General features: G+C 70.9%; 56 protein-coding genes and 1 tRNA gene (2 of these 57 cut by a window edge). 30 read left to right on the top strand and 27 right to left on the bottom strand.

The window, feature by feature from the left end:
* Positions 1 to 1,316 carry the 3' portion of a tyrosine-type recombinase/integrase gene (locus ACFKCF_RS33385; protein WP_394499259.1) on the top strand. 253 nt of this gene lie to the left of the window's left edge, so the window shows 1,316 of its 1,569 coding nt (coding positions 254-1,569); its start codon lies off the left edge, out of view; the stop codon is at positions 1,314 to 1,316.
* A 211-nt stretch (positions 1,317 to 1,527) separates the two neighbouring features.
* Here the strand turns inward: ACFKCF_RS33385 and ACFKCF_RS33380 are convergent.
* Together ACFKCF_RS33380 and ACFKCF_RS33375 are read right to left on the bottom strand one after the other, a co-directional pair.
* A tRNA-Arg gene (locus ACFKCF_RS33380) sits at positions 1,528 to 1,601 on the bottom strand.
* 311 nt (positions 1,602 to 1,912) lie between these two features.
* Positions 1,913 to 2,188 carry a hypothetical protein gene (locus ACFKCF_RS33375; protein ID WP_394499258.1) on the bottom strand — a complete coding sequence of 92 codons (276 nt, stop codon included), beginning with the start codon at positions 2,186 to 2,188 and terminating at the stop codon, positions 1,913 to 1,915.
* Between the two features lie 417 nt (positions 2,189 to 2,605).
* On the opposite strand from ACFKCF_RS33375, the gene ACFKCF_RS33370 reads away from it, so the two are divergent.
* Together ACFKCF_RS33370 and ACFKCF_RS33365 are read left to right on the top strand one after the other, a co-directional pair.
* Positions 2,606 to 3,388 (top strand): phosphotransferase, encoded by a 783-nt coding sequence (locus ACFKCF_RS33370; RefSeq protein ID WP_394499257.1) that lies wholly within the window; start codon positions 2,606 to 2,608, stop codon positions 3,386 to 3,388.
* A complete protein-coding gene (locus ACFKCF_RS33365; RefSeq protein ID WP_394499256.1) occupies positions 3,357 to 4,298 on the top strand; it encodes a cobalamin biosynthesis protein in 942 nt (313 codons plus the stop codon). Before ACFKCF_RS33370 ends, ACFKCF_RS33365 begins: the two co-directional genes overlap by 32 nt.
* A 60-nt stretch (positions 4,299 to 4,358) precedes the next feature.
* Here the strand turns inward: ACFKCF_RS33365 and ACFKCF_RS33360 are convergent, their stop codons facing one another.
* Both ACFKCF_RS33360 and ACFKCF_RS33355 read right to left on the bottom strand, forming a co-directional pair.
* Complete coding sequence (locus ACFKCF_RS33360; protein ID WP_394499255.1) at positions 4,359 to 4,592, bottom strand: hypothetical protein; 234 nt, start codon at positions 4,590 to 4,592, stop codon at positions 4,359 to 4,361.
* A 92-nt stretch (positions 4,593 to 4,684) separates the two neighbouring features.
* Complete coding sequence (locus ACFKCF_RS33355) at positions 4,685 to 5,479, bottom strand: exodeoxyribonuclease III (protein ID WP_394499254.1); 795 nt, start codon at positions 5,477 to 5,479, stop codon at positions 4,685 to 4,687.
* A gap of 386 nt (positions 5,480 to 5,865) precedes the next feature.
* On the opposite strand from ACFKCF_RS33355, the gene ACFKCF_RS33350 reads away from it, so the two are divergent.
* From ACFKCF_RS33350 to ACFKCF_RS33330, 5 genes are read left to right on the top strand one after another with little or no spacing between them, the layout of a single operon-like run.
* Positions 5,866 to 6,969 (top strand): zinc metalloprotease, encoded by a 1,104-nt coding sequence (locus tag ACFKCF_RS33350; RefSeq protein ID WP_394499253.1) that lies wholly within the window; start codon positions 5,866 to 5,868, stop codon positions 6,967 to 6,969.
* Between the two features lie 11 nt (positions 6,970 to 6,980).
* Positions 6,981 to 7,298, top strand: coding sequence for a hypothetical protein (locus ACFKCF_RS33345; protein ID WP_394499252.1), 318 nt, complete (start codon positions 6,981 to 6,983; stop codon positions 7,296 to 7,298).
* Positions 7,295 to 7,483 (top strand): pentapeptide repeat-containing protein, encoded by a 189-nt coding sequence (locus tag ACFKCF_RS33340; RefSeq protein ID WP_394499251.1) that lies wholly within the window; start codon positions 7,295 to 7,297, stop codon positions 7,481 to 7,483. Before ACFKCF_RS33345 ends, ACFKCF_RS33340 begins: the two co-directional genes overlap by 4 nt.
* Entirely contained in the window at positions 7,480 to 8,673 is a 1,194-nt protein-coding gene (locus ACFKCF_RS33335) for a M28 family metallopeptidase (RefSeq protein ID WP_394499250.1), read from the top strand. The genes ACFKCF_RS33340 and ACFKCF_RS33335 overlap by 4 nt, the downstream gene beginning before the upstream one ends.
* A gap of 6 nt (positions 8,674 to 8,679) precedes the next feature.
* Positions 8,680 to 9,012: a DUF4326 domain-containing protein gene (locus tag ACFKCF_RS33330; RefSeq protein ID WP_394499249.1), complete on the top strand. Its 333-nt coding sequence runs from the start codon at positions 8,680 to 8,682 to the stop codon at positions 9,010 to 9,012.
* Positions 9,013 to 9,153: 141 nt separating this feature from the next.
* Here ACFKCF_RS33330 and ACFKCF_RS33325 read toward each other — a convergent pair whose 3' ends face one another.
* Positions 9,154 to 9,771, bottom strand: a complete 618-nt coding sequence (locus tag ACFKCF_RS33325; RefSeq protein WP_394499276.1) for a hypothetical protein — start codon at positions 9,769 to 9,771, stop codon at positions 9,154 to 9,156.
* Between the two features lie 20 nt (positions 9,772 to 9,791).
* On the opposite strand from ACFKCF_RS33325, the gene ACFKCF_RS33320 reads away from it, so the two are divergent.
* Positions 9,792 to 9,959, top strand: a complete 168-nt coding sequence (locus ACFKCF_RS33320) for a hypothetical protein (protein WP_394499248.1) — start codon at positions 9,792 to 9,794, stop codon at positions 9,957 to 9,959.
* Here ACFKCF_RS33320 and ACFKCF_RS33315 read toward each other — a convergent pair.
* On the bottom strand, positions 9,935 to 11,494 hold the full coding sequence (locus tag ACFKCF_RS33315) for an ABC transporter substrate-binding protein (RefSeq protein WP_394499246.1): 1,560 nt from the start codon (positions 11,492 to 11,494) through the stop codon (positions 9,935 to 9,937). The two genes, ACFKCF_RS33320 and ACFKCF_RS33315, sit on opposite strands and share 25 nt — an antisense overlap.
* A gap of 172 nt (positions 11,495 to 11,666) precedes the next feature.
* Between ACFKCF_RS33315 and ACFKCF_RS33310 the strand changes: the two genes are divergently transcribed.
* Positions 11,667 to 13,553, top strand: coding sequence for a nitrate- and nitrite sensing domain-containing protein (locus tag ACFKCF_RS33310; RefSeq protein WP_394499245.1), 1,887 nt, complete (start codon positions 11,667 to 11,669; stop codon positions 13,551 to 13,553).
* Positions 13,546 to 13,902 carry a DUF742 domain-containing protein gene (locus tag ACFKCF_RS33305; RefSeq protein WP_185067699.1) on the top strand — a complete coding sequence of 119 codons (357 nt, stop codon included), beginning with the start codon at positions 13,546 to 13,548 and terminating at the stop codon, positions 13,900 to 13,902. Before ACFKCF_RS33310 ends, ACFKCF_RS33305 begins: the two co-directional genes overlap by 8 nt.
* Here ACFKCF_RS33305 and ACFKCF_RS33300 read toward each other — a convergent pair.
* A complete protein-coding gene (locus tag ACFKCF_RS33300; RefSeq protein WP_394499244.1) occupies positions 13,880 to 15,289 on the bottom strand; it encodes an MFS transporter in 1,410 nt (469 codons plus the stop codon). The genes ACFKCF_RS33305 and ACFKCF_RS33300 overlap by 23 nt on opposite strands.
* Before the next feature lie 76 nt (positions 15,290 to 15,365).
* Between ACFKCF_RS33300 and ACFKCF_RS33295 the strand changes: the two genes are divergently transcribed.
* Positions 15,366 to 15,827, top strand: a complete 462-nt coding sequence (locus ACFKCF_RS33295) for a MarR family winged helix-turn-helix transcriptional regulator (protein ID WP_394499243.1) — start codon at positions 15,366 to 15,368, stop codon at positions 15,825 to 15,827.
* On the opposite strand, the gene ACFKCF_RS33290 is transcribed toward ACFKCF_RS33295, so the two are convergent.
* The 7 genes from ACFKCF_RS33290 to ACFKCF_RS33260 are packed head-to-tail and all read right to left on the bottom strand — an operon-like array spanning position 15,808 to position 23,624.
* A complete protein-coding gene (locus tag ACFKCF_RS33290) occupies positions 15,808 to 16,686 on the bottom strand; it encodes an ABC transporter ATP-binding protein (protein WP_394499275.1) in 879 nt (292 codons plus the stop codon). The genes ACFKCF_RS33295 and ACFKCF_RS33290 overlap by 20 nt on opposite strands.
* Before the next feature lie 2 nt (positions 16,687 to 16,688).
* Positions 16,689 to 17,474 (bottom strand): ATP-binding cassette domain-containing protein, encoded by a 786-nt coding sequence (locus ACFKCF_RS33285; RefSeq protein ID WP_394499242.1) that lies wholly within the window; start codon positions 17,472 to 17,474, stop codon positions 16,689 to 16,691.
* Positions 17,471 to 18,325, bottom strand: a complete 855-nt coding sequence (locus tag ACFKCF_RS33280) for an ABC transporter permease (protein ID WP_394499241.1) — start codon at positions 18,323 to 18,325, stop codon at positions 17,471 to 17,473. Before ACFKCF_RS33280 ends, ACFKCF_RS33285 begins: the two co-directional genes overlap by 4 nt.
* Positions 18,322 to 19,338, bottom strand: a complete 1,017-nt coding sequence (locus tag ACFKCF_RS33275; protein WP_394499240.1) for an ABC transporter permease — start codon at positions 19,336 to 19,338, stop codon at positions 18,322 to 18,324. Before ACFKCF_RS33275 ends, ACFKCF_RS33280 begins: the two co-directional genes overlap by 4 nt.
* 2 nt (positions 19,339 to 19,340) lie before the next feature.
* On the bottom strand, positions 19,341 to 20,963 hold the full coding sequence (locus tag ACFKCF_RS33270) for an ABC transporter substrate-binding protein (protein WP_394499239.1): 1,623 nt from the start codon (positions 20,961 to 20,963) through the stop codon (positions 19,341 to 19,343).
* 23 nt (positions 20,964 to 20,986) lie between these two features.
* A complete protein-coding gene (locus tag ACFKCF_RS33265) occupies positions 20,987 to 22,561 on the bottom strand; it encodes a hydantoinase/oxoprolinase N-terminal domain-containing protein (RefSeq protein ID WP_394499238.1) in 1,575 nt (524 codons plus the stop codon).
* On the bottom strand, positions 22,554 to 23,624 hold the full coding sequence (locus ACFKCF_RS33260) for a DUF917 domain-containing protein (RefSeq protein ID WP_394499237.1): 1,071 nt from the start codon (positions 23,622 to 23,624) through the stop codon (positions 22,554 to 22,556). The genes ACFKCF_RS33265 and ACFKCF_RS33260 overlap by 8 nt, the downstream gene beginning before the upstream one ends.
* A 106-nt stretch (positions 23,625 to 23,730) precedes the next feature.
* Between ACFKCF_RS33260 and ACFKCF_RS33255 the strand changes: the two genes are divergently transcribed.
* The 6 genes from ACFKCF_RS33255 (at position 23,731) to ACFKCF_RS33230 (ending at position 30,160) form a co-directional block, all read left to right on the top strand.
* Positions 23,731 to 24,165 (top strand): RpiB/LacA/LacB family sugar-phosphate isomerase, encoded by a 435-nt coding sequence (locus ACFKCF_RS33255; protein ID WP_394499236.1) that lies wholly within the window; start codon positions 23,731 to 23,733, stop codon positions 24,163 to 24,165.
* A 14-nt stretch (positions 24,166 to 24,179) separates the two neighbouring features.
* On the top strand, positions 24,180 to 24,401 hold the full coding sequence (locus ACFKCF_RS33250; RefSeq protein ID WP_394499235.1) for a hypothetical protein: 222 nt from the start codon (positions 24,180 to 24,182) through the stop codon (positions 24,399 to 24,401).
* A 70-nt stretch (positions 24,402 to 24,471) separates the two neighbouring features.
* Positions 24,472 to 25,635 (top strand): amidohydrolase, encoded by a 1,164-nt coding sequence (locus tag ACFKCF_RS33245; RefSeq protein WP_394499233.1) that lies wholly within the window; start codon positions 24,472 to 24,474, stop codon positions 25,633 to 25,635.
* 27 nt (positions 25,636 to 25,662) lie between these two features.
* Positions 25,663 to 28,176, top strand: coding sequence for a Tex family protein (locus ACFKCF_RS33240; RefSeq protein WP_394499232.1), 2,514 nt, complete (start codon positions 25,663 to 25,665; stop codon positions 28,174 to 28,176).
* 181 nt (positions 28,177 to 28,357) lie between these two features.
* Entirely contained in the window at positions 28,358 to 29,419 is a 1,062-nt protein-coding gene (locus tag ACFKCF_RS33235; RefSeq protein ID WP_394499231.1) for a hypothetical protein, read from the top strand.
* Positions 29,420 to 29,713: 294 nt separating this feature from the next.
* Positions 29,714 to 30,160 (top strand): hypothetical protein, encoded by a 447-nt coding sequence (locus ACFKCF_RS33230; RefSeq protein ID WP_394499230.1) that lies wholly within the window; start codon positions 29,714 to 29,716, stop codon positions 30,158 to 30,160.
* 10 nt (positions 30,161 to 30,170) lie between these two features.
* Here the strand turns inward: ACFKCF_RS33230 and ACFKCF_RS33225 are convergent, their stop codons facing one another.
* Entirely contained in the window at positions 30,171 to 30,866 is a 696-nt protein-coding gene (locus ACFKCF_RS33225) for a TetR/AcrR family transcriptional regulator (protein WP_394499229.1), read from the bottom strand.
* Between the two features lie 102 nt (positions 30,867 to 30,968).
* Between ACFKCF_RS33225 and ACFKCF_RS33220 the strand changes: the two genes are divergently transcribed.
* Positions 30,969 to 32,189, top strand: a complete 1,221-nt coding sequence (locus ACFKCF_RS33220; RefSeq protein ID WP_394499228.1) for a saccharopine dehydrogenase family protein — start codon at positions 30,969 to 30,971, stop codon at positions 32,187 to 32,189.
* Between the two features lie 48 nt (positions 32,190 to 32,237).
* Complete coding sequence (ilvD, locus tag ACFKCF_RS33215; RefSeq protein WP_394499227.1) at positions 32,238 to 33,887, top strand: dihydroxy-acid dehydratase; 1,650 nt, start codon at positions 32,238 to 32,240, stop codon at positions 33,885 to 33,887.
* Positions 33,888 to 34,093: 206 nt separating this feature from the next.
* Here ilvD and ACFKCF_RS33210 read toward each other — a convergent pair whose 3' ends face one another.
* The 6 genes from ACFKCF_RS33210 to ACFKCF_RS33185 all read right to left on the bottom strand — a co-directional run bounded on the left by ACFKCF_RS33210 (position 34,094) and on the right by ACFKCF_RS33185 (position 39,488).
* Positions 34,094 to 34,507 (bottom strand): hypothetical protein, encoded by a 414-nt coding sequence (locus tag ACFKCF_RS33210; protein ID WP_394499226.1) that lies wholly within the window; start codon positions 34,505 to 34,507, stop codon positions 34,094 to 34,096.
* A 158-nt stretch (positions 34,508 to 34,665) separates the two neighbouring features.
* Positions 34,666 to 35,043: an STAS domain-containing protein gene (locus ACFKCF_RS33205; protein WP_364847704.1), complete on the bottom strand. Its 378-nt coding sequence runs from the start codon at positions 35,041 to 35,043 to the stop codon at positions 34,666 to 34,668.
* A gap of 41 nt (positions 35,044 to 35,084) precedes the next feature.
* The gene (locus tag ACFKCF_RS33200; RefSeq protein ID WP_394499225.1) at positions 35,085 to 36,062 is read right to left on the bottom strand and encodes a phosphotriesterase; all 978 of its coding nucleotides are present in this window, start codon (positions 36,060 to 36,062) and stop codon (positions 35,085 to 35,087) included.
* Positions 36,063 to 36,120: 58 nt separating this feature from the next.
* The gene (locus tag ACFKCF_RS33195) at positions 36,121 to 37,533 is read right to left on the bottom strand and encodes a methionine--tRNA ligase (RefSeq protein ID WP_394499224.1); all 1,413 of its coding nucleotides are present in this window, start codon (positions 37,531 to 37,533) and stop codon (positions 36,121 to 36,123) included.
* 152 nt (positions 37,534 to 37,685) lie between these two features.
* The gene (locus tag ACFKCF_RS33190) at positions 37,686 to 38,936 is read right to left on the bottom strand and encodes an APC family permease (protein WP_394499223.1); all 1,251 of its coding nucleotides are present in this window, start codon (positions 38,934 to 38,936) and stop codon (positions 37,686 to 37,688) included.
* Positions 38,937 to 39,023: 87 nt separating this feature from the next.
* Positions 39,024 to 39,488: a universal stress protein gene (locus tag ACFKCF_RS33185; RefSeq protein ID WP_394499222.1), complete on the bottom strand. Its 465-nt coding sequence runs from the start codon at positions 39,486 to 39,488 to the stop codon at positions 39,024 to 39,026.
* 83 nt (positions 39,489 to 39,571) lie between these two features.
* Here ACFKCF_RS33185 and ACFKCF_RS33180 point away from each other — a divergent pair, with 83 nt between their 5' ends.
* Positions 39,572 to 39,937 carry a hypothetical protein gene (locus ACFKCF_RS33180; RefSeq protein WP_394499221.1) on the top strand — a complete coding sequence of 122 codons (366 nt, stop codon included), beginning with the start codon at positions 39,572 to 39,574 and terminating at the stop codon, positions 39,935 to 39,937.
* Here ACFKCF_RS33180 and ACFKCF_RS33175 read toward each other — a convergent pair.
* Complete coding sequence (locus ACFKCF_RS33175; protein WP_394499220.1) at positions 39,898 to 40,527, bottom strand: DUF998 domain-containing protein; 630 nt, start codon at positions 40,525 to 40,527, stop codon at positions 39,898 to 39,900. The two genes, ACFKCF_RS33180 and ACFKCF_RS33175, sit on opposite strands and share 40 nt — an antisense overlap.
* A gap of 214 nt (positions 40,528 to 40,741) precedes the next feature.
* Between ACFKCF_RS33175 and ACFKCF_RS33170 the strand changes: the two genes are divergently transcribed.
* The gene (locus ACFKCF_RS33170; protein ID WP_394499219.1) at positions 40,742 to 41,716 is read left to right on the top strand and encodes an aldo/keto reductase; all 975 of its coding nucleotides are present in this window, start codon (positions 40,742 to 40,744) and stop codon (positions 41,714 to 41,716) included.
* 15 nt (positions 41,717 to 41,731) lie between these two features.
* On the opposite strand, the gene ACFKCF_RS33165 is transcribed toward ACFKCF_RS33170, so the two are convergent.
* Positions 41,732 to 42,661, bottom strand: a complete 930-nt coding sequence (locus ACFKCF_RS33165) for an anti-sigma factor RsbA family regulatory protein (protein WP_394499218.1) — start codon at positions 42,659 to 42,661, stop codon at positions 41,732 to 41,734.
* Positions 42,662 to 42,841: 180 nt separating this feature from the next.
* Between ACFKCF_RS33165 and ACFKCF_RS33160 the strand changes: the two genes are divergently transcribed.
* The 3 genes from ACFKCF_RS33160 to ACFKCF_RS33150 all read left to right on the top strand — a co-directional run bounded on the left by ACFKCF_RS33160 (position 42,842) and on the right by ACFKCF_RS33150 (position 45,465).
* Positions 42,842 to 43,393 carry a DUF1707 domain-containing protein gene (locus ACFKCF_RS33160; RefSeq protein WP_394499217.1) on the top strand — a complete coding sequence of 184 codons (552 nt, stop codon included), beginning with the start codon at positions 42,842 to 42,844 and terminating at the stop codon, positions 43,391 to 43,393.
* Positions 43,394 to 43,524: 131 nt separating this feature from the next.
* Complete coding sequence (locus ACFKCF_RS33155) at positions 43,525 to 43,902, top strand: hypothetical protein (RefSeq protein WP_394499216.1); 378 nt, start codon at positions 43,525 to 43,527, stop codon at positions 43,900 to 43,902.
* A 93-nt stretch (positions 43,903 to 43,995) separates the two neighbouring features.
* Positions 43,996 to 45,465 (top strand): DUF2079 domain-containing protein, encoded by a 1,470-nt coding sequence (locus ACFKCF_RS33150; RefSeq protein ID WP_394499215.1) that lies wholly within the window; start codon positions 43,996 to 43,998, stop codon positions 45,463 to 45,465.
* Here the strand turns inward: ACFKCF_RS33150 and ACFKCF_RS33145 are convergent.
* Complete coding sequence (locus tag ACFKCF_RS33145; RefSeq protein ID WP_394499214.1) at positions 45,441 to 46,538, bottom strand: glycosyltransferase; 1,098 nt, start codon at positions 46,536 to 46,538, stop codon at positions 45,441 to 45,443. The two genes, ACFKCF_RS33150 and ACFKCF_RS33145, sit on opposite strands and share 25 nt — an antisense overlap.
* 38 nt (positions 46,539 to 46,576) lie before the next feature.
* Between ACFKCF_RS33145 and ACFKCF_RS33140 the strand changes: the two genes are divergently transcribed.
* The 3 genes from ACFKCF_RS33140 (at position 46,577) to ACFKCF_RS33130 (ending at position 51,979) form a co-directional block, all read left to right on the top strand.
* Positions 46,577 to 47,398, top strand: a complete 822-nt coding sequence (locus tag ACFKCF_RS33140) for a PIG-L deacetylase family protein (RefSeq protein ID WP_394499213.1) — start codon at positions 46,577 to 46,579, stop codon at positions 47,396 to 47,398.
* 60 nt (positions 47,399 to 47,458) lie between these two features.
* Positions 47,459 to 48,517 carry a YbhN family protein gene (locus tag ACFKCF_RS33135; RefSeq protein ID WP_394499212.1) on the top strand — a complete coding sequence of 353 codons (1,059 nt, stop codon included), beginning with the start codon at positions 47,459 to 47,461 and terminating at the stop codon, positions 48,515 to 48,517.
* Positions 48,518 to 48,583: 66 nt separating this feature from the next.
* Positions 48,584 to 51,979: a BTAD domain-containing putative transcriptional regulator gene (locus ACFKCF_RS33130; protein WP_394499211.1), complete on the top strand. Its 3,396-nt coding sequence runs from the start codon at positions 48,584 to 48,586 to the stop codon at positions 51,977 to 51,979.
* On the opposite strand, the gene ACFKCF_RS33125 is transcribed toward ACFKCF_RS33130, so the two are convergent.
* Positions 51,948 to 52,469, bottom strand: a complete 522-nt coding sequence (locus ACFKCF_RS33125; protein ID WP_394499210.1) for a hypothetical protein — start codon at positions 52,467 to 52,469, stop codon at positions 51,948 to 51,950. The two genes, ACFKCF_RS33130 and ACFKCF_RS33125, sit on opposite strands and share 32 nt — an antisense overlap.
* A gap of 150 nt (positions 52,470 to 52,619) precedes the next feature.
* Here ACFKCF_RS33125 and ACFKCF_RS33120 point away from each other — a divergent pair, with 150 nt between their 5' ends.
* The gene (locus ACFKCF_RS33120) at positions 52,620 to 53,138 is read left to right on the top strand and encodes a DedA family protein (protein ID WP_394499209.1); all 519 of its coding nucleotides are present in this window, start codon (positions 52,620 to 52,622) and stop codon (positions 53,136 to 53,138) included.
* Here the strand turns inward: ACFKCF_RS33120 and ACFKCF_RS33115 are convergent.
* Positions 53,115 to 53,324 (bottom strand): YegP family protein, encoded by a 210-nt coding sequence (locus ACFKCF_RS33115; protein WP_394499208.1) that lies wholly within the window; start codon positions 53,322 to 53,324, stop codon positions 53,115 to 53,117. The genes ACFKCF_RS33120 and ACFKCF_RS33115 overlap by 24 nt on opposite strands.
* Before the next feature lie 101 nt (positions 53,325 to 53,425).
* Here ACFKCF_RS33115 and ACFKCF_RS33110 point away from each other — a divergent pair, with 101 nt between their 5' ends.
* Complete coding sequence (locus tag ACFKCF_RS33110; RefSeq protein ID WP_394499207.1) at positions 53,426 to 54,262, top strand: D-alanyl-D-alanine carboxypeptidase family protein; 837 nt, start codon at positions 53,426 to 53,428, stop codon at positions 54,260 to 54,262.
* Here the strand turns inward: ACFKCF_RS33110 and ACFKCF_RS33105 are convergent.
* Positions 54,224 to 54,740: the 3' portion of an ATP-binding cassette domain-containing protein gene (locus tag ACFKCF_RS33105; RefSeq protein ID WP_394499206.1), read on the bottom strand. 257 nt of this gene lie beyond the right edge of the window; 517 of the gene's 774 nt are visible here — the last part of the coding sequence; its start codon lies off the right edge, out of view; it ends in the stop codon at positions 54,224 to 54,226. The two genes, ACFKCF_RS33110 and ACFKCF_RS33105, sit on opposite strands and share 39 nt — an antisense overlap.

Here is a 54,740-nt window from a genome sequence, read left to right as displayed (position 1 = left end):
GTCCGCGCGAGCCCGCCACCCGCACTCAGATCGCCGATCTGATCAAGCGCACGCTGGCCGAGACCAAGACGCTGCCCAACATGGAGACGGTCCGCCGCAAGATCAAAACCGGGCTGGACCTGACTCAGGAGATCACCGTGGAGCAGTGGCTGGAGGAGTTCCTGCAGCGGAAGCGGAAGATCGAGGAGAGTACCCGGCGCTCTTACGAGGGTCACATCCGCCTGTACCTGATTCCCTACCTGGGCCGGCTGGCGTTGGATCGGCTCAAGGTCAGCGACATCGCGGTGATGTTCGAGCAGATCGAAGAGTTCAACGACGCCATCGCCGAACGCCGCGCCAGCCCCGACCCGAGCGTGCGGGCCAGCGTGAAGTATCGGCGGCCGGTCAGCATCGCCACCATGCACAGCATCCGCGCCACCCTGCGGCACGCCCTGAACATGGCCATCCGGCAAGACCGGCTGCTCGACTTCAATCCCGCCGCCGTGCTGGAGTTGCCGGCCAAGACCCGGCCCAAGGCGTTGGTGTGGACCGACGATCGGGTCCAGGATTGGCAGGTCGCCTTTCACGAGCGCCTGCGTGCAGAGAAGCAGTGCCGTGGCGGGCGGCGGGTGCATCCGGTCGACGCCTACACCAGCACGCCGCGGCCTTCCCGGGTGATGGTCTGGACGCCGGCTCAGACTCGGCTGTTCCTGGAAGAGGCCCAGCGGCACCGCCTTTTCGCTCTGTATCGGCTGATCGCTTTGCGCGGGCTGCGCCGGGGCGAGGCGTGCGGGTTGCGCTGGAAGGAGGTCAACCTCGACGCCCAGACCATCACGATCAACTGGCAATTGGTGCAGTTGGCCGGGCAGGTTCACGAAGGCACGCCCAAGACCGACGCCTCGGTACGCACCATCGCTCTGGACGCCGAAACCGCCGCGACGCTGCGTGCGCACCGGCAGCGGCAGCTCCAGGAACGGCTGGCCATAGGGGAGGCGTGGAAGGACACCGGGTTCGTCTTCACTCAATCGGATGGGGATCGGCTGCATCCCCAGCACGTCACCGACCAGTTCCTGTGGCTGGGCTACCTCGCCGGCCTGCCACCCGTCCGTCTCCACGATCTCCGCCACGGCGCCGCCTCGCTGATGCTGGCCGCCGGGGTAGAGATGAAGGTTGTGCAGGAGACGCTGGGGCACACCTCCAGTTCCTTCACGGCCGACACCTACACCTCGGTCTTCCCCGAGGTGGCGATGGCGGCCGCTGAGAAGACCGCAGCCCTGCTGCTCTCCGAGGAGGAGGACCAGGAGGAGCCGGGAGAGGTGATCCCGCTGCGGGCCTGACCCGCTACATCAGGAGACTGGCCCCGTCTCGCCGCGCTTGCACGGCGAGACGGGGCCGTTTCCTTTGCCAAGGAAGTCCCCAGAAGGCCGATGTCGATCATGGCGTGTGCGGGGTTGGGGCGCGCGAGCACGTACGGAGCACGCAACCGCTAGACGAAAATTCTAGAACGCATCCGATCCCGCAAAGCTGCAGGTCAGGACATGATCAAAGCGCGCCCTGCAGGATTCGAACCTGCGACCGTCGGATTAGAAGTCCGGTGCTCTATCCAGCTGAGCTAAGGGCGCTCCCGCCTTATTGTGCATGATCCGGCGACATGTCACGCACACGTTTTCCTCGTGTCAGTCTGTCAGGCTGATCACACCCCACATGAACAGCGTCCTCAAAGCCATAGCCGTCAGGGTCAAACCAGTGGTCCGGCAGGGTGTGTTGGCCTCTGGGAGGATATCGGAGGAGGTCAGGTAGAGGAGCAAACAGGCGAAAAGGCCCAGGTAGGCGCTCGGAGTGTTGTCCGGGATGGTGATAAGGGGTCAAGCGTGACGTGTCCAGGAGCAGGAAGGTAGGGGCGCGGCGGCGGGCGTGTCGTAGAGGGCTGTGCCTATCGAGCGTCGCTGAGGAGGCCGACGTGGGCCTTGGCGCGGGCGTGGATGCGGGCGTGGATGCGGGCGTGGATGCGGGCGTGGATGCGGGCGTGGATGCGGGCGTGGATGCGGGCGTGGATGCGGGCGTGGGTGTTGTGGTTGGTCTCGTGGGCGTCGAGCGTGGCCGTCGAGCGTTCGGTATGTGGATGGGCACCACGCCGGGGCGAAGGTCGGCATCGGCAGGGGTATGCCGAACGCCGCCGCCAGGGTTTGAGTAGGAGGTTGAAAATCACCTCGCCGTGCGTTGCCTCAGCGGTGGCGCTGAGGGCTCGGCCGCGCAGGCCCGACCGCGCAGCACCCCGGGCACAAAGCACCCCGCGGTGAAGGACCCGGCCACACAGCACCGCGTGGCGCAGGACACGAACTGCATGCCATGGACGTGCAGGGCCCACGGTGCAGGGCCCGGTGGTGCAGGGCCCGGTGGTGCAGGGCCCGGTGGTGCAGGGCCCGGTGGTGCAGGGCCCGGTGAGCGGGAGTGGAAGGTGGTGGGTTGGGGTGGTTGGTGAGTGGGTTGGTGGGAGTGGCATGAGCGGGGGTGGCGGCGGGAGGAGGGGTGAAGGGGGAGGTTGGCTTGGGAGGGTGGGGTGGGATGTGGGGGCTGGGGAAAAGGCTGGGCGGGGGTGGGGCAAAAGGGTCTAAGCTCTCGTGGCATGGTCGCGACGCTCCTGCATGAGATTCCGTTGCAGGGCGGGGACGTGACTGACGGGGTGGTGCGGGTCGGTGACACCGTGCGTAGACCGGCCAGTACGTCGACACCCGCCGTGCACGCCCTGCTCCGGCACCTTCAGGCCCGTGGGTTCGAAGGGGCGCCGCGGGTGGTGGGGATGGACGGGCTTGGGCGGGAGATCCTCACGTATGTGCCGGGTACGACCGGTTTGCGACTTGAGAGCGTGAGTGATGAGGCGCTGGCCGGGCTTGCGGTGTTGCTTCGGGAATATCATGACGCGACTGTTGGGTTCCCGCTGTCCCTGGATGGGTGGGAAGGCGGGTCAAATGACGATAAATCGCCAGAAATCATCGGACACTGTGATTTAACGCCAGAGAATGTGATCTTTCGCGACGGTAAGCCCCGCGCGCTGATCGACTTCGATCTTGCCCGCCCGACCACGCGGCTCTTCGACATCGTCACCACGCTCCGCCACTGGGCCCCCATCGCCGACCCCGTCGACCGGCCCCCGCTCCTCCGCAATCTCGACGTGGGCGAGCGGCTGCGGCTGTTCTGCGACGCGTACGGCGTGCCGCCCCGCGACCGCCGCCGCCTCCTCGAACTGGCCAGGCTCCGCTTCCACCGCTCCTACGACGTCATGCGCACGCGCGCCTCGGCGGGCGGCAACTGGGCGAAGATGTGGGCGGGCGGCGCCGGCGAGCGCATCCGCCGCGCGGCGGCCTGGATGGACGTACATGAAGACGAGCTCCATGCCCACCTGGTGTGACCCGCTGGGGCTCGCCCTCGGGGTGGCCCTCGACCGGCTGGTCGCCGACCCGCAGAGCGCCGCCCACCCGGTCGCCGTCTTCGGGCGTGTCGCCGCGAGCGTGGAGAAGTCCCTGTACGCGGACAAGAAGGCGCACGGGGTGGCACATGTCGCCATCTGCGTCGGGGGCGCGACCGCCCTCGGAGTCCTCGCCCAGCGGATCCCCCACGCCCGTACGGTCGTCACAGCGGTCGCCACCTGGGCCGTGCTCGGTGGCACTACGCTCGCGCGCGAGGGCGAGTACATGGCGAATGCCCTCGAAGGCGGCGACCTGGAACGAGCCAGGGCCCGGCTCCCTCATCTCTGCGGCCGCGACCCCTCCCACCTGGAGGCCAAGGAACTCGCCAGGGCCACGGTCGAGTCGCTGGCCGAGAACACCTCCGACGCCGTCGTGGCCCCGCTCTTCTGGGGCGCGGTGGCGGGCGTGCCGGGGCTGCTGGCGTACCGGGCGATCAACACGCTGGACGCGATGGTCGGCCACCGCTCCTGCCGCTACGAACGGTTCGGCTGGGCGGCGGCCAGGCTCGACGACGTGGCGAACTACGTACCGGCCAGAGTGACGGGGCTGCTCACGGTCCTGACCGGGCCGGACCCCGGCCGCGCGCTGGCGGTGCTCAGGCGGGACGGCCACCGGCACCCCAGCCCGAACGCCGGCAGGTGCGAGGCCGCCTTCGCCGGGGCGCTCGGCGTCACCCTGGGCGGCACGAACGTCTACCAGGGCAGGACCGAGCACCGCCCGACCATGGGCGACGGGCCCGAGCCCGACGTCAAGGACATCCGCCGTGCGGTACGCCTGACGCGCGCCGTCAGCCTGGCCGCCGCCGGAGCGGCCGTGCTGACGGCTTGGGCCCTGCGAAATCGCCACAAATAGGCCGCCGGGAGGATTGCGGACGGTCGCGCAATTGCGCGGTAATCAGCTATTGATTGCTTTTCACATTACGCGGTTGAGGTTGAGCACCAGCCAGACCACGAATATCGCGAGCACGGTGATGCCGATCATCGACTTCGCGGCGTTGTTCGCGACCTCCTTCCTGGCCGTGACCTGCTTGGCGCTCTGCTTCCACACCTGACGCATGATGATCATCGTCTGGAAGCGGCGGCCGAGGGCGAACACGGCGAGGGCGATGATGATGAATAGAATGACGCGACCGTCTGCAGGTTCCACGGAGATCCCCCCTGTGGGCCGTGAAGTTACTGAATCCCCCGAGACATTTGAGGAATCAGGATACTCGGGACGGACGCGGTTTGTAATTTGAATTATGGTCCGAGATCCACGACGATCGGGGCGTGGTCCGAAGGGCCCTTCCCCTTGCGGGCCTCGCGATCGACGTACGCCGACCGCACGCGCCCGGCGACGTCCGCGCTCGCGTAGACCAGGTCGATGCGCATCCCCTTGTTCTGGTGGAACATCCCGGCCCGGTAATCCCAGTACGTGAACGGATGCGGGCCCTTCATCGGCGTCGGCACGACGTCGTGCAGCCCGAGCGACCGCAGGTCGGCCAGGGCCCGGCGTTCGGCGGGGGTGACGTGGGTGGCGCCGACGAACAGCGCGGGGTCCCACACGTCGGCGTCCGTGGGGGCGACGTTGTAGTCGCCGCACGCCACCAGCGGCATGGCCGGCTCGGCCGCCAGCGCGTCCCGGAAGGCCGCGAACCAGGCCAGCTTGTACGCGTAGTGCGGGGAGTCCACCGTGCGGCCGTTCGGGGCGTACAGGGACCAGACGCGCAGTCCGGCGCAGGTGGCGGCAATGGCGCGGGCCTCCGGGGCCACCGCTTCCACGCCGTCGAGCTCCCTGAAGCCGGGCTCGCCGGGGAAGCCGAGGGTCACGTCGTCGAGGCCGACCCTGGACAGCAGGGCCACGCCGTTCCACCGGCCGTCGCCGTGGGCCGCGGCGGCGTACCCCAGCTCCCCTACCTCCGCCGTGGGGAACGCCTGGGCGGAGCACTTGGTCTCCTGGAGGCAGAGGACGTCGGGTTTCGCCTCGGCGAGCCACTCGAGCAGGCGGGGCAGCCGGGCCTTCACAGAGTTCACGTTCCACGTGGCTAGGCGCATGCTCCCAGCTCATCATTAATCCATCTTTTACGCTTACGGCGGGCCACCCCACCCCCCGCACGTGGCCGGGCTCTGTCCAGGGAGACGGTCACGAGGTGTGCGGGGCCGGGCGCGTTACGGCGCCTCCTGGGCCGTCGGATGGTCAAACCCCTGACCGTCGGGCGGAAAACGCGTGACCGTCGGACGGGAAGCCGTGACCATCCGGCAGAAACCCCCGAAGAGCGGCGTGCGCGTGGATCCGAGCCGGAAGCTATGCACTCCTTTGGGCTTTCGACCGGGCGGTTCGCGGTACGAGTGCATCAGCGTCCGACCGGCCGGATGGCGGTCCGCCCTTCTTCTGCGATCCGGCCGGGCGGCCTCTCTCGCTTCACTCCTGGGGGGAAATCATGATGGACGAGTCAGAGTTTTCCGAGCCGCTCACGCGCGACCTGTGCGGCACGATGCCCGTGCACCGCCGGCTGCTCAACGAGAGCATGTCCTACCGCGCGCGGCGGACGTCCATAGAGAACCAGGCCACGCAGTACAGGCTCGGCACCCGCATGGTCAGCCGCACCGGCGTGGTCAGCATCCCCGTCGTCGTGCACGTCGTCCATCACCCGGCCCGCCCCGAGCAGAACATCGGCATCGACCAGATCCACAGCCAGATCGAGATCCTCAACCAGGACTTCCGGGCCGCCAATCCCGACGTGACGATGGTGCCGCCCGTCTGGAAGTCGCTGGTGGCGGACACGATGATCGAGTTCCACCTCGCGACCCGCGGCCCGAACGGGGAGCCGACGGACGGGATCGTCCGCGTGGAGACCCAGCGGATGGGCTTCACCCACGACGACCTGGTGAAGTCGAGCGCCACCGGCGGGGCCGACCCGTGGCCCAGCGACCAGTACCTCAACATTTGGGTGTGCCAGCTGAAGGGCGGGCTGCTCGGCTACGCGCAGTTCCCCGGCGGGCCGCCGGACACGGACGGCGTCGTCATCCGGCACTCCGCCTTCGGGAACACGGGCACCGCGGCGCCGCCCTTCCACCTGGGCCGGACCACGACGCACGAGATCGGCCACTGGCTGAACCTCTTCCACATCTGGGGGGACGACGGCGAGGGCTGCAGCGGTGACGACAAGGTGGCCGACACCCCGAACCAGGGCGGCAACAACACCGGAATGCCAACTTTTCCCCATATTTCATGCAACAACGGCCCCAATGGCGACATGTTCGTGAACTACATGGACTACACCGACGACGCCGGCATGATGATGTTCACGAGCGGCCAGTCCACGCGGATGAACGCCTGCCTGGAGGGCCCGCGGGCGTCCTTCCTGGTCCAGCAGCTGGCCGCGCGCGCGGAGGAGCGGATCCCCGCGGGCGTCGTCTCCCACGGTGAGCCGCGGCTCACCGGGAACGGGTCGCAGCACGACCTGGAGCAGCTGCTCCAGGAGGTGCTGAAGGACACCCGCGCGGCGCTGAACGTGGTGGCCGGGAACCGCCAGGTCCGATGAGCGTCGTCGTGATGAACGAGGAAGCGCCGGACGTCGTCGGAGCCTGGACGCACGCCTACGAGGAGGACACCGACGCGGTGGCGGTGTACCGCCCGGAGGATTTCGCGTTCCGGCCTTCGCGGCGGCCCCGGCGCGGGATGGAGTTCCACTCCGACGGAACCTTCGTCGAGTGGATTCCCGGACCGGACGACCGGCCCAGGAAGATCGTCGGCCACTGGGAGCGCCAGGGAACCGACCGGATCCGGATCACCTTTCCCGGCGGTTCCGGCCAGCCGTTCGTCCTGACCGTCGTGTCCCGCGAGGACGACCAGCTCGCCTTCGCGAAATGAGCCCGCCCGAAGTGAACCTGCGCGAAGTGAACCTGCGCGAAGTGAACCTGCGCGAAGTGAACCTGCGCGAAGTGAACCTGCGGGGAATGAGCCTGCGCGCAATGAACCTGTTGGGAATGAGCTTGCGCGGAATGGACCTGCGGGGAATGGACCTGCGGGGAATGAGCTGTGGAGGACGCCGGTGAAGTACGGCATCATCGGCGAGGCCGCGGTCGAGGAAGAGACGCCCGGCCTCGAATGGGCGCGGCTGGGCGACACCCTCCTGTGCTGGACCGAGGACGACGAACGCTGGCCCGCCGGCCTAGCCCTGCAGGAGCCCGCCGCGCAGGCCCCCAGCCTGTATCTGGTGACCCAGGTGGGCCGATTGTTCCAGCGCGAGCACCCCGACATTCCCGTCCTGGTCGACAAGGGCCGCTACCTCGTGGTCGGCCCGGACCCGGAGCAGGCCGGAGCAGTACGGGCGCATGAGGACGTCTGCTATCAGATGCGCCCGCTGACCGCCGGTATCACCGTGTTCCGGAATGTGACCCCGGCCCGCCGCACGCCGGATCCCGCCGTCCGGGAGCTGGTGAAGCTGGTGGACGAGGACGCCTACCAGGCCACCCTCCGTACGCTGGTGGGCCACGGCACCCGTCACTCACTGAACCCCGCGTTCAGGGCCGCCGCGGAGCAGGCCGCCGACCTGCTGCGCGGGCTCGGGTACGCCACCTCGCTCGCGCCGATCACCGTCGGCTCAGGATCCAGCCTCAACGTCGTCGCCGAGCGGGCGGGTGAGGGCGGTGAGCCGAGGGGCCGCGTGCTGGTCACGGCGCACCTCGACTCGATCAACGCCGTGGACGGCCCGGCCGCGGCGGCGCCCGGCGCCGACGACAACGGCAGCGGGGCGGCCGGCCTGCTGGAGATCGCCCGCGTGTTCTCCGGCAGGCGGACCACGCACGACCTGTGCCTCATCCTCTTCGGCGGGGAGGAGCAGGGCCTCTTCGGCAGCCGCCAGTACGTCAAGGCGCTGGCGCGGGCCGAGCGCGACCGCATCCGCGCCGTCATCAACATGGACATGATCGGAACGCTCAACACGCCCGCGCCCACCGTGCTGCTGGAGGGCGCGCAGACGTCACAGGTCCTGATCGACGACCTGGCCACCGCCGCGGCGACCTACACCTCGCTCGCCGTCCAGACCTCGCTGCATCCGTTCGCCAGCGACCACGTGCCGTTCATCGACGCGTCGATCCCGGCCGTGCTGACCATCGAGGGGGCCGACAGGGGCAACGGGAACGTGCACACGGCGAACGACACGCTGGCCCACATCGACTTCGGCCTCGCGCTGGAGATCGTACGCATGAACGTGGCCGCCACGGCGGCCGCGGCGGAGGTCTAGGTAGGCATGCCACACCGCGTCAAGGTCGAGGGCGACCGGTTCCACGGCCGCGTGCCCGAGGGCGCCGAGTACGTCGGGCGCGAGTTCCCCGGTCACCGGCGCAGCCCGTTCGCCAATCCGCACAGCCTGTCGGAGAAGGGCTGCCGGGTCTGCGGCGGCCGGGTGCACCAGCGGTCCCAGGTGATCGAGCTCTACCTGGCCCACCTCCGCGAGCATCCCGAGCTCGTCGAACGGGCCCGCCGCGAGCTGCGCGGCAAGGACCTGGCCTGCTGGTGCCACCCCGATCAGGAGTGCCACGCGGACGCGCTGCTGGCCGTCGTCGCGGGCGCGGAACCGTAGCTCACGGCGGCTCGACGCCCGCGGTGACCCTCGCTGCGGAGCCGTAGCTCACGGGTGCTCGACGCCCGCAGTGGCCTCGTTGCGGAGCCGTAGCTCACGCAGGCTCGACGCCCGCGGTGACCCTCGCTGCGGAGCCGTAGCTCACGGGCGTTCGACGCCCACGGTGATCTCGTTGCCGAGCCGGCGCCCCATCAGCAGCTCCAGGTCGTCGCCGCTCCAGAACTTCCCCGGGTCGTACCAGTTGGGCCGGCGACCGCCGGGCAGCAGCCCCATCTCCTCGTACGTGACCGCCACCACCTCGGCGCAGTACGCGCTCTCCAGCGTCTCCTCCCGGCGGCGCCGGCGCGGCAGCCGGCCCCTGGCCCAGCGGGCGGCCAGGCGGGCGGTGGAGGGGAACGGGGTGCCGTCGAGCCGGGCCACCGTGCGCAAGGCCGCGTCCTCCATCTCGGGCGTCGCCTCCGGCTCGAGCTGGCGCAGCCAGGGCCGCTGGTCGTAGCGGCCGACCCACGTGGTCACGGCGTCGCGCAGGTCGTGCAGCTGCACCCCGCGCTGGTGCGTGCCCGACCACAGGTCGAGCAGCGACTTGCCCAGCTCGGCGTGCCACATCATCGGTGGCAGGTCCTCGACCACGATCGCCATGCCCACGTGGTTGACCGGGCTGTTGGTCATCGTCTGGATGGCGCGGTCGGGCACCGAGCGTCCGCGGAAAATCCACAGATCGCCGGTCCTCGTCACCTTTACGGCCTCGTCGAGAGTCAGCACACCGTTAGCCTAGGCACATGCGCTGGTGGAAGATGCTCGGTCTGGCGGGAATCATGGGCGTGGCGGCCACGGGAGTGGTGATCGCACGCGCAGAGCGCCGCCGCCGGGCCTACACACCCGAAGAGATCAAGGTGCGGCTGCGTGAAAGGGTTGACCAAAATCAGCCCGAAGGGCGTAGGTCGTAGACGAAGACCACGTCCGGGTAGGCCGGGTTGTCGTTGTAGCCCTGCACCGCGCCCTGGTAGGCCCGCTGGTAGTTGACCACCCACGGCACCGCCGCGGCCGCCCGCTGGTCGAGCACCCGCTTCGTGGCCTGCTCGTACGCCCGCTGCGCCGCCGGCCGGTCGGTCACGGTCAGCTCCGGCACGGTGTCGAGCAGCGCGTCCAGCCCCTGGTCGCGCAGGTAGGCCAGGTTGAACACGGGCGGGTTCCCGCTGTGGAAGACGTTGCCGAAGTAGGAGTAGCCGTCGGCGTAGTCGGGCCACCAGTACATGACGAAGATGTCCTGGCCGCGCTTCTTGCCCTGCTCCCACTGGGCGGTCCAGGGCATCGCCCGGGCGTCGATCGTGACGTTGAGCGGCTTGAGCGCGGCGGTGAGCTTCGTGGCGAGCAGGTGCCAGTCGGTGTCGCCCTCCCCGTACGTCAGCCGCAGCCGCAGCGGCCGCCCGCCGGGGCCATACCCCGACCTGTTCAGCAGTTGCGCCGCCCCCGCCAGGTCCTGCCGGGGCACGCGGCCCGGGACGTACCCCATGAGCCCTTCGGGGATGATGCCGCTTGCCGGTGAGACCGCGCCCTTCAGGTCCTCGATCAGGCCCTGGTAGTCGACGGCCTTCTGCACCGCGCGGCGCACGCGCACGTCCTTCATGGGGCCGTTCGCGGTGTTGAACAGCAGCATCGCCGTCTGGAACGACGGCCGCTCCGAGGTGCGCACGCCCGGCGCGGTCGAGGCGGCGGCGAACAGGCGCGGGTTCAGCCGCGCCACGAAGCTCACCTCACCGCGCTGCAGCAGCCGCCACGCCCTGTCGGGATCGGGCACGACGCGGAACTTCACCGTGTTGTAGTGCGGCCGTCCCCACCCTCCCCAGTACTTGTCGTACGCGCTGAGCGTGAGCTCCTCCTCCTTGCCCTTCTGCCACTTCGTCACCGTGTACGGCCCCGAGCCCGCGTCCCTGCCCGACGCGAAGAACTTCCCGAGGTCGGGCGCCGCCTGCGTGTCGTAGATGTAGGCCGCGTAGGTGGAGGAGGCGACCAGGTCCAGCGGGACGGGGTACTTCAGCGCGAACGTCACCGTCGTGGGGCCGTCGACCCTGATGGACGAGACGGAGTCCCAGATGTAGGAGGCGCCCGCCTTGACGCTCATGGTGCGCTCGATCGACGACTTGACCGCCGCGGCGTCCAGGGGCCTGCCGGTGTGGAAGGTCACTCCGGGGCGGAGGTTGAACGTCCATGTCCGGCCGTCGGGCGACGAGCGCCAGGACGTGGCCAGCCTGGGGCTGGACTTCTTGGTGACGGGGTTCCAGAAGGTGAGCGTCTCGTAGATGTTCTGGAAGGCGACGATCTCGTTGGAGTAGGACCTGGAGGGGTCCCATTCGGTGACGACGTCCAGGTTCTCGACATAGACGAACGGGGACTGCCCGGACGGCGCCTGCGGGGGCTCCGGAGGCGGTGAGCAGGCCGCCAGAAGTATCAGCGCGGCGGCCGCTGCGAGACGACGGCGCAACGCATCTCCTTCTGTCAGCGATGTACTCGGGAAACCTACTCCAAGATCGATGGGATCAACGCCCAGGTGTCCAAAAGTCCCGAAAAATTGGGCATTTTGATGATCCAATTGCTATCCTCTGGGCTTGTCCCGTCCGGGGTTGCCAGCAGGGGACCGACCGGAATGAGGTGTCATGGGTCGTAGCCGAACGATCCGCATGAAGATCATCGGACTACTACTCGTGCCACTGGCCTCCATGGTGGTCTTGTGGGGGGTCATCACCGCCGTCACCGCCACCGAGAGCTTGGAGCTGCGTCAATACAAGACACTCTGGACGAACCTCCGTCTTCCCGCGTACAAACTGATCAGCGAGATCCAGCGTGAACGTCTAGTCTCGGCCAGGCTCCTGCGTAACTCGGGGGACAAGTCCGCCGTCGCCGCGCAGCGCACCCGCACCGACGCCGCCAGTGACGCGTTCAGGCAGCTCTCCAGCAAATCCAAGGACCGATCGGAAGAGATCCGCACACAGGTGGACGCGGTGTACACGCAACTCGACAGGCTCGATGCGATCCGAGGCGAGATCGACACGGGCCTGTCCGACCGTCTGCACACCGTGGAGGCCTACAGCGCGATCAACGACACGCTCTTCGGCCTGCACAAGCGGGTCGCGCTGATCGACGACATCCCGATCTACGAGCAGTCGCGCATCGTCATCGACCTCGGGTACGCCAAGGAGCTGCTCACCAGGGAACAGGCCGTCGCGTTCGGGCCGACCCAGCCCGCCGAGCGCAGGCTGTTCACCGAGCTCGTCGGCAACCGGCGCTTCCTGGTCGACCAGTCGCTCAACGAGCTCGACCCGAGCCTGCGCGACCAGCAGGTCATGCTGATCACCTCCCCCGCCTACCAGCGGATGCGGATCATGGAGGACCAGATCATCGCCGGGCAGGCGCCGCGGAGCTGGCTCAGCCAGACCGAGGGGCTGTCCAAGTCGTTCCAGGAAGCGCTGATGCGGGCCAGCTCGGTGCTGAACGCGCGGACCGAGCCGATCGCGGACCAGGTGCTGTCCAGGGCGCTCCTGCTGGCGGGGACGGCACTGGGGCTGGTGGTCGTGTCGATCGCGTTCTCGCTGCGCATGGGCAACCGGCTGTCCAAGGAGCTGGGCGCGCTCCGGCTGGCCGCGCTGGAGGTGGCCCAGGAACGGCTCCCCCACGTGGTCGCCAAGCTCCGCAAGGGCGAGAAGGTCGAGATGCCGGAGCTGTCGGTGGCGAGCACCACGGTCGAGATCGACGACGTGGGCCAGGCGTTCTCCACCGTCCAGCAGACGGCCGTCGAGGCCGCGGTCGGCCAGGCGCAGCTCAGCGAGGGCGTCGGGCACGTGTTCCGCAACCTGGCCAGGCGCAGCCAGACCCTGCTGCACCGCCAGCGCATCCAGCTGCAGGACATGCAGCACCGGGCCACCGACCCCGACGCGCTGGACGACCTGTTCAAGCTCGACCACCTGACCACCCGCATGCGCCGCCACGCCGAGGGCCTGATCATCCTGTCGGGCGCCACCCCCGGCCGCGGCTGGAGCCGGCCGGTGCCGCTGCTCGACGTGGCCCGCGGCGCGTCGGCCGAGGTGGAGGACTACCAGCGGGTCACCGTCGAGCCGATGTCCGGCCAGCGCCTGGCCGGACCCGTGGTCGGCGACGTGATCCACCTGATCGCCGAGCTCATCGAGAACGCCACCGTCTACTCGCCGAAGCACACTCCGGTCATCGTGCGCGGCGAGGTGGCGGCCCGCGGCTTCACCTTCGAGGTCGAGGACCGCGGGCTCGGGATGAGCGCAGAGGAGCTGGCCGAACTCAACGAGCGGCTGGCCAGCCCACCGGAGTTCGACCTGGCCGACAGCGACCGGCTCGGCCTTTTCGTCGTCTCCCGCCTGGCCGCCAGGCATGACATCCGCGTGACGTTACGCGGTTCACCATATGGAGGGACCACCGCGATCGTGTTGATCCCGGAAGAGCACGTGGCCGAGCCCGAACCGGAGGCCCACGTGAAGGAACCCGCTCGACCCATGCGGGTGGTGCGAAGTGAGTGACGAACGCTGGCTGGACGAGGACGCCGGTCCTATCGTCCCGGCCTACCTACTGACCAGGGGCCGTACGGTCCCCGCGAGCGAGGCCATCGACCTCATCGCGGTGATCATCACGGCCGGCGGCCTGGCGCCGCCGATGGGCCTGGGCCCCGAGCATCTGATCATCATGCAGAAGTGCACCAAACCGACCCGGCTCGTGGACGTCGCGGCCGAGCTGAACCTGCCCATCGGCGTGGTACGGGTGCTGGTCGGTGACCTGCACGCGCAGCAGCTCGTGCAGGTCGAGCACCCGCCTCCCGCGCCCGACGCGAAGGTGCTGCTCGAGGTGATCAGCGGCCTGAAGGCGCTGTGACCGTCCCGCGGTTGAGCCGTCCGTACACGGCCGCGAAGAGCGCGGCCGTGACCCCGGCCAGGGCGGCCGCCCCGAAGACCCACCGGTAGCCGCCCACGCCCGGCTGGGCGGCCAGGATGGCGGCGATGGCCGCGCCGGCCGTGCTGCCGCCCACGATGCGTACGAGCGCGTTCACGCCGGCCGCGAGGGCCGTCTTGCCCGGGTCCACGTGCTCCACGGCCATGGTGCCCAGCGCCGCGTAGCCGATGCCGAGGCCGATGCCCATCAGTGAGGTCGCCACGTACAGGTGAGCCGGGCTGCTGTGCGCGAACACCAGCCACAGCCCCGCCAGCGCCGTGGCCGCCGACCCCGCCGCCACCATGGACGAGGCCTGGAAGCGGCGCATGATCCGGCCCGCGAACAGCGAGATGACCAGCATGAAGATCGTGCTCGGCAGCAGGAAGAAGCCCACCTGGAGGGTGGAGGCGCCGAAGCCGTAGCCGGTCTCCACCGGCACCTGGGCGAAGCTGGACATGCCCGTCATGAGGGTGAAGAACGAGAACCCGAGCAGCATCGAGGCCACCGTCGCGCCGACCGTGCCCCGGTGGACCAGCATCGCCATCTCCACCAGCGGCTCGGCCACCCGGCGCTCGACCGCGACCCAGACCGCCGCCAGGGCCACCGCGGCGGCGAACAGGCCGAGCACGCCCGGCGAGGTCCAGCCCCACGAGCCGCCCTCGCTGATGCCCAGCAGGAGCGCGACCAGCCAGGCGGTCAGCAGCGCCGCGCCGGCCAGGTCGGGACGGCCCTTGGGACCCGCCGGGGCGCTGTCCTTGACGAGCACGGCCACGATCGCGACGGCCACCAGCGAGATGCCGCCGGTGATCCAGAAGACCAGGTGGAAGTCGCCGGACGCGAGCCCGGCCAGGATCATCCCGCCGCCGCTCCCGAACCCCATCGTCGCGCTGATCACCCCGATGCCGGTCGCGAGTTGCTCCCTGGGCAGCACGTCGCGCGCCACCCCGATCGACAACGGCACCAGCGCGGCCACGGCTCCCTGCAGCACCCTCGCCACCATCAACCAGGTCAGCGAGGTCGCCAGCGCGGCCATGACCGAGCCGACCACCAGGAGGCCCAGGGCCCCGAGGATCATGGGGCGCCTGCCGTACATGTCGCCGAAGCGGGACAACAACGGCGTGGCCACCGCCGCGACCAGGAGGCTCAGGGTGAGCGTCCAGGTCACGGCGGAGAGCGGGGCGTGCAGCTCCCGCTGCAGCACGGGAAGCAACGGGACCACTGCGGTGTTCTGGAGTGCGGCGATGGAGGCCGCGAAAGCCAGCGCGACCACCCCGGGCCACGGGCTCCTGGTGGACGTCGTACGTGCCGCGGACGCGACGACTGTCGCCATGTCGGCTCCTTTAGATAACTTGGGTAAGTAACCAGGAAAAGATAATACATACGTAAGTTAGGTAAGCAAATCGGTTATGGACGAAGATCTCAACAGGACGGTGTCGGCGTTCCGCTCAGTGGTGGACGCGCTGAACCGCGCCAAGACGCATGAGCGCCTGACCGAGGCCGCCGGCGTCCGGCTCGACCGGCCCGACGTGAAGATCCTCGTCCACCTGCTGGACGCGGCCGAGCCGCGCAGGATCGGCGCGATCGCCGAGGGGCTGCAGGTGGAGAGCCCTCACGTGACGAGGCACGTCGCCTCGCTGGAGCAGCGCAAGCTGGTCGAGCGGGTACGCGACCCCGACGACGGCAGGGCCTGGCGCATCGCGCTGACCGAGGAGGGGGCCGAGGTGGCGAGCAAGTGCCGCCGGGTGACCGCCGAATGGTTCGACGGCGCGCTCGCGGGCTGGCCGGCGCAGGACCGGGCGGAGCTGTCCAGGCTGATGGACAAGCTCTCGGACGACCTCTGCGCCTACTTCAAGAACCTCGGCAACTGAGCAGCACGTCCTCGGCGCGGTGGCAGGCGACCTGGCGGCCGCCCAGGTCCCTGAGCGCGGGCGGCTGCTCGCACTCCGGCGCGGCCAGCGGGCAGCGCAGCCGGAACGGGCATCCGGTCGGGGCGGGCACGGCCTCCGTCCTGCCCTTGGCCTCCGGCGGGGCGCCGCCCAGCTTCGGCACGGCGTCGCGCAGGGCGCGCGTGTAGGGGTGGGCCGGCTTCGCGAGGAGTTCGGTGGTCGGCCCCGACTCCACGACGCGGCCCGCGAAGAGCACGTGCGCGGTGCGGCACAGCCGGTCCACGACGGCGAGGTTGTGGGTGATGAGCAGGCGCTCGGTATCGAGGGAGGCCAGCAGGTCGAGGATCCTGGCCTGGACGGTGACGTCGAGCGCGCTGGTGGGCTCGTCCAGGATGAGCAGGCGGGGATCCACCGCCAGGGCTCTGGCGATCACCACGCGCTGGCGCTGGCCGCCGGAGAGCTGGTGGGGCCGGCGGGTGGCCAGGCCGGGGTCCAGGCCGACCTGTTGGAGCAGGTCCTTGACCCGGCCTCGCGCGGCGCGCGGCAGGGCCTCGGCGACGGAGGTGCCGATGCGCATCCTGGGGTCGAGAGCCTCGGCCTGGAACACGGGCTGGACGTCTTTGCGGAACTTCCGCATGTCCACTTTTTTCAGCGTTTGGTCTCCGTACCAGATATTTCCGGACATGGGGGTGAGGAGGCCCAGGAACGCGCGCGCCAGGGTCGTCTTGCCCGAGCCGCTCTCCCCGATCAACCCGACGCCGCCCTCGGTGATGTCCAGGGTCACGTCGTGCACGACCGGGATGCGGCCGTACCCGAGCGTCACCCGCTCGGCCCTGAGCATGGTCACGGCAGCGCCTCCAGCAGCTCGCGCGTGTACGGATGGGACGGCTCGGCCAGCACCCGCGCGGCCGGCCCCGACTCCACCACCGCGCCGTCCTTCATGACCAGCACCCGGTCGGCGATCGTCGAGACCAGGGCCAGGTCGTGGGAGACGAGCAGGAGCGCCAGCCCTCGCTCCTCCCGCAGCCTGCGCAGGACGCCGACCACCTCGGCCTGCACGGTCACGTCCAGCGCGCTCGTGGGCTCGTCGGCGAGGATCACCTCGGCGCCCAGGGCGATGGCCAGCGCGATGGCGAAGCGCTGGGCCTGGCCGCCGGAGATCTCGTGGGGGTAGCGGCGCAGGATCTCGCGGTCGAGCATGACCGCCTCCACGGCCTCCCCCATGATCTCCTCCAGCCTTCCCTTCCCGGCTGAGGACCGCGCCTCCGGCAGGGTGCCTGCGGGCCTGCCGACGCCGTGGAGCTTGAGGGCGCGGCGCATCAGGACGCCGAGGCGGGTGGCCGGGCTGAGCGCCGCCTGCGGCGACTGCATCACGAGCGCCACCCTGGCGCCCCGGAGCTCGCGGAGCCTGCGCGGTGACGCCGTGAGCACGTCGACGCCGCACACTCGTACATGACCTGAAATTTCGGCATCCGGGGTGAGGCCCAGCAGCGACATCAGCGTGGTCGACTTGCCCGAGCCGCTCTCCCCCACGATCGCGACGCACTCGCCCTCGCGCACGTCCAGCTCCGGCACGTCGGCGACGACGCGCCCGCCGTAACGCACCTGAAGGTCGCGCACCTCGATCATTTGACCGCCCTTCGCGGGTCCAGCGCGTTGCGCAGCCCCTCACCCAGGACGTTGAACGCGAACGCCGTCACCAGGATCGCCAGGCCCGGGAACGTGACCACCCACCAGTTCGTGGTGAAGAGCGTCTGCCCCTGCTGCACCATCAGCCCCCACTCCGCCGTCGGCTCCTGCGCGCCCAGCCCCAGGTACGACAGTGCCGCCGAGGTCAGGATCACGCCGCCCGCGTCGAGCGAGAGCTGGACCAGGACGGGCGTGAGCGAGTTCGGGAGCACGTGCCTGAGGATGATCAGCGGTGCGGGCACGCCGAGGCACCGGGCGGCGTCCACGTAGCCGCGGGTGGCGATCGAGGCCGCCACGGAGGCCGCCAGCCGGGTGTACCAGGGCCACCACGTCACGGCGATGGACAGGATGACCGTGTTCACGCTGGGCTGGAGCACCACGGCGAGGGCCAGGGAGAGCAGCAGGGCGGGGAAGGCCAGGAAGATGTCCGTGATCCGCATGATCACATCCCTGAGCCAGCCGCCCGCGTACCCGGCGACCACGCCGAGCGTGACCCCGATCACCGCCGACACGGCCAGCACGGCGACGGCGATGAACAGCGAGGTACGGCCGCCGTACAGGACTCTGGTGAGCACGTCCCGGCCGACCTGGTCGGTCCCGAACCAGTGGGCGGCGCTCGGCGGCTGCAGGTTCTCCAGCGGCTTGACCTGGTCCACCGGGTACGGCGCCAGCCACGGCGCCAGGATCACGGCCAGGACGACCAGCACGATGAGCACCGCGCCGAAGGCGGCGAACCGGTCGGGGATCCTGGGCAGGAAGGTGCGCCGCAGCGGCGCCTCGACGCTCGTCATCGGGCCCTCGCCCGCGGGTCGACGAAGCCCTGGAGGATGTCCACGACCAGGTTGGCCAGCACGTACACCAGGGCCACCAGGAGCGTGACGCCCGCGATGGCCGGGGTGTCCAGCGACTTGATCGACTCGGCGGCGTAGCGGCCCAGGCCGGGCCAGTTGAAGACCGCCTCGACGAGGAAGCCGTTGACGATCGCGTACGCGAAGACGAGGGCGATCAGCGACAGGACCGGGTTCAGCGCGGGCCTGAGGGCGAACCTGATCAGGATGGACGTCTCACCGAAACCGAGCGCGCGCTCCAGCTTGGAGTGGTCCTGGCCGGACTCCTCGATGAGCGCCGCCCTGGTCATCTGGGCGATCACGCCCGTGGGGTAGGCGGCCACGACCAGCGCGGGCAGCACCAGGTGCTGGAGCGTGCTGGTGAAGATGGGCCAGTTGCCGGTGATGAGGGCGTCGACGATCGTGATGTTCGTCCAGAGGGTGAGCGGGCTGGTGGTGTCGAGCGAGGAGTCGTACTCGCCCGCGATCGGGAACCAGCCGAGGTTGCTGGCGAAGACCGTCTGGAGGGCCAGGGCCAGCCAGAAGACCGGTACGGAGACGGCCAGCATGCTGCCGACCCGCACCCCCAGATCCGGAAATTTCGTCTTGTAGCGGGCGGCGAGCACTCCGACCGGAATGCCCACGACGACCGCGATGAGCAGGGCCGTGCCGACCAGCTCCAGCGAGGCGGGGAAGGCCACGTAGAGGTCGTCGAGCACCGGCTGCCGGGTGCGCAGGCTGACGCCCCAGTCGCCGGTGAGCAGGTCGCGCACGTAGTTGAGGAGCTGCACGGGGATCGAGTCGTCGAGCCCGAACTGCCTGCGCGCCGCCGCGAGCTCCTCGGGCGTGGCCTTCGGCCCCGCGAACGCGACCGCCGGATCCCCCGGCACCAGCCGCATCACGACGAACGTGAGCACGACCACGCCGGACACGACCAGGAGGGCCTGGCCGAGCCGGCGGGTCAGGTAACGCGACATCGTCAGCTGGCGCGCTTCTTGAGGTCGTAGAAGAAGACCACGTTGGGATAGGCGGGGTTGTCCACGTATCCCTCGACGTCGGACGTCAGCGCGCGCTGGTAGGTCTGCACGTACGGCACGGCCACCGCCGCCCGGTCCTGGATGATCTTCTTCTGCAGGTCCTGGTACGCCTGGTCGGCCTTGAGCTGGTCAGTGGCCGTGAGCTGCGGCAGCGCGTCGATCTCCGCGTCGACGGCCGAGTCCTTCAGGTACGACAGGTTGAACTGCGGCTTGTCCGCGCTCTTGAACACGTTGACGAACCAGGAGTAGGCGTCCGGATAGTCCGGGTACCAGTACATGACGAAGATGTCCTGGCCCTGCTTCTTGCCCAGGTCCCACTGCGCGCTCCAGGTCATCGGCTTGGCCTGCAGCGTCACGTTCATGCCCTTCAGCGCCGAGCTGAGCAGCGTGACCAGCAGCTTCTGGTCGTCGTCGCCCTGCGCGTAGGTCATGGTGAGCTTGAGCTCGGCGTTGTCCGGGCCGTAGCCGGCCTCGGCGAGCAGCGCCTGCGCCTTGGCGAGGTCCTGCTTGGGCTCCATGTTGTTGGCGTGGCCGAGCAGGCCCTGCGGCACCAGGCCGTTGGCCTTCTGGCCGGAGCCCTTCAGCGCCGCCACCAGGCCGTCGTAGTCGATCGCGTACTGCAGGGCCTGCCGGATCTTGAGGTCCTTCGTCGGCCCGCTCGCGGTGTTGAACAGCACCAGCAGGTTCTGGAACGACGGCGAGGAGGAGGTCTGCACGTCGGCGGTCATCCCGGCCTGCTGGAAGAGCTGCGGGTTCAGCCGCTGGACGAAGTTGACCTCGCCCTTCTGCAGCAGCTGCCAGGCCGTGGTGATCTCGGGGGTGACCCGGTAGGCGACCTTCTTGTACTGCCCCGGCTTCCAGCCGCCCCAGTAGCCGTCGTACGCCTTCAGCGTGAGCTCGGTCTCCTTGCCCTTCTGCCAGGTGTCGATCGTGTACGGGCCGGTACCGGCGTCCGACTTGCCGTCCTTGTCCACGGCGTTCACGTCGTAGATGTAGGCCGCGTAGCCGGAGGAGGCCACGAGGTCGAGCGGAGTGGCGTACTTGAGCGTGAACTTCAGCGTGGCCGCGTCCACCGCGTCGATCTGCTTGACCGCGTCCCAGATGTAGGCGGCGCCGCCCTTCTTCTCGATCGTCCGCTCGATGGCCTTCTTGGCGGCCTCGGCGTCGAGCGGGGCGCCGGAGTGGAACTTGACGCCCTGCCGCAGCTTGAACGTCCACTCCTTGCCGCCGTTCGCCGAGGTCCACTCGGTGGCCAGGCGCGGCTCGGCCTTCTTGGCCTGGGAGTCGTACCTGGTCAGGCCCTCGTAGATGTTCTGCATGGCGACGATCTCGTTGGAGTACGAGGTCGCGGGGTCCCAGTCGGTGACCACGTCGAGGTTCGGCACGTACACGAACGTGCTGTCGTTGGCCTGCGCGGCCGGGGAGGCCGCCGGTTGGCTGCCGCTGCTCTCCGCCGGCTTCGGGGTTCCGCCGGCCCCGCGCACCTGACCGCCCGCGCACGCGGATGCGGTCAAGGCCAGGACACCGGTGACCCCGGCGACGAGCAGACGCTTGTGCCAGCGCATGGAGGGGGGATCCTTTCGGTCTGTCACCGGGCGAGTGGTCCGGCTGCTTTGACGTGTACCCGCACGGCGGGCTCGGAGAGGTAGCTCAGCGGCACCTCGAGGAGGTCCACGATCTCTACGCCGGAGGGATCCGCCCCCGCTGCGACGGCTCGCGCCGCCGCCTCCTCCTTGGCCCTTTCGATCGCTTTTGACCGGCTATCTCCCGCAGGCAAGATCGTATCTACTCTGCCACTCGCGAGTGCGATGGCGGCGCCCACCGCGTTGGCCACTTCGGCGTGCTCGGGGCGGACGACCCGGCTCGCGCCGGGGATGGCGTCGGGCAGCAGGAAGGCCCCGCCACCCACCGCGACCAGCGGCCTGTCCGTTTTGCCGAGCGCCATCCGGTCCACCGCGTCGATGACCATCTCGTCCGCGATGGCCACCGCTCTTTCCAGGGTGTCTGCCATTCTTTCCGACATGTCACCCGAGTCGTGCGCCTGGACGGCGGCATCGAGACGCTCGCGCCACCCGGCCGCCTCGCCCGGGCTCCGGCCCGCCGCCACGGCCGCGTCGGTCATCGTCACCGTGGAGCCGCCGAACACGAGCGCCTCCCTGACGATCCGGTAGCCCACCGAATCGGGGCCGATGCCCGGATTGCGAACGACCGTGCCGCCGCCGAGCGCGATGGCCAGGATGTCGGGCATGCGGAAGTTGGTCAGCACCCCGCCGATCTCGACCGCCGCCGCCGACTCCCTCGGGAAGCCGCCGACCAGCACGCCGAGATCGGTGGACGTGCCGCCGACGTCCACCACGATCGCGTCCGCCACCCCCGACAGGTACGCGGCGCCGCGCAGGGAGTTCGCCGGGCCGGAGCCGATCGTCGAGACCGGCAGCCGGGCGGCGTGCTCCAGCGTCATGAGCGTGCCGTCGTTCTGCGCCAGGTACGGCCTCGCGCCCAGGCCCCGTTCGGCCAGCGCGGTGACCAGGGCCTCGGTCACATGGGCGGCGACGCCGTACAGGGCGGCGTTGAGCACGGTGGCGTTCTCGCGCTCCAGCAGCCCGAGCGAGCCGATCTCGTGGCTCACCGAGACCGGCAGGCCGTACTCGGCCTTGACCAGCTCCTCGACGACGCGCTCGTGGTCGTTGCTGGCCGGGCTGAACACGCTGGTGACCGCCACGGCGTCGGCCTCCACGCCGTCCAGGAAGCGGCGCACGGCGTCGAGCCCCGGCGGGCCGATCTCGCGGCCGTCCACGTAGTGGCCGCCGGGCACGATGGCCTCCCCCGCCGAGACGGCCGCGCGCAGGTCGCCGGGCCAGCCTGAGAGCGGCGGCACGGAGGTGGTGGCGGGCGCGCCGAGTCGCAGCACGGCGACGCGGCCGAGGTGGCGACGCTCGAGGATGGCGTTGGTCGCGTGCGTGGTGCCGAGCATCACCCGGCCGATCCGGCCCTGCCCGTCCCCGAGCTCACCGAGCACCGCGTCCAGGGCGGCCCGCAGCCCTTCCGTCACGTCGGGGGTGGTCGGGCGCTTGGCCTTGGCGATCACGCGGCCGTCGGCGTCGAGCACCACCGCGTCCGTGTTCGTGCCGCCGACGTCGATCCCCACCCGCAGGTCAGCCATGCGCCGTCAGCTCCTCGACGGGAACGTAGTCCAGGTCGTAACCGAACGCCCGGGGCCCGGCCGTCTCCAGGCCCTTGGGAGTGCGCCAGAGCGGGTCGCACGGCCAGGCGAGCACCGTGACGCGCTGGCCGTACCTGAGCCCCTCGGTCTGGACGGCGGCGGCCGTCTCGGTGTCCACGACGGTGATGAGGTCGGGCACCATGGCCCGCACCCGGCCGTCCTCCAGGGCGACCAGGTTCTCGTTCTGCAGCTCCAGGGTGAGGCGGCGGCCCCGGTCGTCGCCGGTGCCCTCGATCGTGGCCGTCCCCCTGACGAACCCGCCCGTGGTGCGCCGCTCCACGTCCGTCAGCTTGCCGGTGATCAGCCGGGCGGCGCCCAGACTGCCTTGGAGGGCGCCGAGCGGGTCCGCCGCGCCCTCCGTGGCCCTGCCGATCTCGATGGCGCGGGTCACCGTGCCCTCGATGACCGCGCCTCTGGCCCGTACGGTGGTGAGCACGTAGTCGGCCATCAGCGCGCTCGATCCCGCGGCCACGCAGACCGCCCTGGCGAGCCGTTCCGACCACAGGCCGTCGACGGGACGGATGGTCACCACGTTCCCGACGATGTCAGACATGATCACCAGGTCGGCCGGGAGCCCCGCCACGTACATCGACACCATCTGGACCTCGGGGAACGCCCGCCCCATGCCGTCGGCGTCGAGCAGCGGCAGGCCGAGCTGGGCGGCCCAGGCGACGGGCGCCACGCCGTTGGAGCCGCCGATCTCCGACGACATGATCGCGCTCGGGGGACGGCCGAAGAGGCGTTCGATCTCCTCGGCGATGCGCTTGGGCTCGTCCGCGCTGTGGATCATCTCGTGGCTCACGGTCGGGGCCCCGATGCCGGACAGCGGCACGATCAAGGCGTCGTCGTCCAGCTCGTCCAGCCCGATCAGCGCTACCTCGCCGTGCTCGCGGACGGCCCCGATCGCCGCCAGCGACCCGGTGCGCACGTCGCCACCGCCCCCGGTGCCCAGGACGGCGCATCCACGGGCGAGCGCCGGAATATCGCTCTCGTCAATATTCATATGGCGACACAACCAAGCACACTTCATCTCATTTAGCCAGTCCAGGGCATGTGCTGGCGCCCGAGCCGCGGCCCTTGATACACCTGGGATCGGAACGGGAGGGCGCATGCGGATTTCGGTGGCCGCCGACAGCAGGGACGGGGTGGCCGAGCGGGTCGTGTCGGAGCTGCGCAGGCGGGGGCACGAGGTGCTCACCCACGGCGCGCTCAGCGAGGAGGAGCGCGACGACTGGGCGTGGGCCTGCGAGCTGGCCGCCCGCGACGTGCGCGAGGGGCGGGCCGACCAGGCGGTGGTCTGCTGCTGGACCGGCACGGGAGCCTCGATCGCGGCGAACAAGGTGCCCGGGATCCGCGCGGCGCTGTGCGTGGACGCCTACACCGCCGACGGGGCCAGGAAGTGGAACGACGCCAACGTGCTGGCCCTCAGCCTGCGGCTCACGTCGGACGTGGTGCTCGACGAGATCCTCGACGCCTGGCTGGCGGGACGGCCGAGCGCCGACTCCGCCGACGTGGCGAACATCTCCCACCTCGACGAGATCTGACTAGCCTGGGTGGCATGGACTTACACTGTACGCACTGCGGCGAGGAAGGGCTCGAGGCCGGGTTCATCAAGGACTCGGGCGAGAACTCTCCGGGCTTCGCCAAATGGGTCGAGGGCGCGCTGGAGCGCGGGATCTTCGGCGGCGCCAAGCTGATGGGCAAGCCCAAGTGGGAGATCGACGCCTATCGCTGCCGGTACTGCTACCACCTGGAGCTTTTCGCGAGCCGCCGCACCTGAGCATGACCGGTCACGGCCGATCCCGGCTGAGAGGCGGAAATCGTCGGCGTCGCCGTTTAGGGTGCTTGCCATGACCGACGTGCTGCTCCGCGGCGGGCACCCATGGGGGCGCGGCGCCCCCGCCGACATCCTCGTGCGTGACGGCCGCATCCACCTCGTCGCCCAGGGCGTCGAGGCGCCGCAGGCCCGGATCGTCGACATCGCCGGGCAGCTCGTGCTGCCCGGTCTCGTCGAGGCGCACTGCCACCTCGACAAGACCCTCTACGGCGGCCCGTGGGTGCCCCACTCGGCCGACGACACGCTGGCCGGGCGCATCGGAAACGACCTCGGCCGTCGCGCGGAGCTGGGCGTGCCGAGCGCCGAGCGGATCGGCGCGCTGCTGGCGCGCATGAGCGCGGCGGGCACGGCCCACGTCCGCACCCACACCGACATCGATCCCCAGGTGGGGCTGCGGGGCGTGGAGGCCGTGCTCGAAGCGGCCGCCTCCTCCTCCGTCGACGTGCGGCAGGTGGCCTTCCCCCAGCACGGCGTGCTGATCAACCCCGGCACGGCCGAGCTGCTCGAAGAGGCGCTGAAGAGCGGTGTGGAGGCGGTCGGCGGGCTCGACCCGGCGGGCATCGACCGCGACCCCGTACGCCACCTCGACCTGATCTTCGGCCTGGCGGAGCGCTACGGCGCCCATCTCGACCTCCATCTGCACGACGGCGGGTCGCTCGGCGGGTGGGAGCTCGAGCTCATCACCGAGCGCACCAGGGCGCTGGGGCTGGGCGGCCGGGTGACGGTCAGCCACGCGTACGCGCTCGGCCAGCTCGACGACGCCTACCAGGACCGCCTGATCCAGGGGTTCGCCGAGGCGGGCGTCGCCATCGCGACCGCGGCCGTCTACAGCTTCCCCGTGCCGCCGATCAAGAAGCTGCGGGCCGCGGGCGTCACCGTCGCCTGCGGCCACGACGGCATCCGCGACCTGTGGGGCCCCTACGGCAGCGGCGACATGCTGGAACGGGCGATGCACGTCGCCTACCGCAGCACGTTCCGCAGGGACGAGGACGTCGAGCTGGCGCTGGAGGCCGCCACCTACGGCGGCGCCCGCGCGCTCGGGCTGGAGTCATACGGCCTGTCCCCGGGCGACCGGGCCGACCTGGTCGTCGTGCCGTGCGGGGGCGCGGCGGAGGCGGTGGTCGTTCACCCTGCGCGCACTCTGGTCATGAAAGACGGCATCGTCCTGCACAATTGACCGGCGGGACCATCGAAAGGCAGGCAAGTGCTCTCTATTCACCAGCGGATCGCGGCAGAGCTGGGCGTACGCGAAGGCCAGGTGCAGGCGGCGGTCGAGCTGCTCGACGGCGGCGCCACCGTGCCGTTCATCGCGCGATACCGCAAAGAGGTCACCGGCACCCTCGACGACGCGCAGCTGCGCACGCTCGAAGAGCGCCTGCGCTACCTGCGCGAGCTGGAGGAGCGCAGGGCGGCGATCCTCGAGTCGATCGAGTCTCAGGGCAAGCTCGACGACGAGCTGCGCGAGCAGATCATGGCGGCCGAGACCAAGGCCCGGCTCGAGGACATCTATCTGCCGTACAAACCCAAGCGGCGCACCAAGGCGCAGATCGCCCGCGAGCTCGGCCTGGAGCCGCTGGCCGACCAGCTGCTCGCCGACCCGACGCTCGACCCCGCCGCCACGGCCGAGGGCTTCGTCACCGAGGGCGTGGCCGACGCGGGCGCGGCGCTGGAGGGGGCCAGGGCGATCCTGATCGAGCGGTTCGCCGAGGACGCCGACCTGATCGGCGGCCTGCGCGAGCAGCTCTGGAGCCGCGGCCAGCTCGTGTCGAAGGTCCGCGAGGGCAAGGAGGAGGCGGGGGCCAAGTTCTCCGACTACTTCGAGTTCGGCGAGCCGTTCACGAAGCTGCCCTCGCACCGGATCCTGGCGATGTTCAGGGGCGAGAAGGAGGAGGTGCTGTCGGTCACGCTGGAGCCGGACGACAGCCCGGAGTACGAGATGCGCATCGCGTCCCGCTTCGGCGTCTCCGACCAGGGGCGGCCGGCCGACAAGTGGCTGGGCGAGACCGTGCGCTGGGCCTGGCGCACCCGCATCCTCGTGCACCTCGGCATCGACCTGCGAATGCGGCTTTGGCAGGCGGCCGAGGACGAGGCGGTGCGGGTCTTCGCGGCCAACCTGCGCGACCTGCTGCTCGCCGCCCCCGCCGGGAGCCGGCCGACCATGGGTCTCGACCCCGGTCTGCGTACGGGGGTCAAGGTCGCCGTGGTCGACGCCACGGGCAAGGTCGTCGAGACCGCGACCATCTATCCCCACGAGCCCAAGCGGCAGTGGGACCAGTCGCTGGCCGTGCTGGGCGCCCTCGCGCAGCGCCACGGGGTCGAGCTGATCGCCATCGGCAACGGCACCGCCTCCCGCGAGACCGACAAGCTGGCCGGTGAGCTGGTCAAGCACATGCCGTCGATCACCAAGATCGTCGTCTCCGAGGCCGGGGCCTCGGTCTACTCGGCCTCGCCGTACGCGTCGCAGGAGCTGCCCGAGCTCGACGTGTCCCTGCGCGGCGCGGTGTCGATCGCCCGCCGGCTCCAGGACCCGCTGGCCGAGCTGGTCAAGATCGACCCCAAGTCGATCGGCGTCGGCCAATACCAGCACGACCTGGCCGAGTCCAAGCTCTCCCGCTCGCTCGACGCGGTGGTCGAAGACTGCGTCAACGCCGTCGGCGTCGACGTCAACACCGCCTCGGCGCCCCTGCTCACGCGCGTGTCCGGCATCGGCTCCACGCTGGCCGAGAGCATCGTCCGCCACCGCGACTCCAACGGCCCCTTCCGTACGCGCGCCGCGCTCAAGCACGTGCCCCGGCTCGGGCCCAAGGCGTTCGAGCAGTGCGCGGGCTTCCTGCGCATCCGCGGCGGCGACGACCCGCTCGACGTGTCGAGCGTGCACCCGGAGGCCTACCCGGTGGTCCGCCGCATCCTCACCTCGGCCAAGACGGACCTCAAGACGCTGATCGGCAACACCGCGGCCCTGCGTTCGATGAAGCCCGAGACCTTCACCGACGAGACGTTCGGCCTGCCGACGGTCACCGACATCCTGCGCGAGCTGGAGAAGCCCGGCCGAGACCCGCGTCCCGCCTTCAAGACCGCCGTCTTCAAGGAGGGCGTCGAGAAGCTCTCCGACCTGTCCTCGGGCATGATCCTGGAGGGCGTGGTCACCAACGTCGCCGCCTTCGGCGCCTTCGTTGACATCGGCGTCCACCAGGACGGCCTGGTCCACGTCTCGGCCATGTCGCGAACCTTCGTCAAGGATCCGCGTGACGTGGTCAAGCCCGGCGACATCGTCCGCGTCAAGGTCCTCGACGTCGACATCCCCCGCAAGCGCATCTCCCTGACCCTCCGCCTGGAGGACGAGACCCCGGCCCAGTCCCAGGGCGACGGCTCCCGCCGAGGCGGAGGCCGCGGCGACGGGGGTCGCGGCGAGGGCGCACGCGGAAACGGCGGCCGCGGCGACGGTGCACGCGGCGACGGCGGGCGCGGTGATAGCGGGCGCGGCGACGGAAGGGGCAACGGCGGCCAGCGCGACCGCACCCAGGGCCGCGGCGACGACCAGCGCGGGCGTGGTGACGGCGGGCGCGGCGAGGGCGGGCGCGGTGACGGTGGCCGTCGCGGCGGGGGCGACCAGCGCGGTCGCGGAGACGGCCAGCGCGGCGGCCAGCGCCGCCAGGACCGTCCGGCCCCCACCGGCGCCATGGCCGAAGCCCTCCGCAAGGCGGGCCTCACCGACTAACCCACCGACACCCCACCGGCCCTCCCGGCCCCTCCCGCGGAACCACCCCGCGCGAGGGGCCCCGGCCCACCACCCGAGAGCCCTCCCTCCGCCGCAGTCGGCACGCCACCGCACGGCTTCCGGGTGCCGGGGCAGTGTGCCGACGCGCGCTGATGGTGGGCCGGGGCGATACGGTCAAAGGGTGAGCACGACAGCCTTCACCACAGCGATCGCCCAAGCCCGCGACCTCCTCCGATGGTGCTCGCCGCTGAGGACCGAGCTGTGGGCGGCGCGGCTCGCCGCGGATCTCGAGCCGGACCAGGTGGAGCCCTTCCTGCGGCAACTGTCCGAGGACGGCAGCGCGGAGGCGCGACTCACGCTCGCGGCCCTGGCGGCGGTCGACCCGGCCGCTGACCCACACCCCGCTTCCGGATACGGCCCGGCGTCCGATGCGGCACCTGGGCTTGGTGGAGGTGTTCGCGGCGAGGTGGGCGCTGAGAGCCCGGCGGCGGTGAGTGTGTACGTGAGGGCCGCTGACGGCGTCCTGGAGACGCTGCCCGGGTGGGTGCGGCGGATGGGGCGGGTGACGTGTGAGCGCGGCTGGTACGGCAAGGCGGACCCGTACGGCGAGCAGATCCTCGCGGCCCTGTCGTTCCGGTACGAGAACGGCAAGGAGCCGCACCTCCTCGTCGTCGCCATCGACCAGGTGAACGGCGGCCTGGCGGTGGACGCGGCGGTCGAGGAGGTGAAGTTCCTCGACGACCTGGGCCTGCGGTCCGAGGAGCCGGGGGCGGTCGCAGGGCGGGTGCTGGACGCGTTCGAGCTGGGTGACCGGATCATGGGGGCGCTGGTCGCGGACACGCTGCCCGCCGTGCGGCCGGTCGCGCTCTCCAGGGCCCGCGCAGTGCCCGATCTCGTACGTCCGGCGCCCGACGACACCGTGAGCCGGTTCGACAACCTGCCGGACCTCCCAGGGGCGCGGGAGGCGTTCGGGAAGCTTGCCGAGTTCGTGGGCGATCGTCCGCTGTGGTGGAGTCCGGCGCGGGCCACCCAGTTCCTGACCTCCTGGTTGCCCCGGGAGGCCATCCTGTCGGAGGCGGGGATCGCGGCGATGCCGGAGGTGGTGCGGGCCTGGAGCCGGTTCTGCGGAGCGCATCCCGCGGTGCTCGCCCAGGTGGAGGCGGACGCACCCCGGCTGCCCGCCCTCATGGCCGACGAGTCCCTGGCCGGCCTCGGCAAGCGCATCGCCAAGAACCGCCTCTGACGCCGCGGTTCCGACACTCCCAACCGTGCCGGGGAGACGGCACAGCTGCACGGAGAGGCGCAATCCACCGGCGTTCCGGTGATCCACGGCTACGGTTGTGTGGAGGGGCGCAGGCCGTCGATGGCGAAGGTCAGCAGCCGCTCGCCCTGCGCGGGCGTTGTCCGCTCGCCCGCCCACGCGAGCGCGTTGATCAAGGTTTGAAGTGCTCTCCTCCCTGAACCGGCGGGCCTGCCGGATCGCAGCGTCTGCCGCGCCCAGCGTGCGCTGGTGTCTGGCCGGCATCGTCCACCAGTCGTGCAGCAGGTTCCACAGTGCACGGGCCGCGTGCGCCTGGTCGTCGATAAGGCGAACCTGGGCAGGGGTCAGCGCCAGCCGGGCGCGGTGCCCGAACCACCGCTTGTCCAAGGCCAGGGGCCTGGGCAGGGTCCTGGGCCGGGGTGGCGGCGGACTGCGGTCGCGCCACCGGCGGCGCCGGCCGTCTGTGCGTTCGAGCGGTCGTTCGCCGGCGGTCCGTACGGAGTCAGCACGGCCTGGCAGACGGCGTGCAGCTCCGAGGTCTCCGCCTACTGGCAACTGCTCACCGGCGGACCCGGACCGGACGCCGAACGCGCCTTCGCCGACGAGCGCGGGCTGTGGCGCGCCGACATCCCGGCATTGCGCGAACGCCACCCAGGCCTCCTGGACTTCCGCACCTGGCTCGGGAACGGCGGCACCGAGCAGATCCGGGCCCTGCTCACGTGACAGGCCCTGCTCACCTGAGCTGCGCGGACGCGCTGGACAGCAGCATGTCGAGGGCCGTGGGGTAGGCGCTGTCGTTCATCTGGGCGACCAGCAGCGGCGCCGTCGCGGCGATGTTCGGGTGCGTACGGGCGGGCAGCCGGGCGTACGTGGCCCGCCACACCTCCTCGTCCGCCTCCCGCGCCGCCCTGGGCAGGGCCAGCGTGGCGGCGTCGAGGATGGCGAAGGCCAGGCTCTGGTCGATGAACGCGTGATAGATCCGCACCGCGTCCCCGTCCGCGAACCCGGCGCCGCGCAGGATGCCGAGGATGGTCTCGTCGCCGGCCACCTCGTTCGGCCGGCCGGTCACCCGGCTGGCGGTCAGCACCGCGGCCTGCGGGTGCGCCAGGTACGCGTGGTGGATGCGCAGCCCCAGGTCGCGCAGGTCGGCGCGCCAGTCGCCGGTGGGCCGCCAGTCGGCCATCGCGGTGCCGAACAGCTCGTCCGCGATCGCCAGCACCAGGTCGTCCATGCCGCGGAAATAGCGGTAGACCGTGCTGGCGTCCGCGCCCAGGGCCAGGCCCAGGCGCCGGGCGGACAGCCCCGCCGCGCCGTGCTCGCGGAGCATGCGGAGCGCGGTCTCCACGATGAGCTGGTGGGTGAGGACCTGCCCTTGTTTGGTGGGGCGGCGCCGCCTGCGCGCCACCTCCGGCACCACTCGCTTGGCCACGAGTACGTTCCCCTTATGCCAACGCCATTGACGTTGACGAGGCTACCCAAGTTAAATTCTCGACACACCCCCCAAAACAGCATTAAAAGGGGACTTATCGTCATGCGTATCCTTCTCATCGGAGCCGGCGGCGTGGGAACCGCCATCACCCGGATCGCCGCCCGCCGGCCGTTCCTCGACCACATGGTGGTCGCCGACTACGACCTCCCCCGCGCCAAGGCCGCCGTCGCCGCGCTGGGCGAGCAGGCGGACCGGTTCACCCCTGTCAAGATCGACGCGGCCGACCGGGCCGCGGTCACCGCGCTGCTGAAAGAGCACCGGTGCGACGTCCTCCTCAACGCCACCGATCCCCGATTCGTGCTGCCGCTGTTCGACGCGGCCCTCGCGGCCGACGCCGACTACCTCGACATGGCGATGTCGATGTCCAGGCCGCACCCCGACCGCCCGTACGAGGAGGTGGGGGTCAAGCTGGGCGACGACCAGTTCGCCCGCGCCGCCGACTGGTCCGCGAACGGCCGGCTGGCGCTGGTCGGCATGGGAGTGGAGCCCGGCCTGGCCGACGTGTTCGCCCGCTACGCCGCCGACGAGCTCTTCGACGAGATCGAGGAGATCGGCATCAGGGACGGCGCCAACCTGACCGTCGACGGCTACGAGTTCGCCCCGTCGTTCAACATCTGGACCACCATCGAGGAGTGCCTCAACCCGCCGGTCATCTACGAGAAGGACCGCGGCTGGTACACCACCGAGCCGTTCAGCGAGCCCGAGATCTTCGACTTCCCCGACGGGATCGGCCCCGTGGAGTGCGTCAACGTCGAGCACGAGGAGGTCGTGCTGGTCCCCCGGTGGATCCCGGCGCAGCGGGTCACCTTCAAGTACGGGCTGGGCGAGGACTTCATCGGCAAGCTCAAGACCCTGCACGCGCTCGGCGTGGACCGCACCGAGCCGGTCGCGGTCCGGACCGACGACGGCACAGCCAGGGTGTCGCCGCGCGACGTGGTGGCCGCCGTGCTGCCCGACCCGGCGGGACTCGGCGACCGCATGCGAGGCAAGACCTGCGCCGGGACCTGGGTGAAGGGCGTCAAGGACGGCCGGCCCCGCGAGGTGTACCTCTACCACGTGGTGGACAACCAGTGGTCGATGCGCGAGTACGGCTCCCAGGCCGTGGTCTGGCAGACCGCCGTGAACCCGGTCGTCGCCCTGGAACTGATGGCGAACGGAGTCTGGAAGGGCGCGGGCGTGCTGGGGCCGGAGGCGTTCGAGCCGGGCCCGTTCCTGGACCTTCTGGTGGAGTACGGGTCCCCCTGGCGCATGCGCGAACAGTGAGCGCGAGATCATGGAGGCGTAACGACCCGCACGACGAAGGACAGCGCCTTGAGCATCGCCGACGACCCTGACCGCGCACCGGCCCGCTCCCACTTGTACGCCATGGGCTGGTCGGAGGAGGACATGCGCCGCCCGGTGGTCGGCATCGCCTCCACCTGGACCGGCACGATGCCGTGCAACCTCACCCACCGCGAACTGGCCGCCCACGTGGCCGAGGGGGTGCGCGCGGCGGGCGGCACGCCGATGGAGTTCAACACCATCGCGGTCTCCGACAACCTCACGATGCACACCCCGGGCATGCGCGCGTCGCTGGTCAGCCGCGAGGTCATCGCCGACTCGATCGAGCTCATGGGCCGCGCGCACGGCTTCGACGCGCTGGTGGTCATCGTGGGCTGCGACAAGACCGTGCCGGCCGGGATCATGGCGCTCGCCCGCCTGGACGTGCCCTCCGTCGTCCTCTACAGCGGCACGATGATGCCCGGCAGGTGGCGCGGGCGCGACGTCACGATCCAGGACATGTGGGAGGCCCTCGGCGAGCGCGCCGTCGGCCGCCTCGACCAGGCGGAGCTGGACGACCTGGCCAAGCACGCCTGTCCGGGCGCCGGCACCTGCGCCGCCCAGTACACCGCCAACACCATGGGCAGCGTCGCCGACTTCCTCGGCCTGGCGCCGTTCGGGGTGGGTGACATCCCGGCGGTGGCGGAGGAGAAGAACGCCGCGGCCCGGCGCGTCGGCGAGATCGCCATGGAGGCGCTGGCCCGCGACGCCCGTCCGTCGCGGGTGCTCACCGAGGACGCCCTGCACAACGCGATCGTCTCGGTCGCCGCCATGGGCGGCTCCACCAACGCCGTCCTGCACCTGCTGGCCATCGCCCGCGAGGCGGGGCTGCCGCTGCGCATCGACGAGATCGGCGAGGTCTGCCGCCGGGTCCCGATCATCACGGGGCTCAAGCCGAGCGGCGGCGACCACACGGCCCTGGACCTGTGGCGGGCCGGCGGCACCTCGCTGGTGGTGCGCCGCCTGCTGGAAGCCGGGCTGCTGCGCGAGAACGTCACGCTGGTGGACGGCCGCACGCTGGCGGAGGTCGCGGCCGACGCCGAGGAGACGCCGGGGCAGGAGGTGGTGGCGAGCGTGGCGGAGCCGTTCAAGCCGCGTGGCGCGCTGGCCATCCTGCGCGGCTCGCTCGCGCCCGACGGCTGCGTGCTCAAGCTGGGCGGCAAGGACGACTTCCGCCACGAGGGCCCGGCCAAGGTATTCGACTCGGAGAAGGACTGCTATGTCGCCATCCAGGAGGGTCACATCGTGCCGGGCGACGTCATCGTCCTGCGTTACGAGGGCCCCGCGGGCGGTCCCGGCATGCAGGAGATGCTCTCGATCACGGGTCCGCTCGTCGGCCGCGGCCTCGGGGCCTCGGTGGCGCTGGTCACCGACGGGCGCTTCAGCGGGGTCTCGCACGGGCGCGTGATCGGGCACGTGGCTCCGGAGGCGTACCACGGCGGGCCGATCGCGCTGGTGCGTGACGGCGACACGGTGGTCATCGACAGCGCGGCGGGGACGATCGAGCTGGTGGTGCCGGAGGAGGAGCTGGCGCTGCGCCGGGCCTCGTGGCAGCGGCCCGAGAGAGAGGTCGAGCGGGGGGTGCTGACCAAGTACATGGCGACGGTTGCCTCCGCCTCGGACGGCGCCGTCACGGCCTGATCCGGGATCGAGCAGGCGGCGCGGGCCGCTATGCTGCGCAGTGACGTACTCGAGCCGTTGTTAGGAGATTTGCGCGATGTACAAGGAGTTCGCTGTCGAGGCCGTGATGTGGCTCGTTCCGGTCGCGGTGCTGATCGGGGTGGCACTCCTCGTCACCGCGTGAGCCAGGGGCCCAGCCGGGGGTCGGCCCGGCCCCTGGCGGTCGCTCAGCGGTAGTACCTGTACGAGACGTACGTGCTGGCGTAGCGATTGAAGTCGTCCACCCGGTCGATCCAGTTGTTCCAGGCCTCGGCCATCGATCTGGTACGGACGGTGCACGCGCCCCAGCTGACCTTGCGGGCACGGATGGTGCCCACGTAGTCGTAGCACGACCCGACGTTGCGGCCGTTGACCTTGAGCCGGACGTTGAGCTTGACGTTGTAGAGCGTCTTGTACGAGATGTTCCGGATCCGGACCTTGACCGTGCAGGTGTCCTTGCACCGTCCCCAATAGCTCTTGGTACGGATGAGCTGCGCGCCGGCAGTCGTCGTCTCCGATGACGCCGACGCGCCGGCGGGCGCCGCCATGAGCGTGGTCGCGGCGGCCGCGACTAACACCGTGCCGGCAAGGCGCTTGATCATTTTGTCCCCTGGTAAAGAGAAGCCGCTCCCCCCTCTTGGCAGCGGCTCGTGCTTGTCCGACTACTAGCAGGAAGCCGACACTACCAACATTTGGTAAAGAAGATCCGATACGAAACGGTTAACCGTTTATGTCGGCCTTATCCCGCGAGGTCGGCGAGCTACGCGGTGAAGCCCCCGGGCTCGTTGAGCTCGGCGATGGCCAGCTCGGCCGTGGTGCGGATGTCGAAGAACTTGTCGAGCGCGGTGATCGCGAACAGGTGCTTGCAGCGGCCGTTCAGCCCCGACAGCAGCAGCCGCCCGCCCGAGGCGGTGACGGCCTTGTGCAGGTAGACCAGCACGGACAGGCCGGAGGAGTCGCAGACGCTGACCGCCTGCATGTCGATGACGAGCATCGGTGGCTGCGTGAGATCGAGGGCCTTGGTGACACGGTCACGGACCTCCGCGGCGGAGCCGAAGTCGAAGTCCCCCGTCAGTCGCGCGATGACACAGGGTCCCTGGAGTCCGAGGCTTATCGACAAGGCCTGCTCCGAAGTCACCCAGCTCCACCTACCTGCATTGCTTGCCCGATCCGACTACTTTACGAGAAGTATCGCTTCGGGTTGAACACCAGCATCTGCTCAATCTGGTCGTCGGTCACACCCGAGTCCAGCAGTGCGGCCAAGACATCGTCGTGGATGTGATCGTAGCGCCAGTTCGGCGCGAGCGTTGAGCGGGCCTCCTCCCAAGCGCCGCCGAAGTAGTCCATGAAGCAGGCCGTGTCGTGGCTGAGGACCATGCGATCGGCGTATCCGCGCCGGCAGAGCTCGGCGACCGTGGCCACGCGCTGCGCCGTCGGGTTGTACGGATCCAGCCCGAACCGGTCCATCCCCAGCGTCGCGCCCGTGTCGGCCAGGCGCATGAGGTAGTCGAGGTCGTTGCTGTCGCCCGCGTGCCCGACGACCACCTTCTCCAGGTCGACGCCCTCCTTGGTGAACAGGTCGAGCGCGATCGGGCCGCTCTGCGTGAAGGCGTTCGTGTGAATGGTGATCGGCGCGCCGGTGCGCAGGTGCGCCTGCGCGACGGCCCGGCAGATGCGCTCGACGCCGGGCGTCAGGCCCTTCTGCTCGACCACGCACTTGAGGAACGCCGCCTTCACGCCGGTGTCGGCGATGCCCTCGGTGAGGTCGCGGACGAAGTCGTCGACCATCGGCTCCGGAATGTCGATGAACAGGCCGGGGCCGCGGTGCTCGTACTGGTGGGGCAGCTCCTCGAAGGCGTAGATGCCGGTGGCGACCACGATGTTCAGGCCGGGCACCTGCTCGGCGACGCGCTGGATGCGCGGAATGTAGCGGCCCAGGCCCCACACCGTCGGGTCGACGATCGTCCGCACGCCCTTCGCGGCCACCGCGTTGAGCTTGGCGACCGCGTCCGCCACCCGGGCCTCCTCGTCCCACCAGGCACCTCTGCCGTAGTTGTCGAGGTGCTCGGTGGCGAGGACGAACACGTGCTCGTGCATGAGCGTCTGCCCGAGCTCGTCGACGTCTACGGGGCCGCGGATGGTCTGGACGGTGGCCATGGGCGCCTCCATACCGGCTGGTCGGTGTGCGCCACCGTAAATCGCCTCCGGACCTCCGTCAACCAGCCACTCCAGTCGCGGCGAGGCGGCGGAACAGCGGTTCGGGCCGGGGCAGCCGCTCGCCGGCGACCGCCGCGGCCACCCGCGCCGCCGCCGTCGGCAGGAAGGGCTCCAGCTGTACGGCCAGCGTCCGGCACGCGTGCACCAGCGTCCCCAGCACGGCCTCCTGCCCGGGCCGGGGCTGCCGCCACGGCTGGGTCCGCTCGACGTACCTGTTGGCCTCCTCGACGAGCGCCCAGACGGCCGTCGCCGCCCGCCGGAAATCGAAGGCTTCCAGCGCCTCGTCCACCGGCAGCACGGCCAGTTCCTCCCCGGCCGGGGGGACGTGGCCGTCCAGGAAGCGGTGGACCATGGTGACGACCCGGTTGACCAGGTTCCCCAGCCCGTTGGCCAGGTCCTCGTCCGCCCTGGCGACCAGCCGTTCCTCGGTGAAGTCGGCGTCGCCCACGCGCGGCACCTCGCGCAGCAGCCACCACCGCACGGCATCGACCCCGTACGCGTCCACGAGCGCCACCGGATCGGCCGCGTCGCCCGACGACTTGCTGATCTTGCGGCCGCCCACCGTGAGGTAGTCGTGCACGAAGATCCCCGTGGGCAGCGGCTTGCCGGCGGACAGGAGCATCGCCGGCCAGTACACAGCGTGGAACCGGATCACGCCCTTGCCCATCAGGTGCACCTTGCGCCGCTCGGAGACCCACCAGCGCTCATAGTCGTCGCCTTCGAGCGCGGTGACGTAGTTGGCCAGCGCGTCCCACCACACGTACACCACCTGGTCCGGGTCGCCGGGCACGGGGATCCCCCACCCCCGGGCGCGGGCGGCGGAGCGCGAGACGCTGATGTCGTCCAGCCCGGCCTCGACGAACGCCAGCACCTCGTTCCGCCGCGCGACCGGCTCGATCCTGAGCCGCTCACTGCGGATGAGCTCGCTCAGTGCGTCCTGGTAGCGGGAGAGCCGGAAGAACCAGTTCTGCTCGGACACGCGCTGCAGCGGCGCCTCGTGCCCGTCGGGACAGGGGCCTTCCGGATAGAACTGCTCGCAGCCCACGCAGTAGAGCCCCTCGTAGTGCCGCTGGTAGAGGTCGTGCCTGGTCGCCTCCCAGATCCGCTCGACCCCGGCCCGGTGCCCGGGGTGGACGCTCGTCCGGATGAACGAGTCGAACGACAGGTCCAGCGGCCCCCGCAGCCCCTCGAAAGCCGCCGCGTTCCGGTCCACCAGCTCCCGCACCGGCACGCCCGCCGCCTCGGCGGCCAGCACGTTCTTCAGCGAGTTGTCATCGGTCCCGGTCTGGAACCGCACCGGCTCGCCGCGCCGCCGATGGTGCCTGGCCAGCACATCGGCCTGTACGAGCTCCAGGGCGTGCCCGAGGTGAGGTCGGGCGTTGACGTAAGGGATGGTCGTCGTGAGGTACATCAGGTGCCTCCAAGGGGCCCCGGACACGACGAGAGGCCCCGCTCGCAGGGCCTCGACAAGACGTCGCCGACGAAACCCCCTAAGGGGCCATCATCGTCGGCGAGATCGTCATGCCGTCCATGCTAACGACGTCCACCCGCCCGGGCCACCCGTTAGCGCCCGGCGCGGTGGCGGACCAGCCAGACGGCCAGGCCGGCCGCGAAGACCGCCAGGCCCGCCAGCACCGACGCCGGCGGGAGCGTGGCGGCCAGCAGCACGCACAGCCCCAGCCCCAGCCCGGAGACCGGCCGGGGCGGCGCGCCCTCCTCGCGGCCGAGCGTGAGCGCGCACGCGTTGGCGATGCCGTAGTAGACCAGCACGCCGAACGAGGAGAACCCGATCGCCCCCCGCAGGTCGGCGACCAGCAGCAGCACGATCACGGCGGCCCCGACGGCCAGTTCGGCCCGGCGCGGCACCTGCCGCGCCGGATCCACCACGGCCAGCGCGCCGGGCAGGTCGCGCTCGCGGGCCATGGCCAGCACCGTGCGCGAGACGCCCAGCAGCAGCGCCATCAACGCGCCCAGCGCCGCCGCCGCGGCCCCGGCGCCCACCACCGGCGCCAGCCACGGGGCACCGGCCTCCTTGACGACGTCGGCCAGCGGTGCCTGGGACCTGGCCAGCAGCGGCCCGAGCGCGCGCAGCGCGGCCACCGCGACCAGCGCGTAGACGGCGAACGTGATGCCCAGCGCGATGCCGACCGCCCGGGGGATGGTGCGGCCCGGGTCACGCACCTCCTCGCCGAGGGTGGCGATCCTGGCATAACCGGCGAACGCGAAGAACAGCAGCCCGGCCGCCTGCAGCACACCCCAGACGTCGACGTGTGCCCCCGGCAGGGGCTCGTAGGCGAACCAGCCGAACGTGACCGTGTCGTCGCCGAGCAGCCCCGTGAGCACCACCGCCGCGAGCACGGCCAGCACGAACACGACGATCACCCGGGCCACCCCGGCCGATCGCTGCACGCCGTACAGGCTGATCGCCGTCAGCGCGGCGACCGCGCCGACGGCCAGCGGCCGGGCCAGGCCGGGGGCGACGTAGGCGCCGAACGTGAGCGCCATCGCCGCGCACGAGGCCGTCTTGCCGACCGTGAAGCCCCAGCCCGCCAAATAGCCCCACAGCGGGCCGAGCCGCCGCCTGCCGTAGACGTAGGTGCCGCCGGACTCGGGGTAGAGCGCGGCCAGCCGGGCCGAGGAGGTGGCGTTGCAGTACGCCACGACGCCGGCCAGCACGAGGGCCGCCGGCAGCCAGTCGCCCGCGACGGCCGCGGCGGGCGCGAAGGCCGCGAACACGCCCGCGCCGATCATCGCGCTCAGCCCCACCACGACCGCGTCGGTGGTGCCGAGCCGCCGCGACAGCTCCTCCGGCACGCGCCCGCCTCCTCTCCCGCCTCAGGAGGCTCCTACTCTGCCGCATCGGACCGACAACCCGGCCGACGGCGAGGTGAACGCCCGCTGTCAGGTCTCCTCGTCGGCGGCGGGGGCGGGCACGACCAGCACCGGCCGGCCGGCGTGGTGCAGCACCCGGTCGGACGTGCTGCCGAGCAGCAGCGAACGGACCCCGCCCAGTCCCCGCGTCCCCGTCACGATGAGCCGGGCGCCGATCTCGTCGGCCACGTCCACGATCGTCGACCACACCGCCACCGAGTCCGGATCGCACCGCGGGGTGGCGTCCAGGCCGGCCTTGCGGGCGAGCTCAGCGCCGTGCCGGGCGAGCTCCCGCATCGCCTCCTCGATCGCCGCGTCCTCCGTGCCCAGCTGGTCGATCGCCATCATGAGCCCGACGGAGGCCCTGGCCGAGGCCACCGCCGCCCGCTCCCACACCGTCAGCACGACGGCGGACTCCCCCTTCAGGAGCTCGCCCGCGAAGGCGATCGCCGCCTTGGAGTCGTCAGAACCGTCATACGCAATCAAAATCGTCATCTCAGCACTCCCACATCGTGATCGGGCCTTACCTCTTTCCCGAGCAAGCCGTTTCACGCGTGCGTCAGGGGTAGCCGCCCCATATGACCGTTACGCGATTCCACGACCTGCCCCTCGCCCAGCGCGACCGCGAGTGGGACGCCGCCGCGGCGGACAAGCGGGTGCGCAAGTGGGCACACGCCGACGACAAGCCGAACGCGAAATACCGCGAGGCTTTCAGCTGGTACGACGCCGACGACGCCGACGAGTTCGGAGCGTACAAGCTGCCGATCGCCGACGTCGTGAACGGGGAGCTGAAGGCGGTGCCGCGGGCGGTGTTCGCCGCGGCCGCGGTCATGGAGGGTGCCAGGGGCGGGGTCGATCTGCCGAAGAAGGACATCGAAGGCGTCAAGGGGCACCTGGCGCGCTACTACGCCAAGCTGGGCGAGGAGCCGCCCTGGGAGCGCTGAGCCAGCGGCTTGAGCATCGACAGCCCGGCCAGCGCCAGCACGCCCAGTTCGGTGACGACCACGGCCCGCTGGGTCAGCCCGGCCGGGATGTCGTCGTTGGTCAGCGGGATGCCGAACATCCGCACCACGTACGGGACCACGACCAGCAGCAGGGCCCCGAGCGCCACCGCGCTGAGGATCCGCACCGCCCTGGCGTACCGGATCCTGGCCTTGGCCAGCAGCATCCCCGCCGCGGGCATCACCAGGAACGCGGCGAAGGCGGCGTAGCGGTGGATGCCACCCGACAACGACAGCGGCACGCCCGGCCGGTCGGTGGGAAAGGCGCCGATCAGGAACATGCTCGCCCCCCACGCCAGCAGCAGCGCGACGACCCAGCGGCTCATCCCGGCCCGGCGCATCGCCTCGGCGATCAATGCGGAGCCCACCGCGAACAACGTCAGCGAGGCGGGCAGCAACCAGCCGGACGCCTGGAAGGCGTACTCGCTGATGACGCTGTGCAACGGGTCGAGGTCGGATTCCGCGTGGAGGGTGAGCATGGCGCCGCTTCCGGTGCCGATGGCCGCGAATCCGCTGACAAGCAATGCCTTCATGCCTCAAAGCTCGTGGAACGCGGCCTCGCGGAATATCGGAGATCGACCCTGAAGTAGCCTGAACGAACCCTTAATACCTTGGTCGGGAACGACCCTGAGGACACCCGGCCACCTGCGCGGACGTGACCCTGGGTAGGGGCTCCCCCCTCAGGGTGGGTCCAGGGCGCCTGACCCGATTTGACCTGGTGCGTACTCCAGGGGGGAACCTGGAAACATGAAGAAGCGCACTCTCGGGAACGGCGGGCCTCAGGTCTCCGCGCTGGGCCTCGGCTGCATGGGCATGTCCGACTTCTACGGCCCGGGCGACGAGAAGGAGTCGATCGCCGTCATCCACCGCGCACTCGACCTTGGCATGAATTTTCTGGACACAGCCGACATGTACGGGCTCGGGGCCAATGAGGAGCTCGTCGGCCGGGCCGTCAAGGACCGGCGGGACGAGGTGGTGCTGGCCACCAAGTTCGGCGTCAAGCGCGACGGCGGCACCCGCTCCATCGAGAACAGCCCCGAGTACGTCAGGGCCGCCTGCGACGCCTCCCTCCGGCGCCTCGGCGTGGACCACATCGACCTGTACTACATGCACCGCCGCAACAGGAGCGTCCCCGTCGAGGAGTCGGTCGGCGCGATGGCCGAGCTGGTCGAGCAGGGCAAGGTCCGCCATCTCGGGCTGTCGGAGGTGAGCGCGGACACGCTGCGAACGGCCTCGGCCGTCCACCCGATCGCGGCCCTGCAGAGCGAGTACTCGCTGTTCACCCGGGGGCTGGAGGCGGAGATCCTGCCGGCGGCCAGGGAGCTGGGCGTGGCGCTGGTGGCGTACTCGCCGATCAGCCGCGGCTTCCTGTCCGGCGCGCTGCCGCCCGCGGAGGAGCTGCCCGAGGACGACGTCCGCCGGTGGATGCCGCGCCTCGCGGGCGAGAACGCCGAGCGCAACGCCGCGCTGGTCGCGGAGGTACGGAAGATCGCCGACGCCGCCGGGATCACCGCCGCGCAGCTCGCGCTGGCCTGGGTGCTGGCCCAGGGGGACGACGTCGTGCCGATCCCGGGGACGAAGCGGCTGACCTATCTGGAGGAGAACGCGGCGGCGGCCGACATCACGCTGACCGCCGACCAGCTCGCCGCCCTGGCCCGCGCCGTTCCGGCGGACGCCGTTGCCGGCACCCGTTATCCGGACATGTCGGAGATTGAGGCGTAGCCGCACGGGCCCCGCTCAGGCGGGGCCGGGCGCGTCGAAGTAGACGCGGATGGCGGTCGCCCCCGGGCGGGTGTACACGCGTACGAGGTCGCTCAGGAGGTTGACGATCAGCAACCCGCGCGACCCCGAGTGGCGCGGGTCGACCGGGCGGCGGCCCACCAGCGGGTCGGTGATGTGCCCGGCGTCGCTGACCTCGCACACCAGCCGCCCGCCCTCGGCCCAGACCCGGATCGTGCCCCAGCCCCCGCCGTGGTCGAGGCTGTTGGCGCCCAGCTCGGCCACCGTCAGCTGGATGTCGTCGAGCCGGTCGCCGGAGAACCCCATCTCCGCCGCCCGCCGCGCGGCCAGGCCGCGGGCCGCCGACAGGTTGGTGCGGTCGAAGCGCAGCGAGACGAAGTCAGCGGGCTCGTCGAGCGGCCGGTTGTGCGCGGAGACCACCAGCTCGGGCGCGTATTCGGTGCTGGCCCACTCCCCCGAGAGGTCGCACATCACGGGGTGGGTGCGCTCCGCCTCCCGCAGGACCTCGGGCGCGAGCCGGTCGGCGTCGTACGGGCACAGGATCGTGACCCGCCGCCCCGCGAACGACAGGTTGATCAGCGCCTCGTGCTGCGCGGCGGCCCCGTATTCGGTCTCGGTGCGCCCCGGCCAGATCGGCTCGCCGATGATGCGCACGTGCCCGCCGGGATGCCGGTCGGCGAAGTCGCGCAGCACGGCGGGGATGATCCGCCCCGGGTTGCGCCCGGCCTGCTGCATGTCGAGCAGGAGCACGGACTTGGCGTCGTCGCCGAGCTCGGCCTCGATCAGCGCCAGATTCCGGGCCGGGACCGCGACCGCGACCGGCTCGTCCAGGGCCAGCCCCGCGCGGACGAACGCGCTGGTGGCAGCCACATACTCCCGGTCGCCCCGATAGAGGAGCGCCGGGTGCGTGAACAGTTCCGCCAACATCAGATTTCACGCTACCCAAGGAAGATGACTTCACGGCAATCCGGTGGGTACGTAATCGTCGTGAAGCGAATCCGGGTCGTTCGCCGCCCCCGCCTCGTCCGAGGGCCGCTCCCTCTTGATCTCCGCACCCCTTCCGGCCGACAACTCCCGTTCTGAGCGCTGCGCACCTATGCTCAAGATATGTCGCAATCGCAGATGCGAGTGTCCAACGAGGACCGAGAGCGCACCGCGCAGCAGCTCCAGCACGCCTTCGCCGAAGGCCGGCTCACCCAGCTGGAGCTCGAGGACCGCCTTGAGATCGCCCTCACCGCGAGGACCTACGGCGACCTGCTGGGCCTGATCGACGATCTCCCCGTCGACCAGCCGCAGGACGACGTGGTCGAGCTGGAGTCCAAGAACGGCCACATCAAGCGCGCCGGCGACTGGGCCGTCCCCCGGCGACTGCGGGCGGCCTCCAAGTACGGCAGCGTCGAACTGGATCTCTCCGAGGCCGTCATCACCCACCCCGTCGTGGACATCGAACTCGACCTCGCCTACGGCTCCGCCAAGATCATCCTGCCGGACGGCGCCGTCGCGAACGTCGACGCCTTCCGCAGCGACTGGGGTCACGTCCACACCTCCGACGTGCCCGGCAGGCCCCGCGCCGGCGCCGTCCACGTGGTGATCAGCGGCCGGACGAAGTACGGCAGCCTGGCCGTCCGCTATCCACGCAAACGCTGGCTCGCCCGCTGAGACCCGGCGGGCCGTTTCCGGTCCCGTCTTTACGCCGGCTTGATACCCGTGGTGTTAGCGGGGTGCAAGCGACGGTCAAGGGTTGCTCCATAATGTTCCCTTCGTTCGATCAAACCACCGAAGGGCTAGAAATGACTCCCCCTCGCCGTCGCCTGGCCGTCGCGGCCGCGACGCTGACCCTTGCCGTCCTCACGAGCACCGGCTGTGGTGCGCTGGGCCAGGCCGTCGACTGCAACACGGCCGCCCAGGAGGCCACCAAGATCATGAATGAGTGGACCACCACGATCACCAAGAACGCCACCGACACGAAGGCCATCGGCACGGCCTCGAAGGACGCGGCTGCCAAGACCAAGGAGCTCGCGGGCAAGTACGACGGTGACGTCGCCGCCGCCCTGAACGACCTCGCCGCCGGTTTCGAGACCCTTGAGAAGGGCGACCTCGCCGAGGTCTCCGGGTTCACGGGCAAGATGCAGGGCTTCTCGACCAAGATCACCTCCGCCTGCACCTGACGCTGAGCCCGCGGTCGCCGCTCCGCCTGTGGGGGGCAGGACGGCGCGGCGGCCGCGCCACGTTCGAGTGGATTCGTTCTACCCTTGCTGCCCGTGACGGGTGACACTCTGGCGGTGCGACAGGGGGCGTCCGCCGCCGCCTCCCTCTGGAGGATCCGGCTTTCCGGCCATCGCGTGCGTGTGGGCGCCGTCGCGCTCGTCGCCGCGGTGGCTTATGCCGTGCTCGGCCTGGTCAAGCTGGCCACGTTCCGGGCCACGTCGTTCGACCTGGTGATCGTGGACCAGGCGGTGCGCAACTACGCGGCGCTGCGGCCGCCGCACATCCCCGTGCTGGGCATGTTCCACGGGCGGGGCATGGAATACGTGCAGCTCGCCGACCACTTCTCGCCCGTCTACGCGATGCTCGCGCCTTTCTACTGGATCCACGACGGGCCCGAGACGCTGATCGTCGCGCAGGCGCTGCTGTTCGCCGCCGCGATCCCGTTCATCTGGCTGTTCACCCGGCGCGTGCTGGGCGTCGCGCCCGCCTATCTGGTCTCCGTGGCGTACGCGCTGTCGTGGCCCGTCGCGCAGGCCGTCGCGTTCGACGCGCACGAGGTCATGTTCGTCCCCGTGCTCACCGCGATCATGATCGAGCGCTACCACGCCGGTCACCGCCTACCCGCCCTCATCGCGATGATCGACCTCCTGCTGGTCAAGGAGGACATGGGGCTGATGGTGATCGGGGCGGGGCTGTGCCTGCTCGTCCTGGGCGACCGGCTGCGGGGGCTGCTGTGCATGGGGCTCGGGCTGGGAGCCGTCCTGCTCGTACGCGGGCTGGCGATCACGGCCTTCGGCGGCGACTCCAAGGACTTCTGGGCCTACAACCATCTCGGCCCCGACGTGCCGAGCGCGATCCTGGCGCTGCTGCGCGATCCGATCGCGGCCGTGCTGCTGCCGTTCAGCGAGGAGGCCAAGGTCGACACGCTGTTCCTGCTGGTGTGGCCGACGCTGCTGCTGTGCCTGCTCTCGCCGCTGTCGCTGGTGGCGCTGCCGCACGTGCTGGAGCGCATGCTGTCCGACCGCTCCCAGTGGTGGCAGGCCGATTTCCAGTACAGCGCGTTCACCGTGGTCATCCTCTTCTGCGCGGGCGTGGACGGGCTGTCCAGGCTGCTGCGCTGGATCAAGCGCACCGACGACACCTCGCTCAAACTCGCCTGGGCGACGGCGGTCTGCGCGGTCGCGCTCACCCTGGTGCCCAAGTTCGCGCTGGACCAGCTCTACCATCCGCCCTTCTACCAGGAGCCCAAGGCGGCGGCCGCGGCCGAGGCCGTGAGCAAGGTGCCCTCCGGGGTCACCGTCGAGGCGGTCAACTCCGTCGGCCCCGCGCTGACCTCCAGGACCACCGTCCTGCTCTGGACGGCCCAGTCGCACGGCGCGCCCTGGGTGGTGGCCGACACCTCCCGCTGGGAGTTCCCCTTCGGCTCGGCGGACGAGCAGCGCGCCACGGTCGACGCGCTGCAGGGCCAGGGGTACGCGAAGGTGTTCGAGCGCGACGGCTACGTGGTGCTCCGGCGCGGCTGAAGCGCCTCCGCGTAGGCCCGGTCGAACCCGGCGAGAACCGACGGCCACGAGCCCGCCGCCGGACGGGTCGCCCGGTTGTGCGCGGCGATCGACTCGCGCAGCGGCGCGTCAGTGCAGAGCCGGGCCACCGCGCGGGCCAGGTCGCCGAGCGTGTGGCCGAGCAGCCCCTCCGTGCCGTCCGCGACGAAGTCGGCGACCCCGCTCTGCGCCCTGGCCACCACCGGCAGCCCGGCGGCGCGGGCCTCTAGGGCCGCGATGCCGAACGACTCGCGCGGCGCGGGCGCCACGAACACGTCCGCCGACTCCAGCACCTTGGCGATCTGCTCCCGCGTGTAGCGGCCCGGCAGGGAGACCCAGCCGGCCATGCCGTGCCGGGCGAGAAAACGTTCCATCTGGCCGCGAGCCGGTCCGTCGCCGACGATCGTGGCGCGCATGGGGATCCTGGCGGGCACCCGCCGCCTGGCCGCCTGGAGCAGCCTCAGCAGGCGTACGGGCTGCTTGCGGGGCGCCAACCGGCCCACGGCGACGATGTGGACCTCTTCCCGCCGGTCGCGCGTCCCCGGAACCGGCGCCCAGCCCGACAGGTCGAGGCCGTTGGAGACCACCCGGACCGGCACCTCGGGCCCGGCCACGGCGCGGATCGGGACCGCCGCGGCGTTGCTGACCGTGGTCGCCACCAGCCGCCACCGCTGCCAGCCGAACGCCAGCCGCAGCAGCCGGTAGAGCGCCCGCGTGACCGGGTCCCACATGCTGTGCACGGTCACCACGCACGGCAGCCCGGCCCGCGCGGCGGCCCGCACGCCCATCCAGGCGAACGGCGAGACCGCCCCCGTGTGCACGTGCACCACGTCGGGGCGCAGGGACGTGAGCCGGCGGGTGAGATGCCCCACCCCGAACGGGTGAACGGGCAGGTCGAACGGCATCCTCGCGACGATCCGGTGGACCCCGGGCAGCGGCTCGCCCCTCGTCGCCGTGGCCACGGAGACGTCGTGTCCCGCCTCCCGCTGCATCCGCACGAGATCGGCCACCTGGACCTCGATCCCTCCGAGTCGCGGCAGGTAACAGTCGCTCACGTGAAAGATCCGCACCCCTCCCAGACTAATCTGGGCGTGTGCCTCCACGTACCGCAGTGTTCTTTCACGCCCACCCTGACGACGAGGCCCTGCTGACGGCGGGCACCATGGCGATGCTCGCGGCCGAGGGACACCGCGTGGTGCTCGTGGTGGCCACCGCGGGCGAGCGCGGCCTGGCCGAGATGGAGCCCGGCGAGGCGCTCGGCGAGACCAGGCTCAAGGAGCTCTACGAGTCGGCAGCGCTGCTGGGCTGCGCCCGCGTGGAGTGCCTCGGCTACGGCGACTCTGGGCTGAGCCCCAAGGGCGGCATCGCCGAGGAGCGGCCCGACAACGCCTTCATCGACGCCGACACCGAGGCGGCGGCCAAGGCGCTGGCCGCGATCCTGCAGGAGGAGGAGGCCGACCTGCTGGCGATCTACGATCCGGCGGGCGGCTACGGGCACCCCGACCACGTGCAGGTGCACCGGGTGGGCAAACGGGCGGCCAAGATCGCCGGCACGGAGATCGTCCTGGAGGCGACGGTCAACCGCGATCCGCTGGTCAGGCTGCTGCGGCTGGCGGGCCGGTTCTACAAGTTCCCGCCGGAGTTCGACGTACGGACGTTCGAGAGCGCGTACTCGTCGAGCGAGACGATCACCCACCGGGTCAACGTCAGGAAATACACCCGCCAGAAACGCGCGTCCATGGCCGCGCACGCCTCCCAGGCCAGCGGCGGCGACAGCGACCGCACGCTCGCCGTGATGCTGAAGGTCCCCCGCCCGCTCTACCGCCTCGTCTTCGGCACCGAGTGGTACGTCCGCCGCGACCTGCCGCCGGGCACCCGGCTCACGCATCCCTTCGACCGGTGCCGAAAAGAATGAGCACGAAATGATTCCTCCGGAGGAGGACCCTCGTCCGGCGACCCGTCAGACTGGACCCCGATGAAGAACAAGTGGCTCCAGATCACGCTGTCCGTGCTGTCGCTCGGGCTGGCCGTGCTGCTCGTGGTCTACCTTCCGCAGATCGTGCGCACGCTCACCGGCAAGCCCGTCTCCTGGCACGAGATCGGCCGGGTCTTCGGCACGCTCGGCGGCGGCGAGATCACGCTGATGACCGCGCTGTGGCTGCTGAGCCTGCTGGCGTACACGTTCGTGCTGACCAACTCCCTGCCCGGCCTCAACAACCTGCAGGGCCTCACGCTCAACGCGGCCGGCAGCGCGGTCAGCAACCTGCTGCCCTTCGGCGGGGCGGTCGGCGTGGCGGTGTCGTACGCGATGACCAGGGGCTGGGGCTTCTCCACCCGGTCGATCGTGGTCATGACGCTGGTCAGCGGCATCTGGAACACGATGTTCAGGTTCATCCTGCCGGCCGTGGGGATCATCGCGCTGCTGGCGGCCGGCGAGGCGCCCAACGCCACCGTCGCCAGGGCCGGCTGGACGGGCGCGATCTCGATCCTCGTGCTCTGCGCGATCGTGGCCGTCGCCCTCTACTGGGACCGCGCCGCCGTCGTGCTCGGCCGCGCGCTCGACGGCGTCAGCCGGCTGCTGCGGCTGAAGATCCACGCCTCGGACGCGTTCCACAAGCTGCGCGCCGACACCGCCGGCGTCGTCCGGACCAGGTGGCCCGGGCTGTCGCTCGCCATGGTGTTCTTCCTCGGCTTCCAGTGGTCGATCATGGCGGTGTGCCTGCACGCGACGGGCGCCTGGCCGGGGTTCGCCCAGTCGATCGCCGTCTTCGCCCTCTCCCGCGTGCTCACCGCCATCCTGATCACGCCCAGCGGGGCCGGGATCATGGAGGGCGGCGTGGTGCTCCTCCTCACCGAGGGATTCGGCGTCGGAGTCGCTCCGGCCACCGCGACCGCACTGCTTTTCGGCTTCTGGACTTACACTATCGAGATCCCGTTCGGCGGCCTGGCCCTGGGCGCATGGGCGTTCCTGCGCAGGCGCAACGGCCGGAACGCCGGCGCGGAGCCCCCGTCCGCGATCTCGAAGGCCCAGTAGTGACAATCCCAAACCCATCAAAGACCTTGTGCGTGATTCATAGGCCCGCATAGCGTGGCGGCTGACATGGTGGCGTTCCGAGTTCTGGGGCCAGTCGAGGCGTACGAACACGACGACGAACTCGACCTCGGCGGGTTGCGGCAGCGGGCCGTCCTCGCCCGGCTTCTCGTGGCCAGAGGTCAGGTCGTGCCCGTTGACACGCTTCTTTACGATCTGTGGGATGACGACGGGGCCAAGGGCGCGCAGTCGGGCCTGCAGGTCTACATCTCGCGCCTGCGCCGGGTGCTGGAGCCCGGCCGCCCGCGCGGGGGGCCCAACCGGCTGCTGGTGACGGTCGCGTCCGGCTACGCGTTGCGGGTGGCCCCCGACCAGGTCGACGCGCTCAAGTTCGAGCAGCTCGTCCGCGCGGCGGGCGAGCACCTCGAAGAGGGCGATCCGCAGTCCGCCCGAGGCCGCCTGGAGAAGGCGCTGGGCCTGTGGCGCGGCACTCCCTACTCCGACTTCGCCGACCAGTCGTGGGCGGAGGCCGAGGTCAACCGGCTGGCGGAGCTGCGTCTGGTGACGCGCGAGCGGCACGCCGACACCGGGCTGCGGCTCGGCCTGCACGCCGAGACCGTTCCCGACCTGGAGGCGCTCACCACCGAAAACCCGCTGCGCGAGGAGGGCTGGCGGCTTCTGGCGCTGGGCCTCTACCGCTGCGGCCGGCAGGGTGACGCGCTGGCCGCGCTGCGCCGGGCCAGGAACATCCTGGCCGACGAGCTGGGCATCGACCCGGGTCCCGCGCTGCGCAAGCTGGAGTCCGACATCCTGGCCCAGTCCCCGGAGCTCGACCTGGCCGTCCCCGCGCGCCCCGCGCGGCCCGCCGCGCCGGTCACCGACACCTGGCCGCCCAGGCCGGCCGCGGCCGTCGAGCCGCCGCCGCTGGAGCCCGAGCCGTTCGTCGGCCGCGACGCCGAGCTGGCCAGGCTGACCACGGCGGCCTCGCGCACCGGCCGGTTCCAGGTCGCGATCGTGGCCGGGGTCGCGGGCGCGGGCAAGACCACGCTGCTGCGCCAGCTGGAGAGCAGGCTCGGCACCGACGGCTGGATCACCGCGTCCGGCGCGTGCCCCGACTCCAGCGCCACCCCGCCGGGCTGGGCGTGGGTGGAGATCCTGCGCACCCTCACCGGCGTGACCGGCGCGGGCGAATACGCGCAGCTGCTCGCGCCGCTGCTCGATGACGCCGCCCCCGATCCCGACGAGGACGAGGCGTCCGGCGGCTTCCGGCTGCACCGCGCGGTCGGCGGCTACCTGGCCGGGGTCGCGCGCCGCGCGCCGGTGCTGGTGACCCTCGAGGACCTCCACTGGGCCGACGACCAGACGCTCGCCCTGCTGCGCGCGCTGCCGAGCCTGCTGGCGACCAGCCGCGTGCTGCTCGTGGTGACGTGCCGGGAGAGCGAGCTCGACGACCGCCAGTCCGACGTGCTGGCCGCCCTGGCCAGGCTGGGCCCGGTCCGCGTGGGCCTGTCGGGGCTCGACCCGAAGGCCGTGGCCGAGCTGGTCAAGGCGACGTGCGTACGCGACATCGACGAGGAGGCCGTCGAGTCGATCGTCGAGCGCACGGGCGGCAACCCGTTCTTCGTCCGCGAGACCGTCCGTCTGCTCGACTCCGAGGGCGCGGCCGACCGGGCCAGCGCCACCGAGGTGCTCTCGCAGGTGCCGTCCGGAGTGCGCGACGTGCTGCGGCGGCGCATCTCGCGGCTGCCGTCGGGCGCGCAGCAGATCCTGCTCCAGGCCGCCGTGATCGGCCGCGACGTCGATCTCGACGTGCTGATCGCCGTGTCGGGCGACGAGGACGCGGTGATCGAGGCCGTGGAGGCGGCGCTGCTGGCCGGGCTGGTGACCGAGCCGGGGCCCGGGCTGCTCAGGTTCGACCACGACCTGGTGCGCGACACGATCTACTCCGACGCCTCCAGGCTGCGCCGCACGAGGCTGCACGCGGCCGTGGCGGCGGTCATCGAGCAGCACACCCCGTCCGACGTGGCCGCGCTGGCCCACCACTACTTCCTGGCCGACGCGGCCGGGAAGGCGGTCCACTACGCGGGGCTGGCGGCCGAGCAGGCCGAGCGGCGCTTCGCCCACCGCGAGGCGGCCACCCTGTGGGAGCAGGCCATCGCGGCGTTCGACCGCTCGCGCGACGAGCAGAGCGGCGCGCAGACGCCGGAGCGCAGCAAGGATCGCCTGCGGCTCATGCTGCGCCAGATCAGGGCGCTGGCGCTGTGCGGGGACATGCACGCGGCCCGGCTGCTGCGCCGCCAGGCCATGGACGCCGCGCTGCCGCTGGGCGACCTGGAGATGACCGCGAAGGTGGCGGCGTCGCTGGCCGTGCCGCACAAGGGCATGGCGCGCGACTTCACCCGCACCGCGTGGGAGATCGTGGACGTCACCGAGAAGGCGCTCATGGAGCTGCCCGAGGGCGAGCAGCGGCTGCGGGCCAGCCTGCTGACCACGCTGGCGCTGGAGCTGGAGGGCTCCTCCTCGCCGGAGCGCGGGCGCCAGGCGTCGCTGGAGGCGCTGGAGCTGGCCAGGCAGAGCGGCGACCCGACGCTGATCGCGGCGGCGCTGAGCGGGCGGCTGCGGCAGTCGTACGACATCCCCGCCGTGGACACCCGGGAGAGCATCGGCAGGGAGCTGCTGGAGGTCGCGCAGCGCTCGGGGCAGATGGCCACGCAGGCGCTGGCCCACCTGGTGCTGCTGGAGTGCGCGGCGGCCAGGGGCGAGTTCGCGGCCGCCGACGAGCACGCGGCCGCCGCCGACCGCCTGGCCAGGCAGTACGACCTGTCGGCGCCGGCCGCGGTCGTGGTCTGGTATTCGGGCCAGCGGCTGATGATCGCCGGTGACTACGCGGGCGCCGAGCGGGCCTACCGCGAGGCGGCCAGGATGACCGCGCGGGCGGGCATGCTGGAGGGCCGCCAGGACCTCCCGCTGATCACGGCGTTCTGCCTGCACCTGGTCGACGGCCGGGCGGCGGAGATGGTCGACCTGCTCGGCGAGAAGCACCAGCGGGGCGCCAAGTGGACGCTCGACGCGTACGCGCTGGCCCTGGCCTCGGCCGGGCACCTCCAGGACGCCAAGGCCGTGGCCGCCACCCGCCCGCCGGTGCGGCCCGACTTCCTCTACGAGCTGGCGATGACCTGGCGGGCGCTGGCCGGCATGCTGCTCGACGACCGGGAGCGGATGGTCGACTGCTACGACAAGCTCAAGCCGTTCGCCGACCGGGTGGCGGGCGCGGGCACCGGCGTGGTGGCGCTGTGGCCGGTGGCGCTGACGCTGGGCGACCTCGCCGTGCGCCTGGGCCAGCCGGACGCCGCCCGCGACCACTACGAGAAGGCCCTGGAAGTGGCCGAGCGGGTCGGCGTGCCGCGCTGGGTGGAGGCGGCGCGACGCTCGGTCAGCAGCTCACCTGGAAACGGTCGCTCGTGACGGTCTTGAGGCCCTTGGCCGACAGCTCGACGCGGTACCAGCCGGGGTCGCCGGAGATCTCGGGCCGCCACTCGACGGTCTCCGCGGCGCCCATGAAGCCGTCGTAGTCGACCAGATACGTGCGCCACGACTTGGTCGAGGGGCTCCAGCGGGTGAGCTTCCAGCCGTAGTGCACGCTGCGGCCGGGCTCGGGGCTGACGAGCACGCTGCGCGCGACGAGCGGTCCCGAGCAGGCGCCGGCCAGTCCGCCGAGGGTGACCTCGCCGGGCTGGGCGGCCGGGGCCAGCTCCTCGGCGACCGGGGCCAGTTCCTCGGCGACCGGGACCTCGCGGGCCGACAGGGTGATGGTCGTCACGGCGGCCGGCGTGTCGCCGGCGGCACTGTAGGCGGAAAAGCCGATGTACGCGCTGGTGAACGCCAGGGCGGCCACGAACAGCTTGGCCGCGTTCGCAGTGCCGCTCGCCAGGACGGCCGCGCTTCTCGACGCCATCTTCAACACCCCTTTTGCCTCACCCATAGAGTGAGCTCGGGTGGTTGAGTCCTGGTTGTCGGCTGGTTGCGGTGGCTTGCAAGCCGATATGGCGAAAGCTTGCAACTTGAACTAAGGTAAGCCTGACCTAAGGCTTGGGAGGGGTGGGACATGACCGGCATCGCCGATCCCACGAGGCCTTATTGGCTCGGTCTGCCTTACTGGCTGGTGGGCGCCATCCTGATCCTGGCCCTGTTCGGCGCGTTCCAGGTCTACTACTGGGTCGGGCGCAGGCTCGGCGTGAAGCTCTACGACTCGCGCGTGGGCGCCCGGGTGGGCCGCGAGCGCATCGCGAAGATCGAGCACGTCGTCGAGAAATGGGGCGCGCTGGCCGTCTACGGCTGCTTCTGGGTGCCCATGCTCCGGCACACGCTGCCGTGGGTGGCGGGGGCGCTGCGGGTGTCCTACCCCTGGTACGTGGTCGCGAGCGCGCTGGGCTGCCTGACCTGGGCGCCGATCTGGTGGTTCGGCATCACGGCGCTCGTGTGGGGCTGGCTGGAACTGGCCGCGCGCTCACCCGTCACGGCGGGGGTCGTGGCCGTCCTGGCCGTCGCGGCGGCGTTCTGGCTGGTGGTGCGGCGCAGGAGGAAGCGGCGCGCGGCCTCGTCAGAGAAGGCTCTGGTCTCCTAGGCCCCGCCCGGTCCGGTCCTCGATGACGGCCTCGGGAGCGTTCCTGCGCACCGTCTCGATGCCGTTCACGCAGGCGGCCTTGCTCGGGTAGCCCTCGCCGACCGCGAGTGTCTGCCCGTTGTTCGCCACGAGCGCGAAGCGGAACCCGCCCTGCCCGTCCTCACTGATCACGAACCTGCCCGCCACGGCCGCTCCTCTCTAACCTGGCATTGATTTACCCCCATCTGATCTGGCTTTATGGCGTAGTTAGGCAAACGAACCCTTGATCTCCTGCCAACATGATTGCCATGCGTATTGGGGGTTTCATTGGCTCCGCCGTACTCGCGCTGGTTGTGGGGGTCGCCTCCCCGGCCACGGCGGCGGACGCGCCGGAGGTCGCGGCCAAGTCGGCGTACGTGGTCGACTCAGCGGGAACGATCCACTTCGGCAAGCGCGAGACTCGACGGGTGCCCGTGGCCAGCCTGGTCAAGGTCATGACGGCGTACGTCGTGCTGCGCGAGGCCCGGCTGAGCGACACGATCACGATCACGGCGACCGACGTCAAGCACGCGACCAGCAACGGCGCGACCACGGCGGCGCTGAAGAAGGGCGAGCGGCTCACGGTCAGGGACCTGCTCTACGGTCTCATGCTGCCGTCGGGGGCCGACGCGGCCAACGCCCTGGCGCGGCGCTACGGCCCGGGCAAGACGGCGTTCGTCGCCAAGATGAACCGCACCGCCAGCGCCCTCGGGCTGTCCGACACCCGCTACACCAACCCCGACGGCCTGCCCACCCCCGGCAACGGCGGCTACTCGACGGCCGTCGACCAGGTCAAGCTGGCGGAGCGGGCGCTGGACGACAGCACCTTCGCGGCCGTGACGGGCACCAAGGTGCACAAGGTGGCCAAGACCGCGCTGCACCGGGCGCACACCTGGCGCAACTCGAACAAGCTGCTCTCGCGTGCCGACGGCGTGCTCGGCGTGAAGACCGGCTACACGCGCGCCGCCGGCTACTGCCTGCTCTTCGCCGGCGAGCGGGGCGGCAAGCGCGTGATCGGCGTGCTGCTCGGCGACCAGAACGAACGCCGCTTCGAGACGGCCGAGCGGCTACTGGACTACGCGGGCGAGCAGATCGCCGGCGGCTAGCAGCTCCCGGGTGTACGGGTCGGCGGGGGCGGCCCACACCTGACCGGCCGGACCGGTCTCGACGATCCGGCCGTGGCGCAGCACCGCCACGCGATGCGCCACGTGCCGGACCAGGGCCAGGTCGTGACCGATGAACAGCTGGCCCAGCCCCAGCTCGTCGCGCAGCTCGGTGAGCAGATTGACGATCCCGGCGCGCACGGACGGGTCCAGCGCGGACACGGGCTCGTCCAGCACGAGCAGCCTGGGCTCGCAGGCGAGGGCGCGGGCGATGCCGACGCGCTGGCACTGCCCGCCGGACAGCTCGTACGGCCTGCGCCCGGCGAGCGAGGGATCCAGGCGGACGAGGTCGAGGAGCTCGCGCACCCGGGCGGGGCCGGTCAGCGGGTCCCAGCGGCCCTGGACGCGCAGCGGCTCCGCGATCGCGTCGTGCGCCCGCAGGCGCGGGCTGAGCGAGCCGTACGGGTCCTGGAAGACCGGC

The organism is Nonomuraea sp. JJY05, from assembly GCF_043496855.1.
Taxonomy (GTDB): Bacteria; Actinomycetota; Actinomycetes; order Streptosporangiales; family Streptosporangiaceae; genus Nonomuraea.
This window is presented reverse-complemented; position numbering and strand designations above follow the sequence as displayed.

Bases quoted from the DNA above. Each gene is read 5' to 3' on its own strand.
- ACFKCF_RS33370 (WP_394499257.1), top strand. From the start codon at position 2,606: ATGGTCGCGACGCTCCTGCATGAGATTCCGTTGCAGGGCGGGGACGTG.
- ACFKCF_RS33365 (WP_394499256.1), top strand. From the start codon at position 3,357: ATGAAGACGAGCTCCATGCCCACCTGGTGTGACCCGCTGGGGCTCGCC.
- ACFKCF_RS33355 (WP_394499254.1), bottom strand. From the start codon at position 5,479: ATGCGCCTAGCCACGTGGAACGTGAACTCTGTGAAGGCCCGGCTGCCC.
- ACFKCF_RS33350 (WP_394499253.1), top strand. From the start codon at position 5,866: ATGATGGACGAGTCAGAGTTTTCCGAGCCGCTCACGCGCGACCTGTGC.
- ACFKCF_RS33345 (WP_394499252.1), top strand. From the start codon at position 6,981: ATGAACGAGGAAGCGCCGGACGTCGTCGGAGCCTGGACGCACGCCTAC.
- ACFKCF_RS33340 (WP_394499251.1), top strand. From the start codon at position 7,295: ATGAGCCCGCCCGAAGTGAACCTGCGCGAAGTGAACCTGCGCGAAGTG.
- ACFKCF_RS33330 (WP_394499249.1), top strand. From the start codon at position 8,680: ATGCCACACCGCGTCAAGGTCGAGGGCGACCGGTTCCACGGCCGCGTG.
- ACFKCF_RS33320 (WP_394499248.1), top strand. From the start codon at position 9,792: ATGCGCTGGTGGAAGATGCTCGGTCTGGCGGGAATCATGGGCGTGGCG.
- ACFKCF_RS33310 (WP_394499245.1), top strand. From the start codon at position 11,667: ATGGGTCGTAGCCGAACGATCCGCATGAAGATCATCGGACTACTACTC.
- ACFKCF_RS33300 (WP_394499244.1), bottom strand. From the start codon at position 15,289: ATGGCGACAGTCGTCGCGTCCGCGGCACGTACGACGTCCACCAGGAGC.
- ACFKCF_RS33295 (WP_394499243.1), top strand. From the start codon at position 15,366: ATGGACGAAGATCTCAACAGGACGGTGTCGGCGTTCCGCTCAGTGGTG.
- ACFKCF_RS33290 (WP_394499275.1), bottom strand. From the start codon at position 16,686: ATGCTCAGGGCCGAGCGGGTGACGCTCGGGTACGGCCGCATCCCGGTC.
- ACFKCF_RS33285 (WP_394499242.1), bottom strand. From the start codon at position 17,474: ATGATCGAGGTGCGCGACCTTCAGGTGCGTTACGGCGGGCGCGTCGTC.
- ACFKCF_RS33280 (WP_394499241.1), bottom strand. From the start codon at position 18,325: ATGACGAGCGTCGAGGCGCCGCTGCGGCGCACCTTCCTGCCCAGGATC.
- ACFKCF_RS33275 (WP_394499240.1), bottom strand. From the start codon at position 19,338: ATGTCGCGTTACCTGACCCGCCGGCTCGGCCAGGCCCTCCTGGTCGTG.
- ACFKCF_RS33270 (WP_394499239.1), bottom strand. From the start codon at position 20,963: ATGCGCTGGCACAAGCGTCTGCTCGTCGCCGGGGTCACCGGTGTCCTG.
- ACFKCF_RS33265 (WP_394499238.1), bottom strand. From the start codon at position 22,561: ATGGCTGACCTGCGGGTGGGGATCGACGTCGGCGGCACGAACACGGAC.
- ACFKCF_RS33260 (WP_394499237.1), bottom strand. From the start codon at position 23,624: ATGAATATTGACGAGAGCGATATTCCGGCGCTCGCCCGTGGATGCGCC.
- ACFKCF_RS33255 (WP_394499236.1), top strand. From the start codon at position 23,731: ATGCGGATTTCGGTGGCCGCCGACAGCAGGGACGGGGTGGCCGAGCGG.
- ACFKCF_RS33250 (WP_394499235.1), top strand. From the start codon at position 24,180: ATGGACTTACACTGTACGCACTGCGGCGAGGAAGGGCTCGAGGCCGGG.
- ACFKCF_RS33245 (WP_394499233.1), top strand. From the start codon at position 24,472: ATGACCGACGTGCTGCTCCGCGGCGGGCACCCATGGGGGCGCGGCGCC.
- ACFKCF_RS33220 (WP_394499228.1), top strand. From the start codon at position 30,969: ATGCGTATCCTTCTCATCGGAGCCGGCGGCGTGGGAACCGCCATCACC.
- ACFKCF_RS33210 (WP_394499226.1), bottom strand. From the start codon at position 34,507: ATGATCAAGCGCCTTGCCGGCACGGTGTTAGTCGCGGCCGCCGCGACC.
- ACFKCF_RS33200 (WP_394499225.1), bottom strand. From the start codon at position 36,062: ATGGCCACCGTCCAGACCATCCGCGGCCCCGTAGACGTCGACGAGCTC.
- ACFKCF_RS33195 (WP_394499224.1), bottom strand. From the start codon at position 37,533: ATGTACCTCACGACGACCATCCCTTACGTCAACGCCCGACCTCACCTC.
- ACFKCF_RS33185 (WP_394499222.1), bottom strand. From the start codon at position 39,488: ATGACGATTTTGATTGCGTATGACGGTTCTGACGACTCCAAGGCGGCG.
- ACFKCF_RS33180 (WP_394499221.1), top strand. From the start codon at position 39,572: ATGACCGTTACGCGATTCCACGACCTGCCCCTCGCCCAGCGCGACCGC.
- ACFKCF_RS33175 (WP_394499220.1), bottom strand. From the start codon at position 40,527: ATGAAGGCATTGCTTGTCAGCGGATTCGCGGCCATCGGCACCGGAAGC.
- ACFKCF_RS33170 (WP_394499219.1), top strand. From the start codon at position 40,742: ATGAAGAAGCGCACTCTCGGGAACGGCGGGCCTCAGGTCTCCGCGCTG.
- ACFKCF_RS33165 (WP_394499218.1), bottom strand. From the start codon at position 42,661: ATGTTGGCGGAACTGTTCACGCACCCGGCGCTCCTCTATCGGGGCGAC.
- ACFKCF_RS33160 (WP_394499217.1), top strand. From the start codon at position 42,842: ATGTCGCAATCGCAGATGCGAGTGTCCAACGAGGACCGAGAGCGCACC.
- ACFKCF_RS33155 (WP_394499216.1), top strand. From the start codon at position 43,525: ATGACTCCCCCTCGCCGTCGCCTGGCCGTCGCGGCCGCGACGCTGACC.
- ACFKCF_RS33135 (WP_394499212.1), top strand. From the start codon at position 47,459: ATGAAGAACAAGTGGCTCCAGATCACGCTGTCCGTGCTGTCGCTCGGG.
- ACFKCF_RS33130 (WP_394499211.1), top strand. From the start codon at position 48,584: ATGGTGGCGTTCCGAGTTCTGGGGCCAGTCGAGGCGTACGAACACGAC.
- ACFKCF_RS33125 (WP_394499210.1), bottom strand. From the start codon at position 52,469: ATGGCGTCGAGAAGCGCGGCCGTCCTGGCGAGCGGCACTGCGAACGCG.
- ACFKCF_RS33120 (WP_394499209.1), top strand. From the start codon at position 52,620: ATGACCGGCATCGCCGATCCCACGAGGCCTTATTGGCTCGGTCTGCCT.
- ACFKCF_RS33110 (WP_394499207.1), top strand. From the start codon at position 53,426: ATGCGTATTGGGGGTTTCATTGGCTCCGCCGTACTCGCGCTGGTTGTG.